This is a genomic window from Pseudomonas sp. ME-P-057, from assembly GCF_030208975.1.
Classification (GTDB): Bacteria; Pseudomonadota; Gammaproteobacteria; order Pseudomonadales; family Pseudomonadaceae; genus Aquipseudomonas; species Aquipseudomonas lutea.
Map to the genome: position 1 here is coordinate 1 of NZ_JARVSX010000048.1, position 47648 is coordinate 47648.

The following is a 47648-nucleotide window of genomic DNA, read 5'->3' on the forward strand; positions in this document are numbered from 1 at the left end:
GTTGACGCACTCCTGCGCACCACGCCAATGCTGCGGTTGACGCACTCCTGCGCACCACGCCAATGCCGCGGTTGACGCACTCCTGCGCACCACGCCAATGCCGCAGCTGACGAAAATCCACTGTAGGAGCGCGCTTGCCCGCGAAAAATACCAGCGCAAACATCGACGATCCTGACCCACCGCAACCGCCCGGCGTCATCCACCCGCCATTCAGTTATAGCGCCCCCCTTTCACACCAGGTATTTCTTGAACCAGTCCACGGTGCGATTCCAGGCCAGGGTCGCGGCGGCGTCGTCGTAGCGCGGGGTCGAGTCGTTGTGGAAGCCGTGGTTGGCGCCCTTATAAACGTAGGCCTGATAGGTTGTCCCTGCCGCCTTCAGCGCAGCTTCGTACGCCGGCCAGCCGTCGGTGATGGGCTTGTCGAGCTCGGCGTAATGCAGCAGCAGCGGCGCCTTGATGCGGCTGACGTCCTCGGCCTTGGGCTGACGGCCATAAAACGGCACCGCAGCGGCCAACTCCGGGTAGGCCACAGCGGCCGCGTTGGCGACACCGCCGCCATAGCAGAAGCCGGTAATCCCGACCTTGCCGGTCGAGGCGTGATGGGCCATCAGCCATTCGATTCCGGCAAAAAAATCATTCATCAACTTCTCGGGATCGACCTTCTGCTGCAGCTCGCGGCCCTTGTCATCATTGCCCGGATACCCGCCCACCGAGGACAGGCCGTCCGGCGCCAAAGCGATGAAACCGGCCTTGGCCACGCGACGGGCGACATCTTCGATGTAAGGATTGAGGCCGCGATTCTCATGCACCACCATCACCGACGCGACTTTGCCGTCGGCCTTGGCCGGCCGCACCAGATAACCGCGCACCTGGCCGTTGCCCTTGGGCGACGGGTAGGTGATGTACTCGGCGATAATGTCCGGGTCGGTGAATTCGACCTGCTCGGCCAGCGCATAATTGGGGCTCAGCGAGGCCAGCAGCGTCGTGGCCGCAAACCCGCCCACGGCAAACACCGCCGCGCGGTCGAGAAACTCGCGTCGGTTGATCTTGCCATGCACGTAGAAGTCGTAAAGCTCAAGCAGTTGCGGGTCGAAGTCTTTAGCGGTGAGACGGGTCATCAGTGCGCATCCTCATCGATTTCAGCGGCCACCGGCGCAGCGGCAAATGCCTAAACATGCCGCACCGAGCCTTCAGTAAAGCAGCGTTTGGCATCGTTGCGTTAGACCTGCGCCCGCAGAGCGACACATTTCATGGCGTACTTTTCAATCCTCGGAATGTGGGCTAGCCTGAGCATCGCAGTTGTACGACGACGTACAAAGCCGCCGACACATCGGCGGCCTGACTGCCCTTCGATGTCATCAACAATAAAAAAGGATCGATCAATGACCAAACTCAAAGTGACGCTGGGTTTCCTGTGCCTGTTCTCGGGCTTCGTGGCTGCCGCACCCTCCGCCGATGAGCAGGAGGTGGCCAAGGCCGTCGACCAAATGACCCAGGCCATGCTGCACAAGGACATCAAAGCCCTGGGCGCGTTGACCTCCGACAACGTCACCTATGGCCACTCCAGCGGCAAAATCCAGAACAAGGAAGAATTCATCGCCGACATCGAAACCGGTCGAAGTGGCTTTAACACGCTGGAGATGAAAAATCAGAAAATCAACATGAACGGCGACACCGCGCTGGTGCGCAACCACTTCTCGGCAGAAGCGGTGAACAGCGGCAAAGTCGTGCCTACCGAAATCGAGAACTTCCAGATCTGGCAGAAACAGAAAGGCCAATGGCTGCTGATCGGTCGCCAGGCGTTCAAATTCTGATCCGCTGACGTCTCAGACGTAGCCGACCGGACCCGCACACGCCTGGGCGCCGGTCTGCTACACCTTTTGTTGCTTCAGCTCACATTGCTGCAGCGCCTGTGGCTGCAGCTCGTATTGCTACAACGCCTCCAGCTCTTCCAACACCTCCAGCACATGCCGCGTCGCCCGCTCGACGTTGCCGGCACGGTGCGCAATGCCCAACTCCCGCCAGAGCGCAGGCTGCAATGGACGCATGGCTATCCGGCTCTCGGGTGCCGGAGTCGACGCTTCGTGGGGCAGCAACGTCGCCCCGTAGCCCGCCCCCACCAGACTTTTGATCGCATCGTTGTAATTGAGCTGAATGCGCGGCAGCGGTTGCGGCCCCTCACCGGCGAACCATTCGGCGACCTGACGCGACAGCCGCGTGGTGGCGTCGTTGAGAATCAGCGGCTGCCCGGCGAGCCACGATGGTGTGATGACCGATGGGCAATCCCACCGTGACGGCAGGAAAGCCATCACCGGATCGCGTCGCCAGGGTTGAATGGCGAGTCCTTTGACAGGCGCTTGCGGCAAGGCGATGACACCGATCTCCAGGCTGCCGTCGGCGAGTTTTTGCAGCGTCTGCTGCGAAGTCAGCACAGCGACCTGCACATCGATGCCCGGATGCCGTTGCTCCAGCGATTCCAGCGCATGGGGCAACAACTGCGCAATGACACCGGTGGACGCTCCCAGCCGCACGCGACCGGCAAGGCCCTGCACCTGACGTTCGACGTCTTCAAGCGCCTGCTCGGCATCGGCCAGCAAGCGACGCGCGCGTTCGATCAGGGTGTCGCCGATGGCCGTCGGCTGGATCCGCCCCCGGGTACGCGACAGCAGCGCCCCGCCCACCCGCTGTTCAAGGTCGGCGACGTGCAGGCTGACCGTTGGCGGGGCGAGGTTGAGCACGCGCGCTGCCTCGGCGAAGGAGCCGTGATCGGCGATGGCGACGAGAGTGCGCAAGCGGTCCAGACTGATTTCACGCATGGGTCTTAGTCGTCATTCAGAAAACCTGAAGTGTACCGTCATCAAATTCAACTTTCTCTGTCTGTCAGCGCATTGGAACATGCCCGCATCAACGACCTCCTGCGGACTCCACCTCCATGTCTCTTCCTATCGTGTTCATCGACGGCGACCAAGGCACCACTGGCCTGCAAATCCACCAGCGCCTGCAAGGGCGCACCGACCTGCGCCTGGTGACGCTGCCAGCCGAGCAGCGCAAGAACCCGCACAGCCGGGCCGCTGCGATCAACGCCTGCGACATCGCCGTGCTGTGTTTGCCGGACGATGCCGCGCGCCAGGCCGTGGCCAGTATCAGCAACCCGGACGTACGGGTGATCGACGCCAGTTCTGCACACCGCACCAGCCCCGACTGGGTTTACGGCTTTGCGCAGATGAACGCTTCGCAGGCACGCGACATTGCCGGCGCCCGCCGGGTCAGCAATCCTGGCTGTTACCCCACCGGCGCGATTGGCGTGTTGCGGCCATTGCTGGACGCAGGACTGCTGCCGCGCGATTACCCGATCACCATCAACGCGGTGTCCGGTTATTCGGGCAAGGGCCGCGCCGGTGTTGACGAGTTCGAAGGGCCGTACGCCGCCGAGGCGATACCCTTTCAGGTCTACGGGCTGAGCCTCGCGCACAAGCATGTTCCCGAAATCCAGCAATTCAGCGGACTCAGCGAGCGGCCGGTGTTCATCCCTGCCTATGGCTCGTTTCGGCAGGGCATTGTCCTGACCGTTGCACTGCAAACGCGATTGCTGCCACAGGGCGTGACCGGCGCCACTCTGCACACTGCCCTGACCAGACACTATCAATGCAGCGAGTTCGTCGAGGTGGTGCCGATGGAGGAGTCACTCGCGCTCACCGGCATCGACCCACGCCAACTCAACGGCACCGATAACCTGCGGCTGATGGTGTTTGAAAACGAGGGGCATGTCTTGCTGGCTGCGGTGTTCGATAACCTCGGCAAAGGCGCCGCCGGAGCAGCCGTTCAGAACCTTGATCTGATGATTGCAGGTGCCTGAACCGCTTCGGAACAGATCCGCGTCATGGCCACTGTCATCGCCGCTGTCATCGCGCTGTCATTGCCATCTGGCGTCGGCGCTGCCGAGCGCGGTCGCCGGGAAGTCCCAGCGTGTCGGCGTGCCTTCGATCTGCCCGGCGGGCTTGAGGCGATGCGCCGGGCCCCATGCCGTGTGCTCGATGTCGGTGGCGTAGTCAGCGGTGTTCCTCAAACTGAAGGCTTCGGACGACGCATCGGCTTGCGGACATGACATCAGCGACAAGGCCGTGCGTGCCAGAGATGCTTGCACCTGAACACCTCGTCCGGTGTTCAAGCGCTGAGTCAGCCCGCGCACTGCAGCCGCCGCCATGAGATACCCGGTTGCGTGGTCCAGCGCCTGCACCGGCAACGGCACGGGCCGGTCACTTGCCGCCGCGTGCATGCCGGCCTCGGCGATGCCGCAGCTCATCTGCACCAGGCTGTCGAACCCGCGTCGCGCGCGCCACGGGCCGGTCCAGCCGTAGGCGTTCAACGAGATGTCGATGAGGCTGGGGTTGAGCTGGCGGCGCCTGTTGGCATCAAGCCCCAGGCGCGCGAGGGCATCGGCGCGACAGCCGTGGATGATCACGTCGGCTTCGCTCAGCAGCCGCTCCAGAACGGCGCGATCCGCTGGGTCACGCAGATCCAGCCGCGCGCAGCGTTTGCCGAGCACCACTTCCGGCACGGTGCCGGGTTCGTCCCAGCCATGGGGATCGATGCGCAACACATCGGCACCAAAACCGGCGAGAAAACGGGTCGCCACCGGGCCGGCCAGGATGCGCGTGAGGTCAAGCACGCGGATGCCTTGCAGCGGACGCTCCCTGCTGCCTCGCCAAACGGTCTGTTCCTGGCTTGAGCGGCTTGAACGGTTTCCGGCTGAATCCGGGCCCGCGCCAGGATCCAGCCAGTGCAACAAGGGTTCGAGGGCAACGGCACGGCCCTGGGGGTGCTCGCGCCAGGCCGACGCGCTGCGCATGGCGGCGGCGCAGCCTTGATTGTCGACCACCGCGCGCTCCAGCTGACTGGCTTGCCAGCGCAGCACGGCCTGACTCACTGCGTCGCGCTCCGGTGCGGTCTTCAGCACCGCCAGCGCAGCCTGACGATGGTGCGGCGCGTTGGTGTGCAAACGAATCCAGCCGTCCGCCGCGCGATAATCCCCCGCCACCGCGTCCCACTGCGCCGGCAGCTCCCAGCCCAAGGGTCGCAGCGAGGTGGCGAACCACAACGACGCCAGCCGACGATCAACCGTGATCGCGGGCGCAGTGCCGAGGGTCTGACCAAGCAACTCGCCCACCGCCAAGTGGGCGGCGGCGATGGCGGCTGAGGCGAAATCAGTGACCGGGAATATCGAGGCCAGCGCCCCGTTGCCGGTCATTTGGACCTGTGCAAGATCGCCGGCCTGACCACCCAGGGCCAGCCAGAATTCATGCAGGAAATGCGTAGCGGCAGCGTTCTGGCAGGCGGTGGGCATGAGCGGACTCTCCGTGAAAGATTGCATCCTGTAGGAGCCGGCTTGCTGGCGAACCCGATCTGTCAGTCATATCACCGAGGCTGACACGCCGCTTTCGCCAGCAAGCCGGCTCCCACAGTTCAGTGATCCGGCTATACCCCTGCGCATACCACAGAAGCAAGTCCGCAGGAGGGCGCAGTCGCTGAGCACCTGCTGTAGCAAACAATCACCCGCCAAGCAGAAAATTCCCCGGCCGGGTGCCCTCGCCCTGTTCCAGCACCGGCACTTGAGCGTCATCTTTCAAACTCACGCCCGACAGTTGCCGACGCCATGCTTCACGCATGAGATAGAGCAATTTGTGCGCGGCCATCGCATAGCTCATGCCCTCCAGGCGCACGTTGGAAATGCAGTTGCGCGCCGCGTCGTTGAGGCCCACGCGGGGGGCGTAGGTGAAATACAGCCCCAGGCTGTCCGGCGAGCTAAGACCCGGGCGTTCACCGATCAGGATCACCACCATGCGCGCCTTCAACAGCTCACCCACTTCATCGGCGACGGCCACGCGCCCCTGCTCCACCAACAACACCGGCGCTACGCTCCAGCCTTCCGCTGCCGCGATTTCGTCGATCCGTTCCAGCATCGCAGGGCTGTGGCGCTGCACGGCCAGCGCAGACAAACCGTCCGCCACCACCAACGCCACATCGAAGCCCTCCGGGTGTTCAGCCGCGTAGCCCCTTAATTGCTCGGCCGAGGCCTCGGATAGCCGCCGCCCCAGGTCCGGCCGCTGCAAATACGTGTGCCGGTCCGGCGCCGAGCTTTGCAGCGTCAGGCTTTCACGAGCACGGCCCGCCAATTGCTCGGCCAGCGCGGCATGATCGAGCGCCAGGTGTACCGCATCACGCGCCTGGGCGTGGGCATACTGGAAATCCAGTTGCGCCGCGGTCGGCAAGCTGGTGCCCGCGTGCCCAAGGGCGATGCGCGCCGACGTCAGCGAGCGGAGTTGCTGCCAGGCATCGGCCTGTGCGGGGGATTGTTTGTCATCGCTCATGGCTCAAACCCTTTTTGGCACTGCTCATAAACGGACTAAGTCAGCTGCGCCAATGCCCGCCGAAACAACGGCGGCACGCCCTGCCCCAGACGTACGCCACCGTCGTCCTGGCGCAGGATGTCCATGCGCGTCAGCCAATCCTCGAACTCCGGTGCCGGGCGCAAGCCCAGGGTCTTGCGTGCGTACAATGCGTCGTGAAACGAGGTGGTCTGGTAATTGAGCATCACGTCGTCCGACCCCGGAATGCCCATGATGAAATTGATCCCGGCCACCCCGAGCAGGGTCAGCAGCACGTCCATGTCGTCCTGATCGGCTTCGGCGTGGTTGGTGTAGCAAATGTCGCAGCCCATCGGTACACCCAGCAGCTTGCCGCAGAAGTGATCTTCAAGCCCCGCGCGGATGATCTGTTTGCCGTTGTACAGGTATTCCGGGCCGATGAAACCCACCACTGTGTTGACGAGAAACGGATTGAAATGCCTCGCGACCGCGTAGGCGCGCGCTTCGCAGGTCTGCTGATCGACGCCGTGATGAGCGTTCGCCGACAAGGCACTGCCTTGCCCGGTTTCGAAGTACATCAGGTTGTCGCCCAGCGGGCCGCGCTTGAGGCTCAGACCCGCCTCGTAGCCTTCCCGGAGGATTTCCAGGCTAATGCCGAACCCGCTGTTGGCCGCTTCGGTGCCGGCGATGGATTGAAACACCAAGTCCAGTGGCACGCCTTTTTCGATAGCGGCCACCGACGAGGTGACGTGGGTCAGCACGCAAGACTGCGTGGGAATCTCGTAATGACGGATCACCCCGTCGAGCATTTTCAGCAGTTCACTGATGGCGCTGACGCTGTCGGTGGCCGGGTTGATGCCAATCATGGCGTCGCCATTGCCGTACAGCAGGCCGTCGAGGACGCTGGCGGCGATGCCGGCCGGGTCATCGGTGGGGTGATTGGGCTGCAGGCGGGTCGACATGCGCCCGCGCAGGCCGACGGTGTTGCGAAAGCGGGTGACGACGCGGATCTTCTGCGCCACCAGCACCAGGTCCTGCACGCGCATGATCTTCGACACCGCCGCCGCCATTTCAGGCGTCAGCCCCGGCGCCAGCGCGGCGAGGCTGGTCTCGGTGGCATCGTCGCCGAGCAACCAGTCGCGAAACCCGCCGACCGTGAGGTGGCTGACCGGCGCAAAGGCCGCGCGGTCATGGCTGTCGACGATCAGGCGCGTGACTTCGTCCTGTTCGTACGGAATCAGCGCCTCGGTCAGAAACTGCTTGAGCGGCACGTCCGCCAGGGTCATCTGGGCCGCTGCGCGTTCGGCATCGCTGCTGGCGGCAACCTCGGCCAGGTAATCACCGGAGCGCGCGGGACTGGCCTTGGCCATAAGCTCGCGCAAGCTGTCGAAGCGCCAGACCATGCCACCGATGCTGTGGGAAAAGCTCATGCACACCTCATCTTTCGAAACGCGGAATCAACCGGTCACTGCCACCGGCGCATTGCGCCCGCGCACCGTTTTACAGAACAGCGCGCCCACCGCCATCAGGCAGATGAATATGGCGCAGATCAGCAGGTTGAACCAGACCATCGCGACCAGGCACACCACCGCCAGCACCAGAGCGATGCCCGGCACCACCGGATAGCCGGGCGCGCGGAAGCTGCGCTCAAGGTTCGGTTCGCTGCGACGCAGTTTGAACAGGCTGAGCATGCTGATGATGTACATCACGATAGCCCCAAACACGGACATGGTGATCATCGCCGCCGTCAGCGTCATGCCCTGCAGGTTGATCACGCCGTCGCTGAGAATCGCGATGATGCCGATCACGCCGCCTGCCAGAATGGCGCGATGCGGGGTCTGGAAGCGCGACAGCTTGGCCAGGCTCGGCGGAAGAAAGCCCGCCCGCGCCAGGGCGAAGAACTGACGCGAGTAACCCAGAATGATGCCGTGGAAGCTCGCCACCAGACCAAACAGGCCGATCCACACCAGCATGTGCATCCAGTTGGAATTGCCGCCGACCACGGCTTTCATGGCCTGCGGCAGCGGGTCATTGATGTTCGACAACGTGCGCCAGTCGCCCACGCCGCCGGCAAAAATCATCACACCGATCGCCAGCACCACCAGGGTCAGAATGCCCGCCACGTAGGCGCGCGGGATGGTGCGTTTCGGATCTTTGGCTTCTTCGGCCGCCATGGCCGCGCCCTCGATGGCGAGGAAGAACCAGATGGCGAACGGGATCGCCGCAAACATGCCGCTGATGGCCGGCAGGCTGAAGGTGTCGGAACCGGCCCAGCCGCCCAGTACGAAATTGCTGAAGCTGAAGCCCGGCGCAACAACCCCCATGAACACCAGCAGTTCGGCGACCGCCAGTATCGTGACCACCAGTTCGAACGTCGCCGCGATGCTGACGCCGAGTATGTTCAGGGTCATGAAGACGAAGTAAGCACCAATGGCCGCCACGCGGGGATCCAGGGACGGAAACTGCACGTTGAGGTAGGCGCCGATCGCCATGGCAATCGCAGGCGGGGCAAACACGAATTCGATCAGCGTCGCCAGCCCGGCGATCATCCCGCCGGTGACGCCAAAGGCGCGCAGGCTGTAGGCAAACGGGCCGCCAGCGTTGGGAATCGCTGTGGTCAGTTCGGTGAAACTGAAGATGAAGCAGGTGTACATCACCGCAACCATCAGCGTGGTGACCAGAAAACCCAGCGTACCGGCCGTGCCCCAGCCATAACTCCAGCCGAAGTATTCCCCCGAGATGACCAGCCCTACGGCCAGCCCCCACAAATGCAGGGTTCCCAATGTTGGTTTGAGTTGTGAAGCAGTCATGAGCGTGTACCCCGGTAGCAGGCGACGGTTTTGTCTGACGTCGAGCATAGTCACAGCCGGCGGGCCAAGGCTTGACCGTACGGCGCATGGCGTGTCGCGTGCGGTCAAGTTTTCCGGGTATCTGCCGGGGGTGCGCCATGCTGGCGCGTGAAAACGGCCCGGTGCTTTATTGGGGCTCACGAATGCAGGTCAGTGTGAGGCTGTACTTGCGGGTCGGCATGGCACCGTACTTCCCAAAACCCTGGTTGCCGGATGAGTCGCCGGGTAGCGATCCGCCCCTTGTAGGAGCGCGCTTGCCCGCGAAGACCTCGTTCCATTCAACACAGTTACATTCAACACATTTGTGCCAGGGCCCCGGAGATCGCAGGCAAGCGCGCTCCTGCACGATGCTGGCCGTGGGCGAAAGGTATGACATTTGCTTGCAACCCAGACCTACACATCGTCAGAGCCCTCCTCCCCATGCTCCCGACCCTCGGCTCCGTCGCTGCACCGAACGCCCCCGGCACCAGCAATCGTGGCGTGCTGTCGGCTGCGGCCAATGGCCTGGACGGCTTTATCGTGCAGCACGGGGGTGATCTCGATCAGGTGTTCGGCCGCTCGGGCATTGATCCCGAGCAGTTGCTGCACCCGACGTTGAGCCTGCCGCTCACCAATTACTGCAAAGTGCTGGAAGAAGCGGCGGTGCAGACCGGCTGCGACAATTTCGGCCTGCGTTACGGCCAGCAATTCCAGCCACAGGCGTTGGGTTTGCTGGGCTACATCGGCCTGTGCTCGGCCACGCTGGAAGACGCACTGATCAATTTTTCCGCCGCCTTCCCCTTCCACCAGCACAGCACCCTGATCGAACTGGTCGATCAGGGCGAGTGCTACCGTTTCGATTACCAGGTGCGCCACGGCGCCATCAACGAACGTCGCCAGGACGCCGAGCTGACCATGGGCATGGCGCTGAACCTGATCCGCCATGTGCTCGGCGCGGACTGGGCACCGCGTCAGGTCGCCTTTGAACACGCCCGGCCGCACAGCTGGCAGGAGCACCGCGACGTGTTCAGTGCCGAGGTGTGTTTCGATCAGCGCTGCAATTCGCTGCTGATTCCCAAGATGGACGTAATGGGCAAAGTCATGCCCGGCAGCGACCCGGTGCTGCTGATGCTGATCAAGGACGCGATCCGCCAGTTGGGCGACAACGGCTCGGGGGCTGCCAGCAGCAGCCAGCCAACGCTGATCGACCGCGCACGCCAGCGCCTTTTGACGACCCTGCACCTGGGCGAGCCGGAACTGAACGACCTCGCGCGCAGCCTGGACCTCTCCGAATGGACGTTGCAGCGCAAGCTGCGTGAACACGGCCTCAGCTTCACTCAACTGGTCGACCGGACCCGCCGTGAGCTGGCTCTGAATCATCTAAAACAGCAGGAGCTGAGCATCACCCAACTTGCCTCAATGCTCGGCTACTCCGAAACCAGCGCATTCTCACGCGCGTTCAAACGCTGGTTTGGGGTGAGCCCGAAGCAATGGCGAGGCCATCAGCCGACGCATGTTTAACCGGCTGCGCAGGATGGAATGGGTGCTGATTCCCAGGCGCCGGCTGATCCCTGCAAGGGATCAACATCCCGATCACCTGCGGTGAAGTGTCCGAAGGGGCCGGCTTAATGGCGAACCAAATTTCGTGGGAACCAGCTCGCTGGCGAAGGCGTTGTGTCTGTTGATGACGATGTTGAATGTGCCGACATCTTCGCGGGCGAGCGCGCTCCTACATGGGATCAACCCCCCGATTTGCTGCGGCAAACCACATCCGTGGGAGCCGGCTTGCTGGCGAAGGCGTTGTGTCTGTCGATAACGATGGCGGATGTGCCGGCGTCTTCGCGGGCAAGCGCGCTCCTACAAAGGGATCAACACCCCGATCAGTTGCGGCGAACACGATCGCGTGGCGGCCGGATTACCGGTGAACCCAATTCCGTGGGAGCCGGCTTGCTGGCGACGGCGTTGTGTCTGGCGATGACGATGGTGGATGTGCCGGCCTCTTCGCGGGCAAGCGCGCTCCTACATGGGATCTATACCCCAATCACCTGCGGCGACCACGATTCCGTAGTAGCCGGCTTGCTGGCGAAGGCGTGTGTCTGGCGATGACGATGTTGAATGTGCCGACATCTTCGCGGGCGAGCGCGCTCCTACATGGGATCAACCCCCCGATTTGCTGCGGCAAACCACATCCGTGGGAGCCGGCTTGCTGGCGAAGGCGTTGTGTCTGTCGATAACGATGGCGGATGTGCCGGCGTCTTCGCGGGCAAGCGCGCTCCTACAAAGGGATCAACACCCCGATTTGCTGCGGCAACCACATCCGTGGGGGCCGGCTTGCTGGCGAAGGCGTTGTGTCTGGCGATAACGATGGTGGATGTGCCGGCCTCTTCGCGGGCAAGCGCGCTCCTACAAAGGATTCGACGCACCTATCACCTGCGGCGAACACAATTCCGTAGGAGCCAGCTTGCTGGCGAAGGCGTTGTGTCTGGCGATAACGATGGCGGATGTGCCGGCCTCTTCGCGGGCAAGCGCGCTCCTACAAGGGATTTATTACTCCCATCACTCGCGGCGAACACGAGATCGGTCCACAAATCGGCATCATTGAAATGCCGAACTGCGAGCGGCTGCGTAATGCCGAGTCTGATAGGGCAGCAGCGTTTGAACCTTTAGTCCTAATCCCTCATTCAGCCCCCAAGACAAGGCAAGCTCATCGCGACGGTCACGAAGCCGAACCTGAGCTGCTTCATGGCGCTCTGCAGCACGAGGGAAACCACGCATCAACAGGCTCAACGCTTGCAAGGTTTCCCGGACCCGGTCGTCAGTGGCGCACGGGAAACGCGTCAGCCGCTCAAGCAGATACCCTGCACGGCGCACCGCCAGCTCCTCGGGATGGCTGGCCAGAAATCTTCGGAGTTCCGACTCCATGCTCGAGTGTTCGTACCACACCTGATGCGCGAGATTCACCAATGCATCGTCATCAGCCTGACTAAGCGGTTGCCCGGCCAGGCGGGCCATCGCATCGGAAAGTAGGTGGTGTTCAACCGCACTGTCCATTAACGTCCTCCAGGTAATCCTGCAGAATATTATTCAGAATCGAAGCAGGAGGTTCATGGTTGCCAACATAGCAATCAATTGCCTGCACGGCCAAGCGTTCGAAATCGGCAGCAAGGATAAAGCCGGTGCGCAGCAGGGCAAAGATATCGCTGATGTCCTGCTCCGCGCCGCGTCCAAGCTTGGAGATCGCAAGATCAACCGGGGCTGCAATCAACACGCGTAGCGGCGACTCGGGTCCGAATGAGTCAAGCGGCACCGCGCGCTCGAGGTAGTCCTCATGCAGTGGGCCCAGTCCCGATGTGAAATTGAGGTCATAAGACAGTTCTACTACACGACCGCTTTGATCATCTACGAACGTCTGGGGCACTGCCGCCAACATGGCCTGCAAATCCAGATCAGCAGGGAGGTGTGACCCAAAGAACTCAGCGTCCACGTCGCTGGAAACCCGATGAGCTGTATAAAGATGCACAGCGCACCCACCAAAAACGACGACGGTTAATGCTCCTGCCAACGCAGCTTCGCACTTCAACTCGCTTTCGAGGGACTTGAACATGGCGATCAATGCCCTCCCCAACCCGGTTTCGCAGTTGACGAAAGCTGGCCGTACGCCATACGCAGCGGTGTTGTCCATGGTCCATCCCTGATTCGACTCAATGTCGATCAGAAATCTACCGATGGATGAGCGCACGCGAAGTCAGCGCGAATCGTGCCGTTGAGTAGGAAAGGCCCTGGATATAAGAAGGCAGTCGCAGCACGCCGCATCGTGCCCCATCGTTGCGCGGTTTATTTACGCCCCAGATCCTGCAACCAGTCATTCATGTTGCCGGGCAGCAGCAGCTCATGCCGGGCGCGGGAGCTGGCGGTGTAGAGAAGTGAGCAGACGCTGGCGAGGGAATGCACCGAGCCTGCGCGGGGTGGGCGCATGAGGTCGCGGGACAGGAGCACGGAGTCGAATTCCTGGTTCTTCACGTCTTCGACCTTGGCCAGTTTGAGGATGGCCGCCGGGTCGTTGCAAAAGCGCTGGGCCGTCTCGATGAAATCCTGCAGACGGTTGCCCTGCCCGAGCCATTCGTGCACCGCCTTGAATTCATGACTGCCGCCCATAGCCGAGGCAAGCGCGTCCCAGTAGGCGTAACGAAAGATCAGCCGGTGCTGCGGGCGCAGGTCCTCGCGGTACAACAGGTCGAGGCCTTTGACGAACAGCGTCAGGTGTTCGAGCGTGCGCGGCGGCAATTGGAAGCGCGCGCCCGCCTCGGTCAAGCGCTTGAACCAGGCAAACAAACCCCATTCGTTGGCGACCAGAATCGTGGTGGGCTTTTCCGGAATCGGCATCACGCCGTGGCCGATGATCCGCGTCGGGTAAGGTGCGCGGCCAACGAAGCCTTCCTTGATGTCGCTGGGGTGCAGCTGAATCATGGGATTGAGCACGTCGGCCATCTGCCGCCCGGCGCGAATCGACTGCGTCATGAAGCGCTGGCGAATGAAACCGCCATGGCGCGGGGCCTTGCCGCTGAGCTGCTGGAATTCGTCGCCCAAGGTGATGACCGCCTGTGGGCTGCGATCCAGGATCTGCACCATCGGCGCGGTAAGCTCATGGCTCTCGTCGATGATGATGTGCGTGTAGTTTTTCGGGATCACCTCATCGGTCAGCGCCAGAAACTTGATCCGGTGGCTGTTGCGGATCGGCAGACGAATGTGCGGCGCAGACGGCCTGACCGTCTCGCGCCACAACACCCGGCTGTATTCCAGTAGCAGGGCGATGTCCGCCTGACTCGCGGCATGGCCCAGCGAGGGCAAATGCCGGGCTTCGATCGTCGCCCGCGAAGACAGACTGAAACTGTGCACCGTGCTGCGGCACACCCGCGCCACCTCACGCGGCTGCAGGGCACCGACGGCCTGGAAATTCAGCCACTGCGCCACCTGCCTGTCATCGACCAGCGAGCTTGCACCCGTGCGTTGAGTGTCGGTGTTGCGCCAGCCGCGAGCCGTCAGGTCGCGGTTGAGCAGCAGATTGGCCATATGACCGAAGGTACACGCGTTGATCCGCGCATCCGGGCTAGCCTGACGCACACGGGCCTGGAGTGCTGCAACCTGGCCCGGAAAAGTGGCCATCAGCAAGGTCTTGTCTGGCACCAGCACTTCAAAAAACTTCGCCAGCAAGTACGTCTTGCCCACCCCGGCATAAGCCTGCAGGTGAAACGACTCTTCGTTGCAGACTTTGAACTCGTCGAAGATCCGGCTCTGCTGGTCACTCAGGCGCAAGACATCGCCGGAGGGCATCACGATTTCGCGGGTCAGCGGCTCCAGCGTGTCGCGATGACGCAGGCCGAAGCCGAAGTCCCACTGCCCCTCCCCGTCCAGGTAATCCTGGCGCTCGATGTCGACCTCTTCGAGCAAGCTGACGCCAGCCACCTCGATGACGGCAAGCCCTGCGGCGAGGCGTTCGGCCGTGTACCTGCCGCGCAGCAGATCGGCGAAGCGGCCGCCCGCGTCTTCAACCGAGGCGGCCGCACGCATGACGTCATCCAGCATGCGTTCGAGCTGTTCGACGGCGGTGTTCTGCGCCATCAGCGTGTCGAGATTGAGCAGCAACATCAACGCGGCAAGTTGTGGCCGACCCGCCTGGCTCAGGAAGTCTTCCAGCGGTTCGCCAGCCGCCAGGCCTTTGCACACCGCTTCGGTCAGGGGCAAAAACAGCGACGGGGGTGGCGCGAAGGCAGCGGGTGATCTCATTGCGGGGGCTGGGTCCTGAGCGGCGCGTGGGCGCGGGCAGTCAAAAAGGAGCACAGCTTACTCCTGCCACCCGACGACCGCCCACTGGCGTGTCGCTGCCAATGCTCAGACGCTGACCGGCCGCCCGCGCCGTCGACCTTCAAACCCGGCTCTGCTGCTCACCGGTCACGCCTGCCCGGGTATGTTCCGAGCCGCCTTCGGCCACTTCCTGATTGCGGCTTTCGATCCACATCACCAGCGGGGTTTTGTCGGAGCCGTCTTCGGCCACCAACGGCGCCATCTGCAGGCAGGCGCGGTCGTCGGCGCAGCTGGAGTGAGTGGCGGCATTGGCCTGCACAGCGAAACCGGCGAGCGCGAAAGCCAGGGCGGACAACGTGGTCTTGATCGGTGTCATGGTCTAATCCTCACGAAATTCATCAGTAAAGAGCGGGCTGGGCCGTCGCAAGCGTGACGGCCGGTCGGCGCGTGACTCAGTTGTCCTGCGGGCAATTCTGCGAAACGGTTTCGTAGTTGAGGATCTGCTGCTGGCCCTGGGAATCGAGGTAGCGCAAGTGGGCATTGACCACACCGCACGCCGGGGTCGGATCGACTTCGGTGGCCAGCGCCTTGGCGATGTCCAGATGCTCGCCATACATGTAGTTATGCGCTTGAACAACCGGCTGGGCTTGTGCGTTCAGGGCACCGAGGCTCAGGGCAGCAAAGAGAGTGGCGATGCTGAGGTTTTTCCAGTTCATGATGTTCTCCGGTATCTAAAGGGTCATTCGTCAGGGGTTCGAGGCGGTGTGTGTCTGTCGTCTCGATGGGTCCCATTGAACGCCTTTCAGGTATCTCGCTTGTGTCGCGAACCGCCGGAAAAACATCCTTACGTGTCAGAGCGCGCCGCAGATACAGAGCGATACATTCGCGCCGAAAAATCCGCATTTTGAATGCGCGTGTATGCCCGACGCCGCCAGATACAGTGGAATACAAACGCCGGCAGGCAAGTCACGCGCGACTGGTTAAGATGCGTCACACACCCATGAACACTGGAGCAGGGCCAATGGAGCACGTCGATCACATTCTGATTGTCGATGACGATCGGGAGATCCGGGAGTTGGTGGGCAACTACCTGAAGAAGAACGGCCTGCGCACCACCGTGGTGGCGGATGGCAGGCAGATGCGTTCGTTTCTGGAGTCGACGCCCGTGGACCTGATCGTGCTCGACATCATGATGCCCGGGGACGACGGCCTGGTGCTGTGCCGTGAACTGCGCACCGGCAAGCACAAAACCACGCCGGTGCTGATGCTCACTGCCCGCAGTGACGAAACCGATCGCATCATCGGCCTGGAGATGGGGGCTGATGATTATCTGGTCAAACCCTTCGCTGCCCGCGAGCTGCTGGCGCGGATCAACGCCGTGCTGCGCCGCACGCGCATGCTGCCGCCCAATCTTGTCGTGACCGAAGCCGGTCGGCTGCTGGCCTTCGGCAAGTGGCAGCTGGACACCACCGCCCGCCATTTGCTGGATGCCCAAGGCACGGTCGTCACCCTCAGCGGTGCGGAATACCGCCTGCTGCGGACGTTTCTCGATCACCCGCAGCGGGTCTTGAGCCGCGATCAGTTGCTTAACCTGACTCAAGGCCGCGATGCGGACCTGTTCGACCGCTCCATTGATCTGCTGGTCAGCCGCCTGCGCCAGCGCCTGGCCGACGATGCGCGCGATCCCGCCTATATCAAGACCGTGCGCAACGAGGGCTATGTCTTCACCTACGCCGTGGAAATTCTCGGGGACAACCCATGAAACTCGGTTTTGGATGGCCGCGCACGCTGGCCTCGCGGCTTTCGCTGATCTTTTTGATCAGTTTGGTGCTGGCCCACGGGCTGTCCTTCGGGCTGCAATTCTATGAGCGCTACGAGTCGGCGATGACCACGATGCTCGGCAACATGGAGCGCGATCTGACCACGACGGTCGCGATCCTGGAGCGTCTGCCGGGCGAAGAGCGCCCGTCCTGGCTGCCGCGTTTTGAACACCCCACCTACCGCTACGTCCTTGGCCCGGGGCAGACCGGCACGCCGGTGGACATGGACAAGGCGCCGATGTCAGTGCATTCCATGCAAGACAGCCTGGGCCGCGACTACACGCTGACCTTCAATAACATCGCCGACAGCCACCCGCATTATCAGGCGCATCTGACGCTTAAGGACGGCAGCCCGCTGACCATTGACGTGCGCCCGCAGATCACACCGCTGTCGCCGTGGCTGCCGCTGCTGCTGATCGGCCAATTGGTGCTGCTCATCGCCTGCACCTGGCTTGCGGTGCGCACGGCGATTCGGCCGCTGACGCGCCTGTCCCATGCGGTCGACAACCTCGACCCGAACGGCGAAGGGATCCGGCTGGATGAAAGCGGCCCGGCCGAGGTGGCGTTCGCCGCCGTGGCGTTCAACACCATGCAGCAACGCATCGCGACCTACGTGAAGGAGCGCATGCAGCTGCTCGCGGCGATATCCCATGACCTGCAGACCCCCATTACGCGGATGAAGCTGCGTGCCGAGTTCATGGACGATGGGGTCGAGAAGGACAAGCTGTGGAGCGACCTGAGCGAGATGCAGCATCTGGTGCAGGAAGGCGTGGCCTATGCCCGCAGCATGGACACCTCGACCGAGACGGCACGGCGGGTGGACATGGATTCTTTCCTCGACAGCCTGGTGTTCGATTATCAGGACGTCGGCCGTGAGGTCGAGTTGTCGGGCAAGACCGGCGCAGTCATCGACACCCGTCCCCACGCGCTGCGCCGGGTGCTGGTGAACCTGACCGACAACGCCCTGAAGTTTGGCGGCGCGGCGCAGATTCAAGTGCTGGCCAACCCGGACAACAGCCTGTCGTTGCAAGTGCTGGACCGCGGCCCCGGCATTGCCGAAGCGCAACTGTCCGAAGTGCTCAAGCCGTTCTACCGCGTGGAAAGCTCGCGCAACCGCGACACCGGCGGCACTGGTCTAGGGCTGGCGATTGCCCAGCAATTGACCATCGCTTTGGGCGGCACGTTGAGCCTCAGCAACCGCGAAGGCGGCGGGCTGTGCGCGCAACTGAAACTGCCGGCGCGGATAGCGACCGGCGCGGTGAAGATCACGGACCTCTAATGACTTTGATCGTCCTCACGCTCCGCGCGGGGACGATCAGCATCAAAAGCTTCCCGGCTAAAGCCGGTCCCACTGAAGGCGACGCGTGCGGTCAGTGGGACCGGCTTCAGCCGGGAAGCTCTTGAACTGCTGGGATCTGCTTTGATCCGCGTTCCATCTTTGTGCGCAGAAGGCTCAGTCACCGCCAAACGCGACCGGGGTGCAGGCTGGACGCAGGTTTCGCGCAGTGGCGCCGGGGCACATGAATGCGGCAAGAGCCTCACACGAATCTGAAAATAATTTTGAGTTAGCCGCCGGAGGCACTCAGCAGAATGCGTGAAACACCCTGTATCATTCGCCGCGCTTCCCTCCCTCTACGTAGCGAAATCAAGGACTGTTCATGCGTATCCGCTCCCTGACCCCACTTGCATTGATCATCGGCGCGACGCTGGGCGGCCAGGCCCAGGCCAGCAGTGACGACTCCTGCTACCCCGACTGGTCGCTGCTGCACGATTCGCTGGACGTCTGCAACAACCTGCCGTTCCTCACGCCCGGCAACGACAGCCGAGTCAACCTGCGCCTGCTGCTGGCGGATCGCAACGCAGTGCCGCTCAAGCCCAATGCGTTGACTGACCAGGAGCTCGCCGAAGGCTACGGCCCGGTGCCGTTCGCCGCATTTCGGTTGGCGAATGAAGACATCGAGGGCGACGAGAGCGAAGAATCCGGCGCCGCGGCCATGAGCGACCTGCTCGGCAAGCTCGGCCTTGCGCGCGACAGCAACGACACCGCAGGCCAGGCGTTCCTTCAGGGCGAAGGCAGCCGCTGCCGCAGTAACCGCGACGAAAGCGCGGCCGACTTCATTGGCCAGTTGGTGGACACCGAGGGCCTTGCCGTCGAGGAGCGTCAGTCACTGGCTCGCGCCCGGTTGCAGATGCTGCAAGCCTGTACCTGGGAGGGGGATGCTCAGGCCGGCCTGGTGCCGTCCACTGTTCAATCGCCTGAGGCCAGGGCGTTTGCTGCGTACCTGCAAGCCGCGATGGATTTCTACAACGGCCGCTTCAGCGAGGCCGAGAAGGCTTTCGCCAGCCTCGCCGACACTGCGCAGCCCTGGCTCAAGGAAACATCGCTGTACATGATTGCCCGCACCCGGCTCAACGCCGCGGAACAGGACGCGTTCGACGAATACGGCAGCCTGAAGGAGGACCGCGACCGCGCGGCTTACGACAGCGTCGCCGAGGCGTTCGATCGCTACCTCGTCGCCTACCCGGACGGCCACTACACGCGCTCGGCAAGGGGGCTGCTGCGTCGGGTGCATTGGTTGGCCGGGGATGCCGACAAGCTCGCCGCCGATTACACCTGGCAGCTCACAGAAGCAGGCGACGCGCGCGCGTCTGCCTCGCCGGAGACGTTGATCCAGGAGGCCGACAACAAACTGCTGACCGGCCTGACCGGTGCCACCTCGTCGGCACTGATAACCGCGACCCATGACTTGATGATCATGCGTGCGAACCTGCCAAACCCACTGACCCGCGAGCAATTGTTGGCGCAAAAGTCGTTGTTCGATCAGCAGCCGGCGATGTTTGACTACTTGCAGGCAGCGTTCGCGTTTTATGTCGACAAGAAGCCCGCCGAAGCACTCAAGCGCTTGCCGAACGACATCCCCGAAAAGCTGGGTTACCTGGCGTTCAGCCAGCAGACCCTGCGCGGCCTGGCCATGGAAGCCGGGAACGACCTGCCGGCCGCTCAAGCGCTGTGGCTGAAATTGCTGCCTCTGGCGCAGCAACCCTTGCAGCGCGAGCAACTGGAATTGGCACTGGCGATGAACTACCAGCGCAGCGGGCAACTGACGAAGGTGTTCGCCGGCGACTCGCCCATTACCTCCGCTCAGGTGCGTCTGATTCTGCTGGGCAAAGCCGCCGATGCGTCGCTGCTGCGTCAGCAGATCGGCGACGGCATCAGCGACACCGAGAAAGCCACCGCGCAATTCGTTCTGCTCTACAAGGAGCTGATTCGCAGCCAATACGCCGCCTTCGCCGACGATTTGAAGGCGCTGCCGGAGACCCCGGCCGACACCAAATTGGGCACCAGCCTGGGGTATGTCTACGACGCCGGCCATTCGTTGCAGCTGTTCCGCTGGAACGGCGCCAAGGCCGAGTCCGGTTACGCCTGCCCGAGCATCGGCGAGGTCGCCGGCCTGTTGCAGGCCAACGCCAGGGACGCAAAGGGCTTGAATTGCCTGGGCGAGTTCATCCTGCGCAACGGCCTGGACGGCATGCCGCTGGACCACCAGCCCGGCGCGGGTGAATTGGGCGGCAGCGAGCCCGCCTTCAAGGGCGACGTGTTTTCGCGGCTGAACGGCTACCAGACGGTGATCGCCGACAGCAAGGCGTCGTCGGATGACAAGGCCTACGCGTTGTTCAGGGCGATCAATTGCTACGCGCCGTCGGGCTATAACAGCTGCGGCGGCAAGGACGTGGCGCCGGCAGTGCGTAAAGGCTGGTTCAAGCAGCTCAAATCCACCTACAGCGGCACTCGCTGGGGCAAATCGCTGCAGTATTACTGGTGATCTCCCGGCGCTGGACCCGCCGTGCAAGGGCAGCTTGCAGCGCAATGTTGCTGCTGATCGCGGCCCTGACGAGCACCACGAGCTGCGCCGGGGTCAATGCCCACGATCATGACGCGTTCTGGTTATGGAGCGGTGTGGCGACCCAGCCGGTGCTGGATCAGGCGCAAACGTTGTACGTGCTCCAGGGCCAGATCAGCGCGCCGCGATCAGACCGCCAGGCAGTGCGGCTGATTGCGCAAGGCATGGGCGTGAGGCGCTTGCCGCAACTGCAGGTGTGGATCGTCTACCGCGCCCATTCGCTGCGTTGGCCCGAACCGGTTTACAAACAGCTGTTGGCCCAGGTGCAGCGCTGGCGAAACACCGGCACCGCAGTCACTGGCGTGCAGATTGATTTCGACGCACGTACTCGTTATCTGCAGGACTACGTCGCATTTCTCAAAAACCTGCGCCAACGCTTGCCGCCTGAGCTGAAGCTGGGCATTACCGGGTTGATGGATTGGGGGAGCAACGCAGACTCGCGAGCGATCGGCGAGTTGAAAGGCGTGGTCGATGAGGTCGTGGTGCAGACATACCAGGGCCGCCACAGCATCCCCGATTATGCCGCTTACCTGCCGCGCATCAGCCGAATGGGCCTGCCGTTCAAGATCGGCCTCGTGCAAGGCGGGGAATGGCAAGCACCCGGGTACTTGCAGGACAGCCCGTGGTTTCGGGGGTACGTGGTGTTTTTGTTGAATCAGAACTGACCGAGCTCGACGCCAAAACGCAGATCCCTGTAGGAGCCGGCTTGCTGGCGAACGCATTTAGTCAGCCGCCATCTTCCTGCCAGACCCACCGTGTTCGCCAGCAAGCCGGCTCCTACAGGACCTGCTCACTCGTCGAAACCACGGTTGCAGATGCCAGCTCGTGCCCACGCTCCGCGTGGCTATGCATCCCATGACGCTCCGCGTCCAATCCCGGCTAACGCCGATCTCACTGTCTGCGCTGGCCTTGCTGGCTGAATGCAACCTACTGTAGGAGCCGGCTTGCTGGCGAACGCATTCTGCCTGTAACCAATCGGTTGACTGACACGCCGCCTTCGCGGGCAAGCGCGCTCCTACAGGTCGACCTCGATCCAACCGCAAAACCATCCCCGTGGGACCGGCTTCAGCCGGGAAGGCGTCAGTCGCCGCACCGCAAACTCCGTTCTCAAACCTCGATATCCAGCAACGCCGCGCCCAGCGCCTTGCCGTGGGCGTCCAGCGCCAGTGACCGTGTCACGCCGCCCTTGAGAATGCCTGGCAGCACGAAATTGAGCGCATGCACATTCGGCAGCTCAAAGCGTCGAACGCGCGCCGCATCGCCCCCCAGCAGTTCTGCGAAATGAGCGGCGACGCGTTCCACCGTCAGGGCCTCAAGCAATCGCGGGTAGTCCTCGGGGCTGAATGCGATGACCGAAATGTTTGACGTATCGCCCTTGTCGCCCGTCCGGGAATGGGCCAGTTCCCGCAGTTTTGTCGTGCTCACGAGGCATCCTCCAGATGGACACGCGGCTGCACTGCATCGCGCGGCAGCAATAAAGACGCCACGGCAACGACCTGGCGCACGCCCTTGGTGGCACCGCCGCCGCCGTAAGGCCCGTTGGTGTAAAGGGTCTCCACTTCATTGCCGATGCGCACGGCCTGGGCCTTGTCCGCACAGCGGGCCGCCACGCGCAACCGCACCTCCCAGGGCTCGGCGGTAGTGCGCGTGCCCAGCGCAGAGCCATGCAGGGCATCCACGCCAATCAGCTCGGCGCGCACGTCATCAAAAACCACGCCAGTCAGGTGCAGGCGCTCCAGCACCACGTCCCGAGCCAACGTCGCGCGAGCCACGGCACCGGGCCCGCCATAGGAGATCTGCCCCTCGCCGATCCAGCCGTCGAGATAGCCTACCGAGACCTTCAACGTCTGGGGTCGAGCGCGACCATCAGCGCCTTCAGCCCGCACCTCGTTGGCCGCGACCATGCTGAACGACACGCCGGAGAAGTCCGCCGTGACGTCCGGGGTGAGGTACGCCGCCGGATTGTGTACCTCATAAATCATCTGCTCGGTGCAGGTGGCCGTGTCGATGCGCCCCCCTGAGCCCGCCACTTTGCTGACCACCGCCCTGCCCTCGGCATCGACTTCGGCCAGGGGAAAGCCCAGGCGCGCCAGGTCCGGCACGTCTTTAACGCCCGGATCGGCAAAATAGCCGCCGGTGATCTGTCCCGCGCACTCCAGCAGATGCCCCACCAGCGTGCCGCGTCCCAGGCGCGTCCAGTCGTCCTCAGCCCAGCCGAACTCGAACAGCTGAGGCGCCAGAAACAGCGACGGGTCAGCGACACGTCCGGTGATCACCACATCAGCGTCCGCCTGCAGCGCTTCCACTATCCCTTGCGCCCCGAGGTAGGCGTTGGCAGAAATCAGACGGTCGCCCAGCGAGCCCAGCGTCGCGCCGTTATCCAGTAACTGGCCGGGATCGGCTTGCAGGACAGCCAAAACGTCATCCCCCGTCAATGCGGCAACCTTCAACCCTTGCAGACCCAGCTCGACCGCGATGCGCCGCACCTCGCGCGCGGCCGCCAGCGGATTGGCCGCGCCCATGTTGCTGATCAACCGCAGTCGACGCTGCCCCTCTTCGCGCCCGCGCTCCACGAACGGCAGCACGCGGCGCATACGTTCGCCCAGCAGTGGATCGAAACCCGCCTCGGGGTCGCTGAGCCGTGCCTGTTGCGCCAGCGCAATGGTGCGCTCGGCCAGGCACTCAAACACCAGGTAATCCAGGTCGCCCTTTTCGGCCAGTTCGACCGCCGGCTCGATGCGATCCCCTGAATAACCGGCACCCGAGCCGATACGTAGACTTTTCATTTAAAACACTCCCAGCAGCAATGCGGTCAGGGTCATCAGCACCGATGCGCCGAACAGGAACGGAATGGTGAAGCGCTGGTGGTCGGCCAGTTCGACCTTGCACAGCCCAACCAGCAAGAACGTCGCAGGGGTCAGCGGGCTCACCGGAAAGCCCGTGGTGTGTACGCCCAGCAGCGACGCCTGCGCCACCTGCAGCGGATCGACGCCCAAGGCGCGGCCAACCTCGGCGATCACCGGCATGACGCCAAAATAGAAAGAGTCGGGGTCGAACAGCAGGCTCAACGGCATCGACAGAAAGCCGACCACCATCGGGATCAGCTTGCCGTGACCGGCGGGAATCTGCGCCACGGCCACTTCGGCCATGGCCTTGAGCATGCCGGTGCCCTGCATGATGCCGGTGAACACGCCCGCCGCCAGCAGGATGCTCGCCATGGTCAGCGCCGTTTTGGCGTGGGCGTCGATGCGCGCGCGCTGGGCATCGACATTGGGGTAATTGATGCACAGCGCCAGCACTGTGCCGACCATGAACATCACCACCGGGTCGACCCAGCCGGAAATCATCACCGCCATCACCACCACCGTGAGCAGCAGGTTGAGCCAGAACAGGCGTGGCCGGCGCAGCACTTCTTCCTGCTCGGTGAGCACCCGCTGCGGCACCACATCAACCGTGGCGCCTGCACCCAACCCAAGGCGTTTCTCTTCCCGACGCCCGAGCATCCAGGCGCTGAAAAACACGAACGCCAAGCCCACGATCTGCACCGGAATCAATGGTTGAAACAGCTCCGAGACCGGCACATGCAATGCCGCCGACGAGCGCAGCACCGGGCCGGTCCACGGTAGAAAATTCACCCCTGCCGCCATCGCCGCCACGCAGGCGAGAATGCGTCTGTCGATGCCCAGCCGCGTATACAGCGGCAGCATCGCCGGGATTGTCACCAGAAAAGTCACCGCACCCGAGCCGTCGAGGTGCACCAGCAACGCCAGCAGCGCGGTGCCGACCACAATTCGGGTAGGACGCGTCCCGACCGTGCGCAGGATGCGGTCGATGATCGGGTCTAGCATGCCGGCGTCGGTCATCACCCCGAAGAACAGGATGGCGAACACAAACATGCCGACCACGGGGGCGACGTTCTTGATGCCGGTGATGATGAACCCGCTGGTTTGCAGACCGAAGCCGGCAATCAGCGCGGCAATGATGGGCAGCGCAATCAGGGCAACCAGGGGCGAAAGGCGTTTGCTCATGACGGCGGCGAGCAAGCTGAGGATGGTAATGACACCGAGGGTGGCGAGCATGATGGATCCTTTGTCGTCCCTGACCGGCAGGCGGCGGGAGAGCTGTTGTTGTTTTCAGCGAGTATCAAAACGGGGGTAAGCTTTGTAAATTGAAATGTTCGGTGAGCCACGTTCGGAAAAACCGAACGCCGCCTCCCGTGCGCCTAATCGAGGCATTGAGCGTTGAAAAACTCGATCCAGCACATTCGCGCCTTCCTCACCGTGGCCAACACGGGCAGCTTCGCCAAAGCCGCTTTGGAGTTGAACCTTTCACCGTCTGCACTGACCGTGCAGATCCAGCAACTGGAGGAATGGCTCGGCGTACCCCTGCTGGAGCGCAGCCCGCGTCAGGTCACGCTGACTGCTGCCGGCCAGAACAACCGCGGCCCGATGGAGAAACTGCTGCTGGATCTGGACAACATCGTCAGCGGCTCGCGGGATCTGGCAGCGCTGCGCCGGGGCGTGGTGACCATTGCCGCGCTGCCTTCGATGTGTTCCGGCACGTTGCCGCCGATCCTGAAAACCTTCCGCGAGCAATTCCCCGGCGTTGAGGTGCGCCTGCGTGACGTGGTGGCGCAGCGGATCGATGCGTTGGTGCGTGAGGGCGAAGTGGATTTCGGACTGGGTGTGCGGGCCCGTGTCGGTCACGGGTTGGCGTTCGAGGTGGTGATGGTCGACCGGCTAAGCCTGTTTGTTCCTGCGGATCATCCGCTCGCACGCAAGCGTTCGGTCACCCTGCAGGCGCTGGCCGGACAACCGATCATCCTCACCGGGCGAGACAGCAGCGTGCGCGAGCGGGTGGAGCACTTATTTGCAGAAGAAGGCCTGGTGCTCACGCCCGGGCTGGAAGCGAACTACATGTCGACGGTCATGGCGCTGGTGCGGCAAGGCCTGGGGATGACATTGCTGCCGGAATCCGCCAACGAAGGCCGAAGCGATCTGGTGCAAGTGCGGGTCGAGCATCCCGGGGTGTGTCGGGAAATAGGGCTGATCACCCGAACGGGTGTAAGCCTGAGTCCCGCCGCCCAGAGATTTGTCGAGACAATGACGCACACACTGTCATCGTAAATTGCGTAGGAGCCGGCTTGCTGGCGAAGGCGTCCGTGATCAGGCATCGCCCTTCGTGACGCGGCAGGTTCGCCAGCAAGCCGGCTCCTACAGTAGATTTCGGCCATTCCCATGATCTGAGATGGACAGAATTCGGCAGGCCGTCAACCGCTGCTGCCTGAACACCACCTGAACGGCTGAACAACAAGCAGGATTTTGCAAAAAAACCAGTACTCGCATTCAATAATGAGTATCATTATGTTACACGGCGGTTGAATGCGAATGGCTACCTGACGCATTCACGCTGCACACCCTACCAGATTCGTATCGGTGACAAATGCTCGTTCCTTTTTTGATCATGCTGCGCGAAGGGATTGAAGCCGCGCTTATCGTTGGCATCATTGCCAGTTACCTGAGACAAACCGGCCGCGGCGAGTGGATGCCTGCGGTGTGGATCGGCGTGTTTCTGGCCGTCGCCCTGGCGTTGTTCGTCGGCGGTGGCCTGGAAATGGTCAGCGCTGAATTCCCGCAAAAGCAGCAGGAATTGTTCGAAGGCGTCGTCGGTCTGGTGGCCGTGGTCATCCTCAGTTCCATGGTGGTGTGGATGCGCAAGGTCGCGCGCTCGGTCAAGCATGACCTGCACCAGTCGCTGGACGCTGCGCTGGCCGGTTCGAGGAACCAGACCTACGCGCTGATCGGCATGGTGTTCTTCGCCGTCGCCCGCGAAAGCCTTGAAACCGTGTTCTTTCTGCTGGCCGTGTTCCAGCAGAGCGAAGGCGTGTCCGGCCCGCTGGGCGCGCTGTTCGGCCTGATCATCGCGGTGTGCATTGGCGTCGGCATCTATAAAGGCAGCATGCGCCTGAACCTGAGCAAGTTCTTCCGCTACACCGGCCTGTTCATCCTCGTCGTGGCGGCGGGCATCCTTGCCAACTCCGTGCGCTCGCTGCATGAAGCCGGCGTCTGGAACCACTTCCAGGACGTGGTTTTCGACATCAGCGCCATTCTGCCAATGGACGGTCCGACCGGTTCGGTACTGGCCGGCATGTTCGGTTATCAGGACGCGCCGACCGTCAGCGTATTGGTGGCGTACCTGGCCTACCTGGTCTTTGCGCTGTTCCTGTTCTTCAAGCCGCAGGCGCGGGTGGTGAGTCTGCCCACCCGTCCGGCCCACGAACACGGCCACACCTCTTCCGTTACGCATTCAGTTACGAACAAATAAGGGCTCCCATGAACTCCACAGCCAACGGCCTTCCTCCGAAGAAAGCCAAGCCCTCCCGCGCTCTGCAGTTCGCCGTTGCGGGCTCGGTCGTGCTAATGATCGCCGCCGGCGCGATGTTTTATTTCGCGTCCCAGGCCGCGCAGAAAAAACGCGTGGCCAACGCCGGCAATGAAACCGTCGTGACCATCAACGCAAAGAGCTGCGAACCGAACTCGATCACCGTGCCGGCTGGCAAGAATGCCTTCCGCATCGTCAATGCGTCCGATCGCGCCGTGGAGTGGGAAATTCTCGACGGCGTGCTGGTTGTCGAAGAGCGCGAAAACATCGTTCCGGGCCTGAGCCAGATCATCAACGCCAACTTGCAGCCCGGCGACTACGCCATCACCTGCGGCCTGCTGAGCAACCCGCGCGGCACGCTGCACGTGACCCCGACTGCTGAATCGGACGCCGCCGCCAAAGCGCGCCCCTCGATGGTCGCCTTCATCGGGCCGCTGTCCGAGTACCGGGTGTATCTGAGCACCCAGAGCAGCGCGCTGATCCGCACGGTCAACGACCTGCAGCAAGCCATCGACAGCGGAGACCTGGCGCAGGCGCAAAAAGCCTACGCACCGGCGCGTGCTGCCTACCAGCGCATCGCCCCTGCCGCCCAGCGCCTGTCAGAGCTGGACAACGCCATCAACGCGCGCGCCGACTACTACGAAAAACGCGAGCAGGACGCCGGTTTCGGTGGCTTCCACCGCCTCGAATTCGGTCTGTTCTCGCAGAAGTCGGTCGACGGCCTGGCGCCGGTCGTGCAGAAACTGCAAGCCGATATCGCCAGCCTGAAACAGCAACTGCTGGCCCAGAGCATCGCCCCCGAGCAACTGGCAAGCATGGTGGTGCGCAACATGCGCAGCATCGCCGAAGTGCGCAGCAACGGTGAAGAAGAACGCTACAGCCACCTGGACGTGAACGGCTTTGCCGCCAACCTGGAAGGCACGCGCAAGGTCGTCGACCTGTTGCGCCCGCTGCTCACCAAGACCTCGGGCGAGGTGCTCAAGAAGATCGACACCGCGAGCACCGCACTGGATGACCAGTTGCTGATGCTCAAGACCGCCGACGGCTTCAAGCCGTACGACCAGGTCAGCACCGAACAACGACAACAGATAGCAGACAAGGCCAAGGCATTGGCCGACGCACTCGATGGAATCGATCCGGCCCTCGGCCTCTCAGGCCTGTGAGCGTGCCCAGGCGGGTGCCCTAAGCGCCCGCCCGGCCCTGAAACCAGAGCGAAGACAGCATTCCCATGAAAGATGACTCAAACAACTCGCCGATCTCCACTGACCGTCGCCGCGTCCTGCTGGGCCTCGGTGCCGCAGGCGCAGCGGTTGCCGGTGCCAGCCTGACCGGCAATGCGTTCGCCGCGACCCCACCGGCACCGGCCCAAGTGACCGAAGCGCCGAAAAGCGAAAAGACCCAGGACCACAACGAGTTCCATGGCATTCACCAGAGCGGCATCGTCAACCCGCGCCCGACTGCCGGGATGATGGTGTCGTTTGACGTGCTGGCGCAGGATCGCGAAGACCTCGAACGCATGTTCCGCACGCTCAACGAGCGCATCGCGTTCTTGATGACTGGCGGCGCAGTGCCGCAGGTCGATCCAAAACTGCCGCCTCTTGATTCCGGCATCCTTGGCCCGGTGGTCACACCGGACAACCTGACCATCACGGTGTCGGTCGGCGACTCGCTGTTTGACGACCGCTTTGGCCTGGAATCGGTCAAACCCAAGCGTTTGCAGCGCATGGTCGGCTTCCCCAACGACGCCCTGGAGGCCGATTGCTGCCACGGCGACTTGAGCATTCAGTTCTGCTCGAACGCGCCGGACAGCAACATTCACGCCTTGCGCGACATCGTTAAAAACCTGCCCGACCTACTGCTGGTGCGCTGGAAACAGGAAGGCACCGTGCCCGCCCAGGCGCCGTTGAAACCGGGCCAGGCGCCGGAAAGCGCGCGTAACTTCCTGGGCTTCCGCGACGGTTCGGCCAACCCGGATTCCAACAACCAGAAGACCATGAACGAGCTGGTCTGGGTGCAGCCGGGCAGCGACGAGCCAGCCTGGGCCGCCAACGGCAGCTATCAGGCGGTGCGGATCATCCGCAACTTCGTCGAGCGTTGGGACCGTACGCCCCTGCAAGAGCAGGAAGCGATCTTCGGCCGGGTCAAAACCACCGGTGCGCCGATGGATGGCAAGACCGAGGCCGACGTCCCGGATTACCACAAAGACCCGGAAGGCAAGATCACCAAACTCGACTCGCACATCCGCCTGGCCAACCCGCGCACGGCCGAGAGCCAGCGCAACCTGATCCTGCGTCGCCCGTTCAACTACTCCAACGGCGTGAACAAGAACGGTCAGCTGGACATGGGTTTGCTGTTCATCTGCTACCAGGCAGATCTGGAGAAAGGTTTCATCACCGTGCAGACCCGCCTCAACGGCGAGCCGCTGGAGGAGTACCTCAAGCCCATCGGTGGCGGCTACTTCTTCACCCTGCCGGGCGTGGTCGACCGTAACGATTTCATTGGCCGGTCATTGCTGGCTGCATCTGCCCAAACAACAAAAACTGCCTGACAACCCTTACCTCACAGGAAGAGCTCTATGAAAAAGTCGCCTCTCGCGTTGTTGCTTACCTTTGGCGTGTTGCAGACCTCGATGTCCGCGTTCGCCGCCACTGCGCCGCTGGACCTGGTGACGCCGGTGTCGGACTACAAAATCTACGTGACCGAGAACGTCGACACGCTGGCCGCTGACACTCAGAAATTTACTGACGCGATCAAAAAAGGCGACCTGGCGGCGGCGAAAAAACTGTTCCCCACCACGCGTTTGTCCTACGAATCGATCGAGCCCATCGCCGAGCTGTTCAGCGACCTGGACGCCTCGATCGACTCACGCGAAGACGATCACGAGAACGGCGTGAAGGCCGACGATTTCACCGGTTTCCACCGTCTGGAATACGCGTTGTTCTCGCAGAACACCACCAAGGATCAAGCCGTGTTTGCCGACAAGCTGCTGGCTGACGTGAAAGAGCTGCAGTCGCGCATTGCCGACATGACCTTCCCGCCCGAGAAAGTGGTCGGCGGTGCTGCCGCACTGATGGAAGAAGTCGCGGCAACCAAGCTGTCGGGTGAGGAAGACCGTTACAGCCATACCGATCTCTATGATTTCCAGGGCAACGTGGACGGCTCGAAGAAGATCGTTGACCTGTTCAAGCCGCAGCTGGAGCAGTCGGACAAGGCATTCGTGGCCAAGGTCGAAAAGAACTTCGCGACGGTGGACAAGATCCTGGCGAAGTACAAGACAAAGGACGGTGGCTACGAGACGTACGACAAAGTGAAGGAGCAGGACCGCAAGGCGCTGGCAGGTCCGGTCAACACGTTGGCTGAAGATTTGTCGCAGATGCGCGGGAAATTGGGTTTGAACTGATTTTCGATGCGATGAAAAGCCCGCTTGCCGAGGGATTGGCAGGCGGGTTTTTTGTTTTTGAGTGTAGAAGCAAGATCAAGAGCGTCGGCCTAACGGTCTCGGTTTCGCCTTCGGCGAGTTAATTGATAGAGCCCCGCCTTCGGTTTCAAAGAGCAGCCAAGAGCTTGTGGTCCTGGTTAGGTCTTTTCCTCCGTGGGGGTTCCTTCACTCCGGTCCCGCTCCGTGGGCCCGCGCCGAACGGGCATCCATGTCCTGACGGCGCCTCGGTTTTTGACGGGTGCGCAGATCCTGTAGGAGCCGGCTTGCTGGCGAACGCGGTGGGTCTGGCAGGGAGATGGCGGCTGGCTAAATGCGTTCGCCAGCAGGCCGGCTCCTACAGTAGGTTGCATTCAGCCAGCAAGGCCAGCACAGCCAGCGTGAGCGGCACTTCAGCCGGGAAGAGACGCGAAGCGTCGTGGAATGCATACCCACGCGGAGCGTGGGCACGATCGGCAACGGACATCCATGTCCTGACGGCGCTTCGGTTTTTGACGGGTACGGAGATCCTGTAGGAGCCGGCTTGCTGGCGAACACGGTGGGTCTGGCAGGGAGATGGCGGCTGACTAAATGCGTTCGCCAGAAAGCCGGCTCCTACAGTAGGTTGCATTCAGCCAGCGAGACCAACGCGGACGGTGAGATCGGCGTTAGCCGGGAATGGACGCGGAGCGTCATGGAATGCATATCCACGCGGAGCGTGGGCACGATCAAGGGCAGATCAAAGGCAGATCAAAGGCAGATCAACAGCTTCCCGGCTAAAGTCGGTCCCACAGGACACCGTGCATTCAGTGGGGTCTGGCTTCAGCCGGGAAGAGGCCAGATTGTTCGTCATTGGTTTTGCGGCATCATGATCGACGCTTTCCCGGCTGAAGCCGGTCCCACAGGACAACGCGTGCATTCAGTGGGACCGGCTTTAGCCGGGAAGCCTTTGCTTTGCTTTGCTTTGCCTTTGCCTTTGCCTTTGCCTTTGCCTTGCTTTTGATCTTCGTGTGCAAGAAGTCCAGACGACACCAGACGCGACTTGGGTGCTGGCCGAGCGTAGACGACGCGCAGTGGGCCGAGCCGCAGGGATGCGGCGAGAGCGCCGTCAGGGCATGGATGCCCGTTCGGCGCGGGCCCACGGAGTGTCGTCGGAGTGAGGGAACCCGACGAAGTCGGGCCAAACCAGGAGCACAAGCCCTTGGTTACTTGGGGCTTTATCAAGTAACTCGCCGAAGGCGAAATGTCTGCCGTTAGGCGGACGCTCGTGATCTTGATCTTGCTTCAGAGATCCAGACTAGATCCCGCTAAACCAGTTGTACCCCTGATCCTCCCAATACCCCCCGGGATTATCATTACTCACCACAATCTCGACAATGTGCTTGGGATTCTTGAACCCCAACTTCGTCGGCACCCTCACCCGCAACGGATAGCCATACTCCGGCGGCAACGCCACCTCGGCAAAATCCAGCGCCAGCAGCGTCTGCGGATGCAACGCCGTCGGCATGTCCAGACTCGAGTAATACCGATCGGCACACTTGAAACCCACAAACTTCGCCGTCGTGTCCGCCCCCACATGCTCAAGGAACGTGCGCAGCGGCACACCGCCCCACTGCCCGATCGCGCTCCAGCCCTCGACGCAGATCAACCGCGTGATATCGCTGCGCTGCGGCAACTTGCGCAGCCCCTCCAACGTCCACGGCGCCTTGTCACGCACCAGCCCCGACACGCCCAACTTCCAGTTGGCGGTGTCCAGTTCCGGGATATCGTCCTCGCCGTAGAACGCGTTGAACGGAAACGGATTCCGCGCCTGATCCTTGCTGAACGTCGGCGCCAGCTTCTGCCCGCTGAACAGCCAGGCCTGAACCCGATCATTCCAGCGCGACATGCTCCACAGCACCTTGTCCACCTGATCGCCGTCCTGCAGGTTGCAACCGGTGAGCATCGCCATCGCGCCCACGGTCAGTCCGCCCTTGAGGAAATGCCGACGCTGCAGGCTTTCCAGCTGAATCTGCTGCGCCGGTTCCAGCTTGATGCGCGCAATGGCGCGTTTTTTAGGCTCAATCATGCTCGACCTTCCCGCTCTCAATCCCACGCGTGCCGCCAGTGATCATCGGCAGCAGGGTCTTCGGCACCATCAGCACCAACACCAGATGCACCACCACGAAGCCGCCAATGAACGCCATTGCTGCGAAATGCACATACCGCGCGAAGTCGTAGCCGCCGAACACAGCGGTCAATTCCTGCAGCTGAATCGGCTTCCAGATCGCCAACCCTGTCAGCACAATCAACACGCCTGCGGCCAGCACCAGCCAATACAGCAGGCGCTGCACCGCGTTGTACACGCCCTTCTCGTGCTTGAGGCGAAAGCGCAGCGCATCGAGCATGTCGCGTTTGACGGCGTTGGGCGTGACCGGCAGGAAATCGCGTTTGAAGTGCCGACTGAACACGCCATACAGGAAGTAGACAAGGCCGTTGATCACCAGCAGCCACATCACCGCGAAGTGCCACGCCAATGCCCCGCCCAGCCAGCCGCCCACGGTGAAGTCACGCGGGAAGGTGAAGCTGAACAGCGGCGACGCGTTATAGATGCCCCATCCGCTCATGAACATGCAGACCATGCCAAAGGCATTGATCCAGTGCGTGAGGCGGATGGGCCATGGATGAATTCTGGTTTTTTTCATGGTGCGAGACTCATCACGGGTAAATTCGGTACATCAGCAACAGCAGGAGCACTTGCCCGCGAATCCGGCATGCCTGCCAAGAATGATTCACGGACACACCGTCATTGCAGGCAAGCGCGCTCCTGCACACTGCGCCGCGGCGCCGCAAGGCGCCGCAACCCGTTTACATCGGCGGCTGGAAGCCGTCTTTACCGACCGCTACGCCGCGAGCGGTTTTGCCGTCTTCGCCTGGGAACACCACGATTTTCGCGCCCTTGACCAGCTCATCGACCTTGCCTGGCTGCACATAGGCAATCGGCACGTCTTCGGGCACGACCAACTGCTTCTCGCCGCCTTTGTAACCGACGCTCAGGGTCCGGCCGTTGGCCTTGCTCAATTTACCCACGGTGCCGTTGGTCATGGTGCCGGTGCTACCGTCGGCGTTTTCCCAACCGTAGTGACCTTCGCCGCTGCCCTTCAGGCTCGGTTCGAACACGGTCACTTCCAGCGCTTTCAGGGTGCCGTCGGCCTGGGGGATGGCGGCGGAGCCGATGAAGCTGTCGGATTTGATCGACTCGACGTCAGTCTTCGACACCAGGCGGATGCCGGTCTTGTCGCTCAGGCCGATGCTCTGGTGGGCACCGGAGCGGGTGGTGAAATTCAGGGTGTTGTTGTCGACGCTGTCGACCGTGCCGCGCAGTGGCTTGACCACTGGCATGTCACCGGCGGCCATGCCGGCTGCGGAGGCCATGACAGCAGCGCTGAGCATCAGCATGCCGAACGTGGTGGACAGGGCTGTCTTCATCTTCATCGGTAAAATCCTCAGGGCAGTTCGGGAGAGTTGGACCAGAGCGTCTTGGTGTTGCATGGCAGCCATCCTGTACCCGCAACCGGCACCGGACAATGACCGCCCGATTACATTTTTGTCATTCGGCGGCGAGGCGGGTCATGGCCGCGATCAATGACAAAAATGTAACCGACCTCGTCTCCCCAGTTGTTTACACTCCTCATCCGGCGCGGCCTGTAGCCCGCTGCATCAGGCCTCACCCCTCCTGACATCCCACGCCGGCGACGCTGCCAACGACGTGAAGCGAGCATGACCGACGATGCACATTCTGCTTATCGAAGACGACACCAAGACCGGCGAGTACCTGAAAAAGGGCCTCAGCGAGTCCGGTTACAAAGTTGACTGGACCCAGCACGGCACTGACGGCCTGCACATGGCCCTGGAACACAACTACGACCTGCTGGTGCTCGACGTGATGCTGCCGGGCATCGACGGTTGGCAGATCATTGAAATTCTGCGCGCCAAACAGGACGTGCCAGTGCTGTTCCTCACCGCTCGGGATCAGTTGCAGGACCGTATTCGCGGGCTGGAACTGGGCGCAGACGATTATCTGGTCAAGCCGTTTTCCTTCACCGAATTGCTGCTGCGCATCCGCACCATTTTGCGCCGAGGTGTGGTGCGCGAGGCCGACCACTTTCACCTCGCCGACCTTGAGCTGGACCTGCTGCGCCGCCGCGTCACGCGCCAGCAACACGTCATCACGCTGACCAACAAAGAGTTCGCGCTGCTGCACCTGTTTCTGCGTCGCGAGGGCGATGTGTTATCGAGAGCCCAGATCGCCTCGGAAGTCTGGGACATGAATTTCGACAGCGACACCAACGTCGTCGATGTGGCGATCAAACGACTGCGCAGCAAGGTCGACACGCCCTACCCGATCAAGCTCATCCACACCGTGCGCGGCATCGGTTACGTCTGCGAGGTGCGGCCATGCGAGCCCGACGCCAGCCATCCCTGACCCTGCGCGCGACGCTGGCGTTTTCGGTCGTCGCCATGCTCGCCGTCGGCAGCGCCGGCATGTACCTCTACGAGACCATGAAAGGCGCGGTCATGACCCGCAGCGACCATGCCGTGCTGGCGCGGCTGGATCACTTTCGCAAATTGCTGCAGTACGACCTGACCCTGAACACGCTGCAGAGCAGCCCGCAGTTGTTCGAAAACATGCTCGACAGCGAAGACGACATCTTCATCATCACCGAGCCGGGCAAGCCGGCCGTCATCATGGTCAATCCGCTGCACGCGCCGCTTCCGCAAATGCCGGTCGTGCCCACCAACCGGCCGCTGAGCGTTGACGACATGCGCAGCGGCCGGCTCGATTCAGGCGTCCCCATGCGCGCGGCGACGGTCGAGGCCGTTTCCGGCGGCAAGCTCGTACACCTCACGGCAGCGCACATTGCGGTCAAGGAAATGGCCACGCTGGCCGGGTTCCGCAACCGCATCCTGTTCGCCGTTGCACTGGCGTTCGTGTTCACCGCACTGCTCGGTTACCTGCTGCTGCGCCGGGGTCTGCGGCCGCTGCGCAAGATGGCCAGCCATGCCGCAGCCATCACGCCGGCCCGGCTGGACAGCCGCATGGACAACAGCGACACGCCGGTGGAAGTGCAGCAGTTGGGTGAGGCCTATAACGCGATGCTTGATCGGCTTGCCGACGGCTACCAGCGGCTGACGCAGTTTTCGGCCGACCTCGCCCATGAGATCCGCACGCCGGTGGGCTCGCTGATGGGCCATTGTCAGGTCGCGCTGCGACAACCGCGTACGGCGGACGAATATCAGGCGCTGCTGGCCTCCAACCTTGAGGAGCTGGAGCGTATCTCGCGGATGGTCGAAAGCATTCTGTTTCTGGCCCGCGCCGATGAAGCCCAGGCAGCGCTGAATCGCCAGACGTTGGCGTTGGCGGACGAACTGCAGCGGGTGGCGGGCTATTTCGAGGGGTTGGCCGAGGAACGTGAAATCACCTTGCGCACAGAGGGGCAAGCGCAACTGGACGCCGATCCGCTGCTGTTGCGCAGGGCCTTGAGCAATCTGGTGGCGAACGCCATACGCTACGCCGACGAAGGCAGCACCATCGACATCCGCGTCATTGAACGCAACAAACACTGCCGCATCGAAGTGGAGAACCAGGGGCCAACGCTGGACGACGCCACCCTGGGCAAACTGTTCGACCGCTTTTACCGGGGCGATGCCTCACGCCACCAGAGTTCGGACTCCAACGGCCTGGGCCTGGCCATCGTCGCCGCGATCATGCAGCTGCACGGCGGCGAAGTGACCGCTGCCCAGCCCTCGCCGGGGCGAATCTGTTTCAGTCTGGTGTTTCCGATCCGTTGAGCGGCTCTCAAGAACGCCGCGTCCCCTGTAGGAGACGTCGGAGGCTACGACGGCAGCGAATGCGGTGTTTCAGTCATCCAGGTGCGCGCCGCTGAACCGCTTTACGCCATCAATCCCTGAACTACCTCATGCCTTCTTGTCGTGGGTCGCGACCAGTTTGTAGAACGTCGCCGCGCCGCCTTCGGTGGCATAGCCGGCATTGTCCTGCGTGTACACGCCTGCCTTGAAATACAGCGGCTTGCCTTTCCAGGACAGGTCGAGCTTGGCGCCCCACTGCATGTCGTAGGCATTGACGGTCAGGTTGCCGGCCTGAGTCAGGTGGATGGTGTAAGTGAAGCGTTGCTTGAGCAGCACGCCGGTTGCGACCTGAATGACTTCGGGCTCGGAAGTCGGCGTCGCGCGATATTTCACGACGAGGTTGCCGGTCTTGGTTTTTTCCTTGTACTGGTATTCGAGCTTGAGCAGCGGCTCGGTACTGCCATAGGCGTGGATCTGGCCGATGACGATTTTGCCCGTCGAAGGCACTTGGTCCACGGCCAGCGCCGCACGCAGGAAATTGTCCGCGTCAGAGTACGTCCAGTTGTGAACGGTACCGTTGGCGTAAGTCTCACGCAGTTCAGTACGGGGGAATTTGGCATTGTCAGTCCTTGACCCTGTAACCGGCGCCCAGAAGAACAAAGTGTCCCCTGAACGGAAGTAACCATCCTGGTAACCGCCGACAAGTTTTGGCGTGTCGATGGTGGCGGCTGCGATACCGACCGGTATAGAAAGATTCCAGATAGCGAGATCAATCATGGGTGCACTCATGGTGCGCGTTGCGCACAGCAAAGAAGGTGTCTGGAACAGGCCTGTGACTGCCGTTCCCGTCGTCTTTGCTATCGGCTGAACCGGTTTATCTTTAGTCGTCCCCGGAGTCAAGAAACCGCCGAAACGGCGCTTTCCACCATAAAAAGCCACTATTGCGCCACCACCCAGCCCAAAACCCACGAATCCCCGGAATGTGTAAAGCCAGCGAATCACGCGGGCCGTAGCTATTAATTTGGCGCCATTTTTTTGGAGAGGCGCTTAGACGGCGCTGAAAAAAATAGTTCATTGGCCCGACCGCAACCCGACAGGCGGTATGGGATCGAGCGAACTTTCCCCCGCGTTTCGTCGCCTGTAGTCAACGGCGCCACAGGTTTAACGTTCGTATCAGTCGTGGGCGATGCTTGAGCAGGTTGGCCTTCCGTCCGTCTCAGCCAGCAATTTTCCATTTGACGACCGTACTTTGTTACCGGATATTATAGTTAGCTTCCTAATAATGCAGCGTCTAATCATTCACCTGCTAACCAACCTGCAGCGCATCATTGGCCACCTCATGAACCTCGACACCTTGCAAATGCGCATCACCGGCGGCGTCGTCGCAGCCTCTCGGCAGTGGCGCCGTGTGTGCCAGACCACGCTGATCAACGTCGGGGTGACCGAGGCCTGTGCCGGCCCGCTGTTGATGATCGCCCGGCTGGGTGAAGGCGTTCGGCAGGTGACGGTGGCCCAGGCCTGCGGGCTCGAAAGCCCTTCTCTGGTGCGCCTGCTCGATCAGCTTTGCAAAGCCGGGCTGGTGCAGCGCACCGAAGACCCCACCGATCGACGCGCCAAGGCCTTGAGCCTCACCGATCAGGGCCGCGCCCTGGCCAATTCGATCGAAGAAGAACTGATCCGCCTGCGCCGCGACATCTTCGGCAGTGTCGACCCCGCTGACCTCGAAGCCACGCTGCGGGTGTTCAACGCCATCGCACTGGCCACGCCGATGCTCCCGGAGGCCTCGTCGTGAACGGCAGGTTCAAAGGCTTTTTCGACGGCGTACCGCCCGGCCGCGACTGGTTCTACGGCGTGCGCACCTTTGCCGCCTCCATGCTCGCGCTGTACATCGCGCTGATGATGGAGCTGCCCCGACCTTACTGGGCAATGGCGACCGTCTACATTGTTTCGAGCCCGTTCGTGGCACCCACCAGCTCCAAAGCGCTGTACCGCGCCGCCGGCACGCTGCTGGGCGCGGCGGCGTCGGTCATCGTCGTGCCGATGTTTGTGCAGACGCCCTTTTTGCTGGCGATCGTCATTGCCTTGTGGACCGGCACCCTGCTCTTCCTCTCCCTGCACCTGCGCACCGCCAACAGCTACGCGCTGATGCTTGCCGGCTACACCATGCCGCTGATTTCCTTTCCGGTAGTCGACAACCCCCAGGCGGTGTTCGACATCGCTGTGTCGCGCACCGAAGAGATTTTCCTCGGCATCGTCTGCGCCGCTGTCGTGGGCGCGATGTTCTGGCCGCGTCGCCTGGCGCCAGTGCTGGTCGATGCCATGGGCAAGTGGTTCAAGGATGCCTCCGCGTACAGCGACCTGTTCCTCTCGCGCAGCGCCAACCCGGAAGCGGTGGGCAGCCTTCGCACGGCGATGGTGGGCACGTTCAACAGCCTGGAGTTGATGATCGGCCAGTTGCCCCACGAAGGCGCGCACCGCCAGACCGTGCGCAACGCCAAGGAACTGCGCGGGCGGATGATCCACCTGCTGCCGGTTATCGATGCGTTGGACGACGCGTTATGGGCACTGGAGCGACGCTCTCCCGAGCATGTCGCCGAGCTCGCGCCGCTGTTGATCGAATGCCGCGACTGGGTCGAACAGACCGCCCAGGGCGCGCCGGTCAAGTACTGGCAGGCGCTGCACGACGAACTCGACCGTCTGCAACCGACCCCCGCTCAAATCGACGACCGCCGCCAGCTGTTGCTGTCCAACGCCTTGTACCGCCTGCGTGAATGGATCGACCTGTGGCAGGACTGCCGCAGCCTGCAACACGCCATCGAGACCGATGACCACTCGCCGTGGCGTGCGGTTTACCGCCATTGGCGGCTCGGTCGGCTGTCGCCGTTTCTTGACCGCGGGATGATGCTGTATTCCGTGGCGACTTCGGTCAGCGCGATCATCGTGGCATCGGTTTTGTGGATCCTGCTGGGCTGGCAGGATGGCGCCAGTGCCGTGGCTCTCGCGGCCGTCTCGTGCAGCTTCTTCGCCGCCATGGACGACCCGGCGCCGCAGATTTACCGGTTCTTCTTCTGGACGATGATGTCGGTAATCTTCGCCAGCCTTTACCTGTTCGTGGTGTTGCCCAACCTGCACGATTTCCCGATGCTGGTGCTGGCGTTCTCGGTGCCGTTCATCTGCGTGGGTACGCTGACCGTGCAGCCGAAGTTCTACCTCGGCACGCTGCTGACCATCGTCAACACCTCGTCCTTTATCAGTATTCAGAGCGCCTACGACGCCGACTTCCTCAACTTCGTCAATTCCAACCTCGCGGGGCCGGCGGGCCTGGCGTTCGCCTTTGTCTGGACGCTGATCGTGCGGCCCTTCGGCACGGAGGTGGCGGCCAAGCGCCTGACCCGTTTCAGCTGGCGCGACATCGTTTCCCTCAGCGAAGAGGCTTCGCTGGCCGAACATCGGCAGATGGGCGTGCGCATGCTTGATCGGTTGATGCAACACCTGCCGCGTCTGGCGATCACCGCTCAGGACTCCACCAGTGCGCTGCGTGAAGTGCGCGTGGCCTTGAACATGCTGGACCTGCTGGCCTACATGCCACGGGTCGAGCCCGCGCCACGTCGGCTGCTCGGCCAGGTGGCCAGTGAAGTCGGTGCGCATTTTCGCGCCTGCCTTAAAGCGCGTGAGCGTTTGCCCGCGCCCAAAGGTCTGTTGATGACCATGGACCGCGCGCGTCGCGCCCTGACCTTCAACAGCACCGCCGATGACAGCGCCCGCATGAACCTGCTGCACGCGTTGAGTGGTCTGCGCCTGGCGCTGCTGCCGGGCGTCGAGATTGTCGATGTGCTCGCCGAGCAGGAAGAACAACCGCCGTATGGCATCGATGGAGCGCCGTCATGATCGGTGATCTGGACATCAGCGGGATCTTCCTGCCGACCTTTCTGGTGCTGATGGGCATCGCGTACCTGATTTTTCTGGTGGTGCACGCCGTGTTGACGCGCGCCCGCTTCTATCGCCTGGTCTGGCACCGGGCTTTGTTCAACGTAGGTCTATACGCACTGCTGCTCGGCGTCGTGGATACCCTTAGTCGATACCTGATGAAATGAAAAAACCTCTGCTGACGCTGGGCCGCGTGGTCCTCACCCTGCTGGTTGTCATCCTTGCCGCCATCGTCGTCTGGCGCATGGTGATGTATTACATGTACGCGCCGTGGACCCGCGACGGGCATATCCGCGCCGACGTGATCCAGATTGCGCCGGATGTGTCCGGCCTGATCGAAAAGGTTGCGGTGAGCGACAACCAGCCGGTCAAGAAAGGCCAGTTGCTGTTCACCATTGACCAGGACCGCTTTCGTCTGGCCCTGCGTCAGGCGCAGGCCACCGTGGCCGAGCGCAAGGAGACCTGGCAGCAGGCCCAGCGCGAGAACCGCCGTAATCGCAGCCTCGGCAATCTGGTGGCCCGCGAGCAACTGGAAGAAAGCCAGTCCAAAGAGGCCCGCGCGCTGTCGGCGTTGAACGAGGCGCAGGTGGCGGTCGACTCGGCGCAGCTGAACCTGGACCGTTCGGTGATTCGCAGCCCGGTAGACGGCTACCTTAATGACCGCGCGCCGCGCGACCGCGAGTTCGTCAGCGCCGGGCGCCCCGTGCTCTCGGTGGTCGACAGCAACTCGTTCCACATCGATGGTTATTTTGAAGAAACCAAGCTGGACGGGATTCACATCGGCTCAGCGGTGGACATCCGTGTGATCGGCGACAGCGCCCGCCTGCGCGGTCATGTGGTGAGCATCGTTGCGGCCATCGAAGACCGCGACCGCAGCAGCGGCTCGAACCTGTTGCCCAACGTCAACCCGGCCTTCAGCTGGGTGCGTCTGGCGCAGCGAATTCCGGTGCGCATCGCCTTCGACGAAGTGCCGGCCGACTTCCGCATGATCGCCGGACGCACCGCGACGGTGTCGATCATTGATGGCGATCAGGACAATGCTCGCGTGGATAATCAGCCCGACACGTCAGGAGCCCCGAAATGAAACACCGCGCACGCCTGCTGACGGTGGGCATGGGCCTGCTGCTGTCGGCCTGCACCGTGGTCGGCCCGGATTACACACTGCCAAAGGATGCAGCGGTTAACCGCCCTGATCTGCAGGGCGAGCTGGCCGGCGCTTCGGCCAACGTGGTGTCGGCGCCCGTGCCGGCTGACTGGTGGCGTCTGTATCACGACCCCAAACTCGACGAACTGGTGCGCCAGGCGCTGGTGTCGAGTACCGACCTGCGCGTGGCTGCCGCTAACCTGCAGCGGGCACGCTTCCAGATGAGCGAGGCGGACGCGGCGGGCGGCTGGAGCGGCACGGCCAAAGCCGGCGCACAGCGTTTGCAGGAAGCCGGTCAAGCCTACTTGTTGCCCGAGAAAGTGCCGGTGGCGAACGTCGGCGACGTCGGCCTGACCACTTCGTACCAGTTCGACCTGTTCGGCGTGCTGCAACGCGGCATCGAAGCGGCGCAGGCCAACGCCGACGCGACCCAGGCCGCGGCCGACACCGCGCGCATCACGCTGGTGGCAGACGTGGTGCGCGCGTACACCCAGGTCTGCGCGGCCAATGAAGAGCGCGACATCGCCCTGCACTCTCTGGACTTGCAGCAGCAGAGCCTGAACCTGACCCAGCGCCTGCGTGACGCCGGTCGTGGCGACGAGACCCAGGTGACGCGTTCGCAAACTCAGTTCCGGTCCTTGCGCGCCGAACTGCCGCGTTACGAAGCGGCGCAAAAGGCCGCGTTGTACCGGCTGTCGATGCTGCTGGCGCGTCCGCTCAATCAATTGCCTCAGGGCGTGGTCGACTGCGCGGAACTGCCGCACATCGCGCAAGTGATGCCGGTCGGTGATGGCGCAGCTTTGCTCAAACGTCGCCCTGACGTGCGTCAGGCCGAACGGCGGCTGGCGGTCTCCACTGCCGCGATTGGTGTGGCCACCGGCGAGTTGTACCCCGACATCAGCATCGGCGCGACCGTCGGCACCGTCGGGATTCTCGATGAACTGGGCGATCCATCGACCAACCGATGGGGCTTTGGCGGGGTGATCAACTGGACCATCCCCTCCAACGGCGCGCGTGCGCGCATTCACATCGCCGAAGCCTCCAATCAGGTGGCCCTGGCGCATTTCGACGGTGTGGTGCTGAACGCCATCCGCGAGGCACAGACCGGGCTGTCGCAGTACACCTCGCTGCTGCAACGCCGCGACGCGCTGATTGAAACCGAAGAATCCGCGCGCCAGGCGGCTGAACAGACGCACCGTTTCTTCCTCGCCGGCCGCGAATCCTTCCTCGCCGACCTGCAGGCCACACGCACCTACACCGACGTTACCGCGCAACTGGCGGCGGCGAATACCCAAGTGGCCATGGGGCAGATCGACCTGTTCCTGGCGCTGGGTGGGGGTTGGGAAAACAGCCCTGAATAGGAGTTGTACACACCGACCCCTTCCCGGCTGAAGCCGGTCCCACATAGAGCTTGCAGTCAGCCTGTGAAACTGGCGGCGCCCTTTACTGTGGGACTGCCGGTGAACTCGACTGTAGGACTGGCTTCAGCCGGGAAGGCGTCGGGTGCCACACCGCGGAATTGATGTCGTTCACACCTGCCTCTTCCCGGCTGAAGCCGGTCCTACCAATTGACCGCGTTCGTTGTAGGACTGGCTTTAGCCGGGAAGGCGTCGGGTGCCACACCGCGGAATTGATGTCGTTCACACCTGCCTCTTCCCGGCTGAAGCCGGTCCTACTAATTGACCGCGTTCGTTGTGGGACTGGCTTTAGCCGGGAAGGCGTCGGGTGCCACACCGCGGAATTGATGTCGCTCATACCTGTCTCTTCCCGGCTGAAGCCGGTCCTACTAATTGACCGCGTTCGTTGTGGGACTGGCTTTAGCCGGGAAGGCGTCGGGTGCCACACTGCGGAATTGATGTCGCTCATACCTGCCTCTTCCCGGCTGAAGCCGGTCCTACAATGGGTGCGCAGCCCGCTCACGCACCGCGTATTCGCTTGAGATTGAACCCCTGCGGACGAGTACTGCCTGACTCTTAATGACTCAGACCCATCAGCCCGGAGGCACCCCCGATGCGCACGCTTGAACTGGCAGACAAAACCGTTCCCGTCATAGGTCAGGGCACCTGGCACATGGGGGAGGATCGCCGCCAGCTGCAGGCGGAGGTTTCGGCGCTCCAGTTGGGCATCGATCTTGGCCTGACGCTGATCGACACCGCCGAGATGTACGGCGAAGGCGGCGCCGAGGAAGTGGTGGGCCAGGCCATTGCCGGGCGTCGTGACGAGGTGGTGCTGGTGAGCAAGGTCTACCCGCACAACGCCAGCCGCGCGGGCATTCCGGCAGCCTGCGAACGCAGCCTCAAACGCATGAAGACCGATTACATCGATCTTTATTTGCTGCATTGGCCGGGCTCCTATCCGCTGGAGGAAACCGTCGAAGCGTTCGAGCGTCTGCGTGAAGCCGGCAAAATCGGGCGCTGGGGTGTTTCGAACTTCGACGTCTCCGACATGATTGACTTGAACAACCCTCACTGCGCCACCAATCAGGTGCTTTACAACCCGGAAGAACGCGGCATCGAATACGACCTGCTGCCGTGGATGCAGAGCGCCAACATGCCTCTTATGGCCTACTGCCCGATCGGCCAGGCCGGCAACCTGTTGATGAACCCGGCCATTCTCGAAGTCGCGGAGCGTCATGACGCGACGCCGGCGCAAATCAGCCTGGCGTGGGTGCTGCGCCAGGACGGGGTTATCGCAATTCCCAAGGCGGTGGATCCGCACCACATCGAGCTGAACGCCGCAGCCGCCGAGATCGAGCTGTCGATTGATGATGAACTGCTGATTGACAGCTCATGGCCGGCGCCGACCCGCAAAAAGTCCCTGTCGATGGTGTGATGACCGCGCTTATGCGGGGCGTGCTTGCTCTTGGCTGAGTTCGGAAGAGTGCAGACTGCCAGCCAAACCCGGTTTCGCTGGCTGCACCTTTTCGCGGGCAAACGCGCTTATGCAATGACCACGAGCGAATCGTAACCCTTTGATACAACCCGTCACAAAACTGTCAAAACCCCTTGCGATGATGCCGCTTTCGACCCGTGCCTTCACCTGGCACTCCCCGTCTGCGAGCCTCCATGAATCAACGCATCGCGCACCATCAGGACCCCGATCTGTTTGGCCTGCTGTACGGGTTTCGCTTTCGCCCCGGTGAGTCAGGGCGCGAGCTGGATTCGACGGCGGCGATGGAATGCCTGCGCCGACCGACCGAGCCGGACGAGTTCGTCTGGCTGCACCTGAACCTTACCCACGCCAGCTGCGAGCGCTGGCTGAAAACCAACCTCGACCTGCCCGACGAGTTCCTCGAAGCCCTGCACGAAGGGTCACGCTCCACCCGCATCGAGCATGTCGATTCGGCGCTGCTGGCGGTGGTCAACGATGTGGTTTTCGATTTCAATCGGGTCTCCACCGACATCGCCACGTTGTGGGTCTGCGTGCGCAGCAACCTGATGATCTCGGCACGGCACCAGCCGCTGCGCTCGGTGGATCGCCTGCGCTCGTCAGTGAAACAGGGCGAGACCTTCCGCTCCCCGCTGGAGCTGCTGGCGCACCTGCTGCGTGATCAAAGCGACGTGCTCAGCCAGTTCATGCGCAAGACCAGCATCAGCGTCGACAAGATCGAAGATCAATTGCTCGCGCAGCGCCTGAGCAACAACCGCACCGAGCTGGGTGCCATGCGCCGGGTGCTGGTGCGCCTGCAAAGGCTGCTGGCGCTGGAGCCCGGCTCGCTGATGCGCCTGCTGCACCGGCCGCCGCAATGGTTGCTGGAGGAAGACCTTCAGGAGCTGCGCCAGTCCACCGAAGAATCAGCACTGGTGATCAGCGACCTCACCGCCCTGGGCGAGCGGATCAAATTGCTGCAGGAAGAAATCGCCGCCAACCTGAACGAGCAAAGCAGCCGCACGCTGTTCACCCTCACCGTGGTGACGGTACTGGCACTGCCGATCAATATCGTCGCGGGCTTCTTCGGCATGAACGTCGGCGGTATCCCGCTGGCGACCGACCCCCATGGGTTCTGGGTGTTGGTTGCGCTGGTGGCGACGTTTACGTTCATTGCGGGAAGGTGGGCGTTTCGCAAGAGCCGGGATTTTTAACAGCAGAGCCACTGGCTCTTCCACTGGTCCCTGAACCCCAGCAAATACACGCAAATTGTGACCTGTGTCGCATCTCTGTCACATTTTGTAATGATCATGGGCGCCATCCCACATGAACAGGACTGTGCCCCATGGCGACCCCCACACTGACCCAAGGCTCCCTGCAGCAGGGTCCCGGCCTGAGCGCCCAATTCGGGCGCAAGCCTGGCGTGCTGACGATGGTGATCTTCTTCGTCGTGCTTGCACTGGGTCTGTTTTACACCGGCTACAGCCTCAAGCAGGACATGGACGATCTGGGCACCGTCGTACTGACCTGGACGCCCTTCATTCTGCTCGGCGTGGCCTTGGTCATTGCGCTCGGTTTCGAGTTCGTCAATGGCTTTCACGACACCGCCAACGCTGTCGCTACGGTGATCTACACCCACTCCCTGCCGCCAAATTTTGCCGTGGTCTGGTCGGGGACCTTCAACTTCCTCGGGGTGCTGTTCTCCAGCGGAGCGGTGGCGTTCGGCATCATCGCCCTGCTGCCGGTGGAGCTGATCCTGCAGGTCGGCTCGTCTGCCGGTTACGCGATGATCTTCGCCCTGCTGATCGCAGCCATTTTGTGGAACCTGGGGACTTGGTGGCTGGGCCTGCCGGCGTCGTCTTCGCACACGCTGATCGGCTCAATCATCGGCGTGGGCATCGCCAACGCGCTGATGCATGGTCGCGATGGCACCAGCGGCGTGGACTGGTCTCAGGCGACCAAGGTCGGTTACTCGCTATTGCTCTCCCCGCTGGTGGGCTTTACCTGCGCCGCGCTGTTGCTGCTGGCGCTGCGCATGTTCGTGAAGAACAGGGCACTGTACAAAGCGCCCGAGGGCAACACGCCGCCGCCCATCTGGATTCGCGGCCTGCTGATCCTGACCTGCACTGGCGTTTCCTTCGCCCACGGTTCCAACGACGGTCAGAAAGGCATGGGCCTGATCATGCTGATTCTGGTCGGCACACTGCCCATGGCCTATGCCCTGAACCGTGCCATGCCCGCCGACCAATCGGTGCAGTTCGCCGCCGTCGCGCAGGTCACGCAACAGGCGCTGACCAAAGCGGCACCGCTGCCCGCGCCGGCCGACTCGCGCCAGACGCTCTCCACCTATATTCGCGACAAGCAGGCCACCCCTGACCTGGTGCCGGCGCTGGCGGTGATGGCCGGCAAGATCGGCGATCAGGTGGCCAGCTACGGATCGCTCGCCAAGGTGCCGGCCGAGGCCACTGCCAACGTGCGTAACGACATGTACTTGACGTCCGAGGCCATCCGCGTGATGGACAAGAACAAGGTCGGCAACTTCGACGCTGACACTCAGGCCAAGGTCGATCAGTTCAAGCAGCAGATTGACACCGCGACGCGCTTCATTCCGCTGTGGGTCAAGGTGGCCGTTGCCATCGCGCTGGGCCTCGGCACGATGGTGGGCTGGAAGCGCATCGTGATCACCGTGGGTGAGAAAATCGGCAAAACCCACCTGACCTACGCCCAGGGCGCCTCGGCTGAGGTGGTCGCCATGCTGACCATTGGCGCAGCGGACATGTATGGATTGCCGGTCTCAACCACTCACGTGCTGTCGTCGGGGGTGGCGGGCAGCATGGTCGCCAACGGCTCCGGCCTGCAGATGCGCACCCTGCGCAACCTGGCGATGGCGTGGGTGTTGACCCTGCCGGCGGCCATTTTGCTGTCGGGCAGCCTGTACTGGCTGTTCACGCAGATTTTCTGATTTCGACGAGTCTCCCGTACTCACCTTCAGGCGCTTCGGCGCCTGTTTTTTTGCCCGTCGATTATGGCTGTCCAGATCAGCCGACTGGCGCCAATCCCTCGTAGAAGGGCGCTTGCCCGCGAATGGAGTCTGTCTGGGACCACAGCTTCGCCTGACCCACCGCATTCGCCAGCAAGCCGGCTCCTACGGATTTTGCGCAGGCGCCGGAATCCCGAGCAAATGCAAATCCACGGTAGGAGGCGGAATCCCGGCCAATGCAAATCCACTGTAGGAGCCGGCATCCCCTGCCAACACAAATCCACTGTAGGAGCCGGCATCCCCTGCCAACACAAATCCACTGTAGGAGCCGGCATCCCCTGCCAACACAAATCCACTGTAGGAGCC

The 47648-nt window shown here is 62.5% G+C and carries 42 protein-coding genes; 22 read left to right on the forward strand and 20 right to left on the reverse strand.

Annotated elements, in window-relative coordinates:
- Window positions 1-230: 230 nt before the first annotated feature.
- Window positions 231-1118, reverse strand: a complete 888-nt coding sequence (yghX, locus tag QRN48_RS23835; protein WP_285353737.1) for a YghX family hydrolase — start codon at window positions 1116-1118, stop codon at window positions 231-233.
- A 264-nt stretch (window positions 1119-1382) separates the two neighbouring features.
- On the opposite strand from yghX, the gene QRN48_RS23840 reads away from it, so the two are divergent.
- On the forward strand, window positions 1383-1814 hold the full coding sequence (locus QRN48_RS23840) for a nuclear transport factor 2 family protein (RefSeq protein WP_191945974.1): 432 nt from the start codon (window positions 1383-1385) through the stop codon (window positions 1812-1814).
- A 117-nt stretch (window positions 1815-1931) separates the two neighbouring features.
- Here QRN48_RS23840 and QRN48_RS23845 read toward each other — a convergent pair whose 3' ends face one another.
- The gene (locus QRN48_RS23845; RefSeq protein ID WP_191945975.1) at window positions 1932-2816 is read right to left on the reverse strand and encodes a LysR family transcriptional regulator; all 885 of its coding nucleotides are present in this window, start codon (window positions 2814-2816) and stop codon (window positions 1932-1934) included.
- A gap of 116 nt (window positions 2817-2932) precedes the next feature.
- Here QRN48_RS23845 and argC point away from each other — a divergent pair, with 116 nt between their 5' ends.
- Window positions 2933-3856: an N-acetyl-gamma-glutamyl-phosphate reductase gene (argC, locus tag QRN48_RS23850; protein WP_285353739.1), complete on the forward strand. Its 924-nt coding sequence runs from the start codon at window positions 2933-2935 to the stop codon at window positions 3854-3856.
- 57 nt (window positions 3857-3913) lie between these two features.
- Here argC and QRN48_RS23855 read toward each other — a convergent pair whose 3' ends face one another.
- The 4 genes from QRN48_RS23855 to eat form a co-directional block, all read right to left on the reverse strand.
- Window positions 3914-5248: a CoA transferase gene (locus tag QRN48_RS23855; protein ID WP_285353785.1), complete on the reverse strand. Its 1335-nt coding sequence runs from the start codon at window positions 5246-5248 to the stop codon at window positions 3914-3916.
- 301 nt (window positions 5249-5549) lie between these two features.
- Window positions 5550-6368 (reverse strand): ethanolamine ammonia-lyase subunit EutC, encoded by an 819-nt coding sequence (gene eutC / locus QRN48_RS23860; protein ID WP_285353742.1) that lies wholly within the window; start codon window positions 6366-6368, stop codon window positions 5550-5552.
- Between the two features lie 35 nt (window positions 6369-6403).
- Window positions 6404-7795, reverse strand: coding sequence for an ethanolamine ammonia-lyase subunit EutB (locus tag QRN48_RS23865; protein ID WP_037011331.1), 1392 nt, complete (start codon window positions 7793-7795; stop codon window positions 6404-6406).
- Window positions 7796-7822: 27 nt separating this feature from the next.
- Window positions 7823-9175 carry an ethanolamine permease gene (gene eat, locus QRN48_RS23870; RefSeq protein WP_285353744.1) on the reverse strand — a complete coding sequence of 451 codons (1353 nt, stop codon included), beginning with the start codon at window positions 9173-9175 and terminating at the stop codon, window positions 7823-7825.
- A gap of 459 nt (window positions 9176-9634) precedes the next feature.
- Between eat and qhpR the strand changes: the two genes are divergently transcribed.
- The gene (qhpR, locus tag QRN48_RS23875; protein WP_285353746.1) at window positions 9635-10714 is read left to right on the forward strand and encodes an AraC-like transcriptional regulator QhpR; all 1080 of its coding nucleotides are present in this window, start codon (window positions 9635-9637) and stop codon (window positions 10712-10714) included.
- Window positions 10715-11788: 1074 nt separating this feature from the next.
- Here qhpR and QRN48_RS23880 read toward each other — a convergent pair.
- From QRN48_RS23880 to QRN48_RS23900, 5 genes are all read right to left on the reverse strand, one after another.
- Window positions 11789-12244, reverse strand: coding sequence for a hypothetical protein (locus QRN48_RS23880; protein WP_285353748.1), 456 nt, complete (start codon window positions 12242-12244; stop codon window positions 11789-11791).
- Window positions 12228-12875: a DUF6036 family nucleotidyltransferase gene (locus QRN48_RS23885; RefSeq protein ID WP_285353749.1), complete on the reverse strand. Its 648-nt coding sequence runs from the start codon at window positions 12873-12875 to the stop codon at window positions 12228-12230. The genes QRN48_RS23880 and QRN48_RS23885 overlap by 17 nt, the downstream gene beginning before the upstream one ends.
- Before the next feature lie 152 nt (window positions 12876-13027).
- A complete protein-coding gene (locus tag QRN48_RS23890) occupies window positions 13028-14977 on the reverse strand; it encodes an AAA family ATPase (RefSeq protein ID WP_285353751.1) in 1950 nt (649 codons plus the stop codon).
- A 139-nt stretch (window positions 14978-15116) separates the two neighbouring features.
- A complete protein-coding gene (locus QRN48_RS23895) occupies window positions 15117-15371 on the reverse strand; it encodes a hypothetical protein (RefSeq protein ID WP_285353753.1) in 255 nt (84 codons plus the stop codon).
- A 76-nt stretch (window positions 15372-15447) separates the two neighbouring features.
- Window positions 15448-15711, reverse strand: coding sequence for a DUF2790 domain-containing protein (locus tag QRN48_RS23900; RefSeq protein ID WP_037011334.1), 264 nt, complete (start codon window positions 15709-15711; stop codon window positions 15448-15450).
- Between the two features lie 305 nt (window positions 15712-16016).
- On the opposite strand from QRN48_RS23900, the gene QRN48_RS23905 reads away from it, so the two are divergent.
- From QRN48_RS23905 to QRN48_RS23920, 4 genes are all read left to right on the forward strand, one after another.
- Window positions 16017-16757, forward strand: a complete 741-nt coding sequence (locus QRN48_RS23905) for a response regulator (RefSeq protein WP_037011335.1) — start codon at window positions 16017-16019, stop codon at window positions 16755-16757.
- Complete coding sequence (locus QRN48_RS23910) at window positions 16754-18094, forward strand: ATP-binding protein (RefSeq protein ID WP_285353755.1); 1341 nt, start codon at window positions 16754-16756, stop codon at window positions 18092-18094. Before QRN48_RS23905 ends, QRN48_RS23910 begins: the two co-directional genes overlap by 4 nt.
- Window positions 18095-18473: 379 nt before the next feature.
- Window positions 18474-20639, forward strand: a complete 2166-nt coding sequence (locus QRN48_RS23915) for a PA5441 family protein (RefSeq protein ID WP_285353757.1) — start codon at window positions 18474-18476, stop codon at window positions 20637-20639.
- 44 nt (window positions 20640-20683) lie between these two features.
- On the forward strand, window positions 20684-21382 hold the full coding sequence (locus QRN48_RS23920; protein WP_285353759.1) for a DUF3142 domain-containing protein: 699 nt from the start codon (window positions 20684-20686) through the stop codon (window positions 21380-21382).
- A gap of 442 nt (window positions 21383-21824) precedes the next feature.
- Here the strand turns inward: QRN48_RS23920 and QRN48_RS23925 are convergent, their stop codons facing one another.
- The 3 genes from QRN48_RS23925 to QRN48_RS23935 are packed head-to-tail and all read right to left on the reverse strand — an operon-like array spanning window position 21825 to window position 24796.
- Window positions 21825-22142, reverse strand: a complete 318-nt coding sequence (locus QRN48_RS23925; RefSeq protein WP_285353761.1) for an AtuA-related protein — start codon at window positions 22140-22142, stop codon at window positions 21825-21827.
- Complete coding sequence (locus QRN48_RS23930; protein ID WP_285353762.1) at window positions 22139-23503, reverse strand: acyclic terpene utilization AtuA family protein; 1365 nt, start codon at window positions 23501-23503, stop codon at window positions 22139-22141. The genes QRN48_RS23925 and QRN48_RS23930 overlap by 4 nt, the downstream gene beginning before the upstream one ends.
- A complete protein-coding gene (locus QRN48_RS23935) occupies window positions 23504-24796 on the reverse strand; it encodes a CitMHS family transporter (RefSeq protein WP_191946116.1) in 1293 nt (430 codons plus the stop codon).
- Window positions 24797-24958: 162 nt separating this feature from the next.
- Between QRN48_RS23935 and QRN48_RS23940 the strand changes: the two genes are divergently transcribed.
- The 5 genes from QRN48_RS23940 (at window position 24959) to efeO (QRN48_RS23960) (ending at window position 30498) form a co-directional block, all read left to right on the forward strand.
- Window positions 24959-25843: a LysR family transcriptional regulator gene (locus QRN48_RS23940; RefSeq protein WP_191946115.1), complete on the forward strand. Its 885-nt coding sequence runs from the start codon at window positions 24959-24961 to the stop codon at window positions 25841-25843.
- Between the two features lie 316 nt (window positions 25844-26159).
- Complete coding sequence (efeU, locus tag QRN48_RS23945; protein ID WP_037011353.1) at window positions 26160-27041, forward strand: iron uptake transporter permease EfeU; 882 nt, start codon at window positions 26160-26162, stop codon at window positions 27039-27041.
- Between the two features lie 8 nt (window positions 27042-27049).
- Entirely contained in the window at window positions 27050-28261 is a 1212-nt protein-coding gene (gene efeO, locus QRN48_RS23950) for an iron uptake system protein EfeO (protein WP_191946114.1), read from the forward strand.
- A 65-nt stretch (window positions 28262-28326) separates the two neighbouring features.
- Window positions 28327-29646: an iron uptake transporter deferrochelatase/peroxidase subunit gene (efeB, locus tag QRN48_RS23955; protein WP_191946113.1), complete on the forward strand. Its 1320-nt coding sequence runs from the start codon at window positions 28327-28329 to the stop codon at window positions 29644-29646.
- A 27-nt stretch (window positions 29647-29673) separates the two neighbouring features.
- Complete coding sequence (efeO, locus tag QRN48_RS23960; protein ID WP_037011361.1) at window positions 29674-30498, forward strand: iron uptake system protein EfeO; 825 nt, start codon at window positions 29674-29676, stop codon at window positions 30496-30498.
- 373 nt (window positions 30499-30871) lie between these two features.
- On the opposite strand, the gene QRN48_RS23965 is transcribed toward efeO (QRN48_RS23960), so the two are convergent.
- The 4 genes from QRN48_RS23965 to QRN48_RS23980 all read right to left on the reverse strand — a co-directional run bounded on the left by QRN48_RS23965 (window position 30872) and on the right by QRN48_RS23980 (window position 33981).
- On the reverse strand, window positions 30872-31000 hold the full coding sequence (locus tag QRN48_RS23965) for a hypothetical protein (RefSeq protein ID WP_285353767.1): 129 nt from the start codon (window positions 30998-31000) through the stop codon (window positions 30872-30874).
- Between the two features lie 810 nt (window positions 31001-31810).
- A complete protein-coding gene (locus QRN48_RS23970) occupies window positions 31811-32581 on the reverse strand; it encodes a molybdopterin-dependent oxidoreductase (RefSeq protein ID WP_285353769.1) in 771 nt (256 codons plus the stop codon).
- Entirely contained in the window at window positions 32574-33197 is a 624-nt protein-coding gene (locus QRN48_RS23975; RefSeq protein WP_191946111.1) for a cytochrome b/b6 domain-containing protein, read from the reverse strand. The genes QRN48_RS23970 and QRN48_RS23975 overlap by 8 nt, the downstream gene beginning before the upstream one ends.
- A gap of 163 nt (window positions 33198-33360) precedes the next feature.
- A complete protein-coding gene (locus tag QRN48_RS23980; protein ID WP_037013108.1) occupies window positions 33361-33981 on the reverse strand; it encodes a hypothetical protein in 621 nt (206 codons plus the stop codon).
- Window positions 33982-34282: 301 nt separating this feature from the next.
- On the opposite strand from QRN48_RS23980, the gene QRN48_RS23985 reads away from it, so the two are divergent.
- Complete coding sequence (locus QRN48_RS23985) at window positions 34283-34978, forward strand: heavy metal response regulator transcription factor (RefSeq protein ID WP_037011366.1); 696 nt, start codon at window positions 34283-34285, stop codon at window positions 34976-34978.
- Window positions 34951-36345 carry a heavy metal sensor histidine kinase gene (locus QRN48_RS23990; protein ID WP_285353771.1) on the forward strand — a complete coding sequence of 465 codons (1395 nt, stop codon included), beginning with the start codon at window positions 34951-34953 and terminating at the stop codon, window positions 36343-36345. Before QRN48_RS23985 ends, QRN48_RS23990 begins: the two co-directional genes overlap by 28 nt.
- A 126-nt stretch (window positions 36346-36471) precedes the next feature.
- Here QRN48_RS23990 and QRN48_RS23995 read toward each other — a convergent pair whose 3' ends face one another.
- Window positions 36472-37140 (reverse strand): polysaccharide lyase family 7 protein, encoded by a 669-nt coding sequence (locus QRN48_RS23995; protein WP_037011371.1) that lies wholly within the window; start codon window positions 37138-37140, stop codon window positions 36472-36474.
- 562 nt (window positions 37141-37702) lie between these two features.
- Here QRN48_RS23995 and QRN48_RS24000 point away from each other — a divergent pair.
- The 8 genes from QRN48_RS24000 to QRN48_RS24035 all read left to right on the forward strand — a co-directional run bounded on the left by QRN48_RS24000 (window position 37703) and on the right by QRN48_RS24035 (window position 47264).
- Window positions 37703-38155, forward strand: a complete 453-nt coding sequence (locus tag QRN48_RS24000) for a MarR family winged helix-turn-helix transcriptional regulator (protein ID WP_285353787.1) — start codon at window positions 37703-37705, stop codon at window positions 38153-38155.
- Window positions 38152-40251: an FUSC family protein gene (locus QRN48_RS24005; RefSeq protein WP_285353774.1), complete on the forward strand. Its 2100-nt coding sequence runs from the start codon at window positions 38152-38154 to the stop codon at window positions 40249-40251. The genes QRN48_RS24000 and QRN48_RS24005 overlap by 4 nt, the downstream gene beginning before the upstream one ends.
- Window positions 40248-40457 carry a DUF1656 domain-containing protein gene (locus tag QRN48_RS24010; protein ID WP_037011375.1) on the forward strand — a complete coding sequence of 70 codons (210 nt, stop codon included), beginning with the start codon at window positions 40248-40250 and terminating at the stop codon, window positions 40455-40457. Before QRN48_RS24005 ends, QRN48_RS24010 begins: the two co-directional genes overlap by 4 nt.
- Window positions 40454-41374 (forward strand): efflux RND transporter periplasmic adaptor subunit, encoded by a 921-nt coding sequence (locus tag QRN48_RS24015; protein WP_285353776.1) that lies wholly within the window; start codon window positions 40454-40456, stop codon window positions 41372-41374. The genes QRN48_RS24010 and QRN48_RS24015 overlap by 4 nt, the downstream gene beginning before the upstream one ends.
- Window positions 41371-42795: an efflux transporter outer membrane subunit gene (locus QRN48_RS24020; protein WP_285353778.1), complete on the forward strand. Its 1425-nt coding sequence runs from the start codon at window positions 41371-41373 to the stop codon at window positions 42793-42795. The genes QRN48_RS24015 and QRN48_RS24020 overlap by 4 nt, the downstream gene beginning before the upstream one ends.
- Before the next feature lie 649 nt (window positions 42796-43444).
- Complete coding sequence (locus tag QRN48_RS24025; RefSeq protein ID WP_037011379.1) at window positions 43445-44266, forward strand: aldo/keto reductase; 822 nt, start codon at window positions 43445-43447, stop codon at window positions 44264-44266.
- A gap of 233 nt (window positions 44267-44499) precedes the next feature.
- Window positions 44500-45516: a transporter gene (locus QRN48_RS24030; protein ID WP_285353780.1), complete on the forward strand. Its 1017-nt coding sequence runs from the start codon at window positions 44500-44502 to the stop codon at window positions 45514-45516.
- 131 nt (window positions 45517-45647) lie between these two features.
- Window positions 45648-47264, forward strand: coding sequence for an inorganic phosphate transporter (locus tag QRN48_RS24035; protein WP_285353781.1), 1617 nt, complete (start codon window positions 45648-45650; stop codon window positions 47262-47264).
- Between the two features lie 183 nt (window positions 47265-47447).
- Here QRN48_RS24035 and QRN48_RS24040 read toward each other — a convergent pair.
- Window positions 47448-47648: hypothetical protein (locus QRN48_RS24040; protein WP_285353783.1), on the reverse strand; the 201-nt coding region annotated here is incomplete at its 5' end.

Coding starts and splice junctions, on each gene's coding strand:
- QRN48_RS24035 (WP_285353781.1), top strand. CDS start 45,648: ATGGCGACCCCCACACTGACCCAAGGCTCCCTGCAGCAGGGTCCCGGC.
- QRN48_RS23965 (WP_285353767.1), bottom strand. CDS start 31,000: ATGTCCGTTGCCGATCGTGCCCACGCTCCGCGTGGGTATGCATTCCAC.
- QRN48_RS23840 (WP_191945974.1), top strand. CDS start 1,383: ATGACCAAACTCAAAGTGACGCTGGGTTTCCTGTGCCTGTTCTCGGGC.
- QRN48_RS23915 (WP_285353757.1), top strand. CDS start 18,474: ATGCGTATCCGCTCCCTGACCCCACTTGCATTGATCATCGGCGCGACG.
- QRN48_RS23865 (WP_037011331.1), bottom strand. CDS start 7,795: ATGAGCTTTTCCCACAGCATCGGTGGCATGGTCTGGCGCTTCGACAGC.
- QRN48_RS23845 (WP_191945975.1), bottom strand. CDS start 2,816: ATGCGTGAAATCAGTCTGGACCGCTTGCGCACTCTCGTCGCCATCGCC.
- QRN48_RS23900 (WP_037011334.1), bottom strand. CDS start 15,711: ATGAACTGGAAAAACCTCAGCATCGCCACTCTCTTTGCTGCCCTGAGC.
- QRN48_RS23975 (WP_191946111.1), bottom strand. CDS start 33,197: ATGAAAAAAACCAGAATTCATCCATGGCCCATCCGCCTCACGCACTGG.
- QRN48_RS24020 (WP_285353778.1), top strand. CDS start 41,371: ATGAAACACCGCGCACGCCTGCTGACGGTGGGCATGGGCCTGCTGCTG.
- QRN48_RS23855 (WP_285353785.1), bottom strand. CDS start 5,248: ATGACCGGCAACGGGGCGCTGGCCTCGATATTCCCGGTCACTGATTTC.
- efeU (WP_037011353.1), top strand. CDS start 26,160: ATGCTCGTTCCTTTTTTGATCATGCTGCGCGAAGGGATTGAAGCCGCG.
- QRN48_RS24025 (WP_037011379.1), top strand. CDS start 43,445: ATGCGCACGCTTGAACTGGCAGACAAAACCGTTCCCGTCATAGGTCAG.
- qhpR (WP_285353746.1), top strand. CDS start 9,635: ATGCTCCCGACCCTCGGCTCCGTCGCTGCACCGAACGCCCCCGGCACC.
- QRN48_RS24030 (WP_285353780.1), top strand. CDS start 44,500: ATGAATCAACGCATCGCGCACCATCAGGACCCCGATCTGTTTGGCCTG.
- QRN48_RS23895 (WP_285353753.1), bottom strand. CDS start 15,371: ATGACACCGATCAAGACCACGTTGTCCGCCCTGGCTTTCGCGCTCGCC.
- QRN48_RS23980 (WP_037013108.1), bottom strand. CDS start 33,981: ATGAAGACAGCCCTGTCCACCACGTTCGGCATGCTGATGCTCAGCGCT.
- QRN48_RS23970 (WP_285353769.1), bottom strand. CDS start 32,581: ATGATTGAGCCTAAAAAACGCGCCATTGCGCGCATCAAGCTGGAACCG.
- QRN48_RS24000 (WP_285353787.1), top strand. CDS start 37,703: ATGAACCTCGACACCTTGCAAATGCGCATCACCGGCGGCGTCGTCGCA.
- QRN48_RS24010 (WP_037011375.1), top strand. CDS start 40,248: ATGATCGGTGATCTGGACATCAGCGGGATCTTCCTGCCGACCTTTCTG.
- yghX (WP_285353737.1), bottom strand. CDS start 1,118: ATGACCCGTCTCACCGCTAAAGACTTCGACCCGCAACTGCTTGAGCTT.
- efeB (WP_191946113.1), top strand. CDS start 28,327: ATGAAAGATGACTCAAACAACTCGCCGATCTCCACTGACCGTCGCCGC.
- efeO (WP_191946114.1), top strand. CDS start 27,050: ATGAACTCCACAGCCAACGGCCTTCCTCCGAAGAAAGCCAAGCCCTCC.
- QRN48_RS23920 (WP_285353759.1), top strand. CDS start 20,684: ATGTTGCTGCTGATCGCGGCCCTGACGAGCACCACGAGCTGCGCCGGG.
- eutC (WP_285353742.1), bottom strand. CDS start 6,368: ATGAGCGATGACAAACAATCCCCCGCACAGGCCGATGCCTGGCAGCAA.
- QRN48_RS23995 (WP_037011371.1), bottom strand. CDS start 37,140: ATGATTGATCTCGCTATCTGGAATCTTTCTATACCGGTCGGTATCGCA.
- QRN48_RS23935 (WP_191946116.1), bottom strand. CDS start 24,796: ATGCTCGCCACCCTCGGTGTCATTACCATCCTCAGCTTGCTCGCCGCC.
- QRN48_RS23990 (WP_285353771.1), top strand. CDS start 34,951: ATGCGAGCCCGACGCCAGCCATCCCTGACCCTGCGCGCGACGCTGGCG.
- eat (WP_285353744.1), bottom strand. CDS start 9,175: ATGACTGCTTCACAACTCAAACCAACATTGGGAACCCTGCATTTGTGG.
- QRN48_RS24015 (WP_285353776.1), top strand. CDS start 40,454: ATGAAAAAACCTCTGCTGACGCTGGGCCGCGTGGTCCTCACCCTGCTG.
- QRN48_RS23910 (WP_285353755.1), top strand. CDS start 16,754: ATGAAACTCGGTTTTGGATGGCCGCGCACGCTGGCCTCGCGGCTTTCG.
- QRN48_RS23880 (WP_285353748.1), bottom strand. CDS start 12,244: ATGGACAGTGCGGTTGAACACCACCTACTTTCCGATGCGATGGCCCGC.
- QRN48_RS23890 (WP_285353751.1), bottom strand. CDS start 14,977: ATGAGATCACCCGCTGCCTTCGCGCCACCCCCGTCGCTGTTTTTGCCC.
- QRN48_RS23930 (WP_285353762.1), bottom strand. CDS start 23,503: ATGAAAAGTCTACGTATCGGCTCGGGTGCCGGTTATTCAGGGGATCGC.
- QRN48_RS23905 (WP_037011335.1), top strand. CDS start 16,017: ATGGAGCACGTCGATCACATTCTGATTGTCGATGACGATCGGGAGATC.
- argC (WP_285353739.1), top strand. CDS start 2,933: ATGTCTCTTCCTATCGTGTTCATCGACGGCGACCAAGGCACCACTGGC.
- QRN48_RS23885 (WP_285353749.1), bottom strand. CDS start 12,875: ATGGACAACACCGCTGCGTATGGCGTACGGCCAGCTTTCGTCAACTGC.
- QRN48_RS23985 (WP_037011366.1), top strand. CDS start 34,283: ATGCACATTCTGCTTATCGAAGACGACACCAAGACCGGCGAGTACCTG.
- efeO (WP_037011361.1), top strand. CDS start 29,674: ATGAAAAAGTCGCCTCTCGCGTTGTTGCTTACCTTTGGCGTGTTGCAG.